This is a genomic window from Plantactinospora solaniradicis (assembly GCF_042658085.1).
GTDB lineage: Bacteria > Actinomycetota > Actinomycetes > Mycobacteriales > Micromonosporaceae > Plantactinospora > Plantactinospora solaniradicis.
The window spans coordinates 148950-206620 of the sequence record NZ_JBHSPR010000032.1; the positions used below are offsets into that span (position 1 = coordinate 148950).

The following is a 57671-nucleotide window of genomic DNA, read 5'->3' on the forward strand; positions in this document are numbered from 1 at the left end:
GGATCGTGTGGGGTGTGGTGGAGACGGTTTCCACCCTGCGCCGGTCACGACACCCGCGTCCAAGACCTCTTCCACCTCCTGTAATACCCGTTGGGTATCGTCCCAGTCATACCCGACGGGTATCGTGGAACGGCCGGGAGCGAGACTCGGACGGGCCGGGACGGGGAACCGGATGGACGTCGATCTGCGTAAGCTCCGCTACTTCGTGGCGGTCGCCGAGGAGTTGCACTTCGGCCGGGCCGCCGCGCGGTTGCACATTGCCCAGCCGGTCCTGTCGCGCCAGATCCGGGCCTTCGAGCACGAACTCCGGGCCGAGCTCTTCGTCCGGGACCGCCGCTCCACCGTGCTGACCGAGGCCGGCCGCCAACTGTTGGCCGACGCCCACCCGCTGCTCGCCTCGGCCGAGGCACTACGTCGGCGGGTACAACGGGCCGCGCACGGCAGGCCGACGTTCACCATCGCCTTCATGCCCGGCATCATCGTCACCGTCGAGGCGCGCGCCATCGCCCAGCGGCACCCCGACCTGTCCGTCAGCGTCGTCCGCACCTCCTGGAACGACCAGGCCGAGGTCGTGCACGACGGGCGTGCCGACGTCAGCTACGTACGGCTCCCGGTCGACCAGCGCCGCCTGCGCCTACGCCCACTGTTCGCCGAACCCCGGGTCGTGGTTCTGCCCAGCGACCACCGTCTGGCCGGCGAGGAGTCGATCGACCTCGCCGATCTGGTCGAGGAACGTCTGCTCCAGGACCCGGACGCGGTGCCGGAGTGGCGGGACCTGCCGAATCGCCCGGTCGACCCCGATCCCCGCCCCCGGCCAGTACTCAACTCGGTCGAGGAGAAGCTGGAACACGTCGCGGCGTACGGCGGGGTGGCGGTCCTGCCCCTGTCGACCGCGAGGTACTACAGCCGCCCCGACGTGGTCCACGTGCCCGTCGACGACCTCCGGCCCAACCAGATCTGCCTGGCCTGGGCCGAGGACAACCGGTCACCTCTGGTCCACGAGTTCGTCGACATCGCCGCACGGCAGGCCCAGGCGGCAGACCCCTCGCCCCGGACGACCCACGAGTAGCGGCGGGACAGCTCCTGCGGGCGCCTCGGGACTTGTCGAACAGCTCGTTCCGTCGGACGGCGCCGGGTCCGACGCCGCTCGGCATCACATCAGGACCAGGTAGTACGCGAAGAAGGCGATCGGCGAGGCGAGGAAGCAGATCAGGAACCCGAGCCGGGCGTACCGGGCCGGACGGCCGACGATGATCCGGGGCTTGCCCCAGACGCTGAGCACGAAGTACCCGACGAAGAACAGCATCGTCGGCAGGCCGGCACAGCTCCACGAGAAGACGGCGATGGCGTTCCGGTCGCCGCCGTTGAGCGTCTGCACCTCGGAGACGGTGAGCAGGATCCAGATGATGACCGCGAGGACGCCGGCACAGCCGAAGTAGACGGTCATCGCCCGCGCCAGCGGCGACATGGAGGGGAGCAGCGGAGCCTGCTGCGCCATCGTCTCCGCCTGCACGATCATGACGTCGGCGCCGTCGGCGGCCTGTCGGGCCAACTCCAGCTCGCGACGCGGATCGGCCGGCCGGGCGGGCGGCATCGCCGCACCGGTCACCTGGCCCGGACCGCCCGGCACCCGGTCGAACGGTAGCCGCGGACCGGGTACCTGTCCGGCCGCCGGGCTGGCCGGCAGGGCCCGCCGCCCCTGACCAGCCGGCAGTTCCGGGTACGCCTGCCCGGCCGGCAACTCCCCACTCCCCGCCTCCGCCCCGGTCGACTGGCCACGCCCCCCGTACTGGACCGGCGGGCCGAACGGCGTCGGCGGGCCGAACTGGCTCGACTGGCTCGACTGAGTCGACTGGCCGAACTGGCTCGACTGGCCAGACTGAGTCGACTGGCCGGACTGGGTCGGCGACCCGAACTCGTTGGAGCGGTCGAACGGAATCGGACGGTCGAGTTGGTCCGGACCGGCGTACTGGGCCGGGACGGTGGGGTGGCCACCGGAGGTGGGCGGGGCGTACCGGGGCGGCTCGGGCGGCAACGCCTCACCGACCAGGGGCGCCGACGGCCCCACCGGCACCGGTTTGCCGATCATCTGGCCGAGCGCCGTCAACCGCTGCTGTTGCACGGCGAGCCGCTGGTCGAGACGGTCGACGGCGGCACCCGTACTGCCCCGGTGCTCGGCGACCTGGGCGGCGGTCCGCTCGCCGGTCCGGCGCAGGTCGTGCAGGTGCCGGGCCAGGGCCGCGTACTCGGAGAAACTCGCCACCTCAGTGCCCCTCGTCGTCCTCTTCGTAGCCGGGCCGGACGAACGGCACGATCAGCCGGGTCCGCTGGTCGTGCCGGTCCACCAGCAACGCCCGGTTCGCCCTCGGGGTGTACGCGAGATCGTTCACTCCGAGGTACATCCCCAGCTCGCCACCGGGCACGTTCAGGGCGACCAGGCAGGCGACGTCGTCCCGGTTGCTGGACCCGCCGATGTCGTCGGAGAGCCGGCGCAGTCCCCGCCACCAGCCGAGCAGGTGCACCCCGTACGCGGGGCCCTGCCGGAGCACCGCCTGTAGGTCGTCCAGCCCGGACTTGAAGTGTTCGTCGCGGGCGCTGAGGATGCCGCTGGCACCGTCCATGCCGTACCCGACGAGGAAGGTCCGGCCCGGTCCGTCGGCCGGCTGTCCGGAGAGTTTGCGCAGCTCGTCGCGGAGCCCGGGGGCGTCCAGCCGGCTGACCGGGTGCCCCGCCTCGGCCAACTCCGCCATCGTCGCCTCGGCGATCTCGTCCGCGACCGCGACCAGCGGGGCGATCAGGAACCGAGCGCTGCCGGGCGGGTGCTGCCGGGCCAGGCTGATGGTGGCGGCGTGCAGCACGCTCGCCCCGACCGGCGAGGTGCCGACGACCGCCAGGTGCCGCCCGGGGGTGGCGTCCAGTGGGAACAGTGCCGAGGTCAGGTCGACGTCGACGGTCCGGCCGACCAGAGCGAGCGGGCGCCGTCCCCCGGGGACCAGTCCCCGGTACGTCGGATCGTCCTCGACGTGCGCCGACTCGTACCCCTTGAACACCGCCGGTGGACGCGAGCCCGGTTTCCGGGCCTGCCACAGCTCGTGCCGGAGCCGGGCGACCTCGGCGGCGCTGGCGTGCGCGTCCGGGAACCGGACCACGCTGTTCGCGGCGGCCAGCCCGGCGGCCGGGTTGATGATCGCCGAGCCGATCGGCAGCGCCCCGGCCGCGTCGTTGAGCGCGTCCAGCACTCCCCCGCCGCCAGGCAGGGCGACCCGGAGCGGGAACTGCCCGAAGATCGAGTCCGTCTTGCCGTACAGCGCCTCGATCCCGGTCATGCTCTGGCTGGCCAGCACCAGGTGGATGCCGTACGACCGGCCCTTGCGGGCCAGTTCCTCCAGCAGGCTGACCGCTTCCCTGGCCACCGCGTCGTTGCCGGCGAAGAGGACGTGGAACTCGTCGATCACCGCGACGATCCGGGGTACCGGCTTGTCCCGGGGCAGGTCGGACAGCTTCGTCACGCCGTGCCGCTTCAGCGCCGAGGCGCGCCGGTTCAACTCCCGGCGCAGTTCCCGGAGCACCGCGACGCCGTACTCCCGGTCGGATTCGATCCCGACGGCGCGGGCGTGCGGGATCCACGACGGGTCGCGGCCGGTCGGCACGAACTCGGTGAAGCTGACACCCTCCTTGAAGTCGAGCAGGTAGAGCGAGAGTTCGTCCGGGGAGTACCGGGCGGCGAGTCCGTAGAGGACGTCGAGCAGGAAGACGGTCTTGCCGGCGCCGGTCCGGCCGCCGACCAGCCAGTGCGGGGTCTGGTCGTCGAAGGCGCAGATCACCGGCTCCCGACCCGCTCGGCCGATCACCGCACGCAGGCCGTTGCCGGACGACTCCGCCCAGGGTCGGGCCGGCAGCAGGTCGGTGAAGTCGAGAGTCGACTCACGCCGGTACACCTCGCCGAGCCGGTCGGCCAGCGCCGCGACCCCGCCGGCCGGCGGTTCACCGTCCAGGCGTACGGGAGCGGCCAGGCCCGAGCCGTCGGAGCTGAACGGGTGGCCGGGCGGGTCGCCGATCCAGGCGTACCCCTGGTGGTCCAGTCGGACCGCGGTGGTGCCACCCAGCGGCGGCGGGGTGAGCCCGACGAACCGGGGTGGATAGCCGGCGACGATCACGCACACCCCGGCGGTCGGCCCGGCGTGGGTCAGCGCGGCGAGCCGGGCGAGGTCCCGGCCCTCGGGCAACGAGGCGGCGACCAGGAGCAGCAGTTCCGGCGTACCGGTGGTGGCCTGCTGGGCGGCGCGGGCGTGCCGTTCGGCCTCGTCGAGCCGGGCGGCGATCTCGGCCTCGGTGGTGGCCGGCGGCGGCAGCGCACCGGCGTCGACCAGCGCGCGCAGCGGCAGGAAGGTGGCGCCGAGCGCGGCGGCGTCCAGTGCCGACACCCGGACCGAACCGGCCGGCGCGGCGGCGAGCAACCGCACCACCAGGGTACGCAGCAGCGCGGCGACCCGCCGGTCCCGGGCGTCCGTGTCGATCGCCAGGTGGGTGCCGCCGGAAAGCGGTACGACGGCCGGGAACTCGCCGTCCACGGTGGTCGCCACGCCGAGCCGGACCGGCAGCGGGCCGGCGAAGAACCGGGCCGGTTCGGGTTCGGCGCTGACCGCCTCGCCGATCCGGCGCAGCCGGGCCACGATGTCGGCGGCCTCGCCGGAGTCGGCCGGGGCCTGGATCTCGGCCAGCCCGTGCCGGGCCGCGTCGAGGTGCGCCCGGGCCTGCCGGTGGGCGGCGACCGCCCGCCCGAAAGTGGCTGCCAGTCCCACCCTGCCTGCCCCCAACCCGCCTCGGCCTGTGTGGTCACCGGCCACGGGCCCCCACCCGCTCCCCGCTCTCCGGGAAGGGGCCGCGTAGTCACCGGAACACTAACCGACACAGCCGACCACAAGCATCTCGGCGAGCCGGCGCGCCCCCGGCTGAGGTGTTAAGAAGGGGCCCTTCTTCTACAGAAAGCGATAACAAGGGGCCCTTCCTTACACCGCAAGCTTGCGTACGCGTTCGTAGAGGTCGAGGTAGGCGCGGGCCATGACGGCGGGGGTGAAGCGGTGGGCGGCTGCGGTGAGGCAGTCGTGGGGGTCGATGCGGGTGGGGGTGGTGAGGATCAGGTCGGGGAGTTCTTCTTCGTTGTCGGTGAGCAGGCCGGTGTTGTCGTGGTCGATCAGTTCTGGGAGGCAGCCTTTGGCCAGGCCGACCACGGGGGTGCCGAGGGCTAGGGACTCGACGACGGCGGTGCCGCCGGGCTCGGCCCAGCGGAGCGGGAACAGCGACGCGCGGGCGGACGCGACCAGGTCGTCGCGCTCCCGGCCGGCGACGGTGCCGATCCAGCGCACCCGTACCCCGTCGACGTGCGGGGCGACGTGTTCCCGCCAGAACTGGACGTCGGGGTTGGCGGCCGCGACCGGGTCACCGGAGGCGGCGGCCAGGTCGGCGGGTTGCCGGTACGGGCCGACCGGCCCGGCGAGGACGAGGTCGAAACCGGCCTGGTGGGCCAGCCGGGCGGCCAGGTCCTGCCCCTTCCCGGCGTTGATCCGGCCGAGTACGACGACGTGTCCGGCCTTGTCGGCGGGGCGGCGCCGGTCCGCGTCCGTCGCCAGCGGGGTGGCCAGGTGGACGTGCCCGACCGAGTGATCGCGAAGTGCCTCGGGGGCGCGGGCGAGCTGTGACGCCGAGACGCCGTTGACCCGTACCCGGTTGCCGCCGTCGAAGCTGCCGTACAGCTCGGGGTGTTTGGCCAGGTCCCAGTGCAGGGTGTGCAGGGCCGGCGGAGCGTCCGGGCCGAGCGCGGCGAGGGTGGCCAGGCCGGCTGCCTCGACATGATCGTGTACGAGGTCGATGTCGTCCCGTTCCCGCAGCGCCCGTACGACGGCGTGCAGGTGGGCCTGCACCACCCCGCAGCTCTGGTTGTACGGCCGTTGCAGGCTCTCGAACTGGCCGTCGGGAAATACCGAGAGTTGCTCGTCGACCGCCAGTTCGCTGCTGCCGACGGTGGCGAGTACGACCCGGACGTCGAGTCGACGCAACTCGGGTACGAGGGCGGCGATGATGTTCTCGATCCCGCCGTATCCGTTCGGCGGCACCGGCAGCCACGGCCCCGCATTGATCAGGACGGTGAGGCTCATGCTCCGGTCACCGCCAGCCGGCGGACCCGGCTCCGGGCGGCGCGCATCTGCCGGGCCACCGTCGCCAGTGGCGGCCGCTCGGCGACGGACACGTCGGTGACCTCGATCTCCCGGTCCAGGTGGGGAAGCGCCTGGTTGCCGCCCCGCCGGAACTGGGTCAGCGCCGCGGTGGGTGGCACCGGCTCGGCCACCAGGCCCCGGCGGTGCAGCCGGGACCAGGCGGTGTAGAGGATCTGCGCCGACATCCGGCCCAGCGCCTCGGTGTCCTGGTGCCGGTGGAACCGCTCACCGAGGTCGACCTGGGCCAGTGCGTCCAGTCCGACCAGGTCCAGCAGGTCGATCAGCATGGCGATCTCGACGCCGTACCCGGAGACGAACGGGATCTGTTCGAGGACGTCGCGGCGGGCGGCGTACTCGCCGGCGAGCGGCTGGACGAAGCCGGCCAGCTCCGGCCAGAACATGTTGAGCAGCGGTCGGGCCATCAGTTCGGTGACCCGGCCGCCCCCGTCGGGTTCCAGTCCGGTGGCGCCGACGAGGGGCCGGTGGTAGAAGCCCTTGACGAACGCCACGGTGGGATCGGTGAGCAGCGGTCCGACCAGGCCGGTGACGAACCGGGGCGAGAATCGGCGCAGGTCGGCGTCGACGAACGCGATCACGTCACCGGAGGCGGCGGCCAGGCCGGCCCAGAGCGCGTCGCCCTTGCCTTCCAGCCGGGGCAGGCCCCGGGTCATCTCGTCCTGCGCCACCACCCGGGCCCCGGCGGCGGCGGCCACCACCGCCGTCGCGTCGGTGGACCGGGAGTCGACCACGATCAGTTCGTCGATCAGCGGCGCCTTCTCGATCAGATGGCGACGCAGGGTGTCGACGATCGCACCAACGGTCGCCTCCTCGTTCCGGGCCGGGATCACGACGCTTACCGTGGTCTCCCCCTTGGCCTTCACCAGTCGTCGGGTCGTCCACTGTGCCGCGTTGCCGGTACGGTACGTCGTCCATGCCTCTACTACGGGTGAGACGGTCGCTTTCGAATGCCGCATGGGCACACCCCCCTGTTGTGCGATCCAATACGCCGGGCCGATCTGATACCCCGAGCGGGTGCGCCGAACCCCGCTTCGGGGATAACAGCTTGATCTCTGGACTGCGCCGTCCACGCGGCGCGGGGATGAACGTTGCGTTTCGCCACACCGGCCGCACGTTCCCCGCCGCCGAATCACGTTTCCCCGCCACGGAATACGGAAAGGAGTTGGGTTCGCGTTTTTTCGCAACAGGAGGTCGGGGATGAAGGTGTGCCGGGTCGGGCTGGTCGGGGCCGGCAATGTGGCGCAGCGACACGCCCGCGTGCTGGCAGGGTTTGCCGACACCCGGATTGTCGGAGTCACTGACGTCGCGGCAGAGCCGGCCGCGCGGCTGGCCGAGTCGTATGGGGCGCGGAGCTTTCCGGACGTCGCAGCCCTGCTCTCGGCGGACCTGGACGCAGTCTACGTCTGCGTGCCGCCCTTCGCGCACGGCGCCGCCGAGGAGGCGGTGCTGGGGGCCGGGCTGCCGCTGTTCGTGGAGAAGCCGATCGCGGTGGACCGGGATACCGCGCTGCGGATCGCCCGGCTGCTGGAGCCGGAGCGGAAGCGCGGGTCGGAATCGGAATCGACTCCCGGGCGGCGGCGGGTGCTGACCGCGGTCGGGCACCACTGGCGCTACCTGGCGGTGGTCGACGAGGCCCGGCGGATCCTGGCCGGCCGGGAGATCCGGCTGGTCAGCGGCGCCTGGCTGGACAAAGTGCCGCCGGTCGGCTGGTGGCCCCGCCGGGACAGCTCCGGCGGCCCGGTGGTGGAGCAGGCCGCCCACGTGCTCGACCTCGCCCGGTACCTCGCCGGCGAGGTCGACGAGGTCTGGGCCGCCGGTGACGGCAGGCCGCCGCCGGTCGACGGCGCCGACGTCGACGGCGCGACCGCCGCCACCCTGCGGTTCGCGTCCGGCGCGGTGGGCACGCTCACCGCCACCTGCGCGCTCGGTTGGAAGCACCGGGCCGGCCTGGAGGTGTACGCCGACGGCCTGGCGATCGCCGTCGGCGAGACCGGGCTCCTGGTCCGGGACGGCGACGGCGAACGGCAGATCCCCGGCGATCCGGAGGCGGCCCGGGTGGCCGTCGACCGTGCCTTCGTCGACGCGGTCCGGGGCGTCGGCGACGACATCCGGGTGCCGTACGCCGAGGCGTACCGAACCCATCTGCTGGCGCTGGCCGTCGCCGAGTCGGCCGCGACGGGGCGGGCGGTGCGGGTACCGGCCGGGGAGTCGGCCGGGACGAATGGGAGTTCGCCGGTCGACGGGACGACGACGGGCGTCACGGCGCAGCTGGAGCGGGCCGGTGTCTGACGACCTGAACGTGGTGGTGACCGGGCCGGGCGAGGTGGTGTTGCGGGCGGCGGAGGCGTCGCCGCCCCGTGACGGCACCTTCCGGGTGGAGACGCTGTTCACCGGGGTTTCCGCCGGCACCGAGCTGAGCTACGTCAAGGGCACCAACCCGTACCTGTCGGCCGGCTGGGACGCCACGCTGGGACTATTCGTGGAGGGTGAACCGGACACGCCGTACCCGGTGGACCGGCTCGGGTACATGGAGGTGGGTCGGGTCACCGAGAGTCGTACCCCGGCGGTCGCCGAGGGCACGGTGGTGGCGATGACGTACGGGCACCGGACGGCGTACCGGGGCGATCCGCTGGTCGACCGGGTGGTGCCGTTGCCGCCCGATCTCGACCCGATGCTCGGCATCTACGTGGCGCACATGGGCCCGATCTGCGCCAACGGGCTGCTGCACGCCGCCGCCGACCTGTACGGCAGCGCAGCACGGGACCTCGCCGACGGGGTCCGGGGACGACGGGTGGCGGTGACCGGGGCGGGGGTGGTGGCGCTGCTCACCGCCCTCTTCGCCCGGCGGGCCGGCGCCGCCTCGGTGGTCGTACTCGATCCGACGCCGCAGCGGCGGGCGGTCGCCGAGGCGCTCGGGCTGGAGACCCTCGATCCGACGGACGGAGATCCGGCGGTGGTGCTGAAGACCCGGTGGCGGCATGCGGCCGGCGACCGGGGCGCCGACGTGGTCTTCCAGTGCCGGGGGCAGGCGTCGGCACTGCATCTGGCACTGCGACTGCTCCGACCGCAGGGCACCGTGATCGACCTCGCCTTCTATCAGGGCGGCGCGGACGCGGTCCGGTTCGGTACGGAGTTCCACCACAACGGGCTGTCGCTGCGCTGCGCGCAGATCGGCCGGGTGCCCCGGGGGCTGGCCCCGACCTGGGACCGCGACCGCCTGTCGGCCGAGACGATCGCCCTGCTCAGGGAGTACGGCGACGCGCTGCGCAAACACCTCGTCTCGGCGGTGGTTCCGCTCGACGAGGCGCCCGCGGTGCTGACCGACCTCGCCGCGCGCCGACGCCACGAACTACAGGTCGTGTTCGCCGCCTGACGGTGAGCCGGCGGCGGGGGCCGGCAGGGTTGGCAGGGGGCCGGCGGGAGGCCGGTCGACGAGGGTGTGCGTGCCGTGTGCGTGCCGTGTGCGCGGTTCCGGCGACGCTCCGTTCGAGGAAGTGCAGAAGCGAACGGAGACACGGGATGGGCGTACGCCACGGCATCCGGGCCGAGGGCCTGGTCAAACGGTTCGGCAGGACGACCGCACTGGACGGGGTGGACCTGGTGGTCCGGCCCGGCACCGTGCTCGGGCTGCTCGGCCCGAACGGTGCCGGCAAGACCACGGCGGTACGGGTCTTCGCCACCCTGCTGCAGCCGGACGCCGGACGGGTCGAGGTGGCGGGTCACGACGTGGTCCGCTCCGCCGACCAGGTACGGGCGCTGATCGGGCTGACCGGCCAGTACGCGGCGGTCGACCAGGACCTGACCGGGGTCGAGAACCTGATGCTGATCGCCCGGCTGCTGGATTTCAGTCGGGCCGACGCCAGGCGCCGCGCCGACGATCTGCTGGGCCGGTTCGGGCTCGCCGACGTGGCCGGTCGGGTCGCGAAGACGTACTCGGGGGGTATGCGCCGCCGACTCGACCTGGCGGCCAGTCTGGTCAACCGGCCGGAGGTGCTGTTCCTCGACGAGCCGACCACCGGGCTGGACCCGCGCAGCCGGGGTGAGGTCTGGCAGTTGGTCCGGGCCATGGTCGCGGACGGGACGACCGTCCTGCTCACCACGCAGTACCTGGACGAGGCGGACCGGCTCGCCGACGAGATCGTGGTGCTCGACCGGGGGAAGGTCGTCGCCGCCGGCAGCCCGGCCGAGCTGAAGGCGAAGGTCGGCGGGCGGACGCTGGACATTCGGGCCACCGAACCGACGGACCTGCCGGCGGTCGCCGCGCTCGTCGAGGCGAGCGTCGGCGTGGCCCCGGTGCCACATCCGGACGATCCCGGGCTGATCTCCGTGCCGGTGCCGGACGCCGACGCGCTGCCGACGGTGGTACGCGCGCTGCACGACGGCGGGATCCCGGTGACCGAGCTGGCTCTGCGGCTGGCCAGCCTGGACGAGGTCTTCCTGGCGCTGACCGGGCACGGTACCGGGGAGGAGTCCTGATGGCCGCCGTCGCACCCGTGCTGCCCACGTCGTCCGGCTCACCCGTCCGACGCCGCCGTCCGGCCCGTACGCTGCGGCACGCCGGCACCCTCGCCTGGCGGGCGATACTCAAGATCCGCCGCGATCCGCAGCAACTGATCGACGTCACGCTGTCGCCGATCCTCTTCGTCACGATGTTCGTGCTGCTCTTCGGGGGCGCGATCAGCGGTGGCGCGACCGACGGCGGCGATCGCCAGGACTACCTGCGGTTCGTGCTGCCCGGCATCATGGCGCAGGCGATCGTACTGGCCAGCATGGGCACCGGGGTCAACCTCGCCACCGACATCAGCCGAGGAATCTTCGACCGGTTCCGCAGCCTGCCGATCGCCCGCTCCAGTCCGTTGACCGGGCTGATCCTCGGCGACGTGGTACGCCAGCTCGTCGCGCTGGCCGTGGTGATCCTGTACGGCGTGATCCTCGGGTTCCGGTTCCGGACCGGGGTGCTCGCGGTACTCGCCGGATGTGGGCTGATCATGCTGTTCTCGTTCGCGCTCGGCTGGATCTGGGCGTACCTCGGGCTGCTGGTCCGGTCGCCGCAGGGCGTACAGGGCACGGTGTTCCTGGTCGCGTTTCCGCTCACCTTCGCCAGCAACATCTTCGTACCGGCCGGAACGCTGCCCGGCTGGTTGCGGGGGTGGGTGGAGGTCAATCCGGTGTCCCAGCTCGCGGATACCGCCCGGGGGCTGATGATCGGCGGTCCGGTGGCCGGTCCGCTCTGGCCGACGCTGGCCTGGATCGCGGGCATCGTGCTGGTCTTCGGGCCGCTCGCAGTGTGGAGGTACCGGCGCAGCACCTGACGGCCCGGCCACCACCCGCCTCCCCCCTTCCGGGTGGTGCGGGTGGTGGCCGTCGCCGACCATGGGGTGGTGACGGTTCACCCCTGGAAGCGGGACCTGCGCGCCCGGTGCGAAGCCACCTTCGACTTCCTGGTCGGCGAGCACGACTGCCGGAAACGCGGCCGGTTCATCCCGCAGGGACTCGAGGTCTTCTACTGGAACACCACCACCGGTGTCCGGGTACTGACGATGAACCGCGATCCGTTCACGGTGGATCTCTGCGTACTGCCCGAGGGCGGCTTTCCACCCCGCAAGGACGAGTACGGCGCGGGTCGGCGGATCCAGTGGTTCGACGCCTTCCAGGCGGTCAAACTGGTGACCGGCGAGCGGCCCCGGTTCAGCGACAACCAGCTCTACGGCAATGACCAAGCGGTGCTGGACGCCTACGCCGACGCGCTCCGGGGCCCCTGCCGTCCGCTGCTGCGCAGTACCGACGATCCCCTGTGGGCGCGGTTGGAGAGGCAGCTCAACGGCGTCATCGCGGTCAACAAACGCCGGGTCGCCGCGATCGAACGCAGCTGGGGTCTGGCAGAGAGAGCCGAATAGCCGGTTCCAGCACCCGCTGGCCCTACCGCTCGGACCGGGCCACCCGCTCGCCCGGAATCGTGATCGCGTCGTCGACCCGGGCGGTGTTCTCTCACATGTCGGGATGATCTTTCCAGATAGTGGGCGGACGAGGCTACGCTGGCCACCGGACGCGACCGACGGAAGGAACGGGATGGCGGGCACCCGGAACGTGTACACCCACGGGCATCACGAATCCGTGCTGCGGGCGCACCGCTGGCGTACCGCCGAGAACTCGGCCGGCTATCTGTTGCCGTACCTCACGCCGGGCATGTCGCTGCTCGACGTCGGGTGCGGGCCGGGCACGATCACGGTCGACCTGGCCAACCGGGTGGCCCCCGGACGGGTCACCGCCACGGAGATCACGGACGACGCGCTGCAACTGGCCCGGACCGAGGCCGCCGCGCGCGGTCAGGCGAACATCGACTTCGCGGTCGCCGACGTCCACGCACTCGACCTGCCCGATGACACGTTCGACCTGGTCCATGCCCACCAGGTCGTCCAGCACGTGGCCGATCCGGTGCAGGCGCTGCGGGAGATGGGCCGGGTCTGCCGGCCCGGCGGTGTGATCGCCGTCCGCGACAGCGACTATGCGGGGTTCACCTGGTTTCCGCAGGTGCCCGAGCTGGACGAATGGCTCACCCTGTACCGGCGGGCCGCCAGGGCCAACGGCGGCGAGCCGGACGCCGGACGGCGGTTGCTGTCCTGGGCCCACGCCGCCGGGTTCACCGACGTGACGGCGACGGCGAGTGCCTGGTGCTTCGCCACTTCGGCGGACCGGCAGTGGTGGGGTGGGATGTGGGCGGAGCGGATCCTGCGCTCGGACCTGGCCCGACAGTTGGTGACATCCCGGATGGCCACCGAGGACGACCTACGCCGCATCTCACAGGGCTGGCGGGAGTGGGCCGACACCGCAGCCGGGTGGTTCGTCGTCCTGCACGGCGAGGTCGTCTGCCGGGTGTGAGGACCGGGCCCCGATCCGTTCCGTCAGCACCATGATCGCCTTCTCGAACGGTTCCCGCACACCCGCGGCGTGGGCCGCCTGATACCCCTGCCCGAGGGCGGCGCGGGCCGACTCCACCGTGGCGGCGACGTCGGGGTCTCCCAGCGCCGGTACGCCCCGGATCGCCTCGGCCAGTCCGAGCAGGTACGCCGCCGTGGCCGGATCGCCTCCGGCGAGCGCGATCGCCGCCAACGCCTCGCCGGCACTGGCCAGGCTGGGCCGGTGCCGGCCGGGTGTCACCACCGCCAGCAGTTCACGGACGTGTTCCCGGGCCGCGACCAGGTTCCCTCGGGCGGTCGCGGTCAGCGCCAGCCCGAGCAGCCCCGGCGCGTGCAGCTCCGCCCGCACCACCGGGCGGTCGCCGCCGGTCAGCGCCTCGACGGCAGCCCGGTACGCCCGCTCGGCCGTGGCCAGGTCACCGCCGCGTCGGGCCAGCTCCCCCTCGCCGAGGCCGAGCAGTGCCTGTCGGGCGGGAAAGCCCGCCAGGTGCGCCTCGTGGGCCGCCCGGTCGAGGTCGGCGCGCGCCCCGGCCAGGTCGCCGGCCCGGCAGCGCAGCAGGCTCAGCCGGAAGGACATGTGGGTGGTGTCGTCCCGCGCACCCAACTCGGTGGCGAGCCGCAGCGCCTCCTCCAGGTAGCCGATCGCGGCGGTGTTGTCGCCCCGCAGCGCGCTGCTGTCGGCCAGCCCGGCGACCGCGATGCCGATCCCCCACCTGTCGCCGATCTCGCGGAACCCGGCCAGCGCAGCCGCGTAGTCCTGCTCCGCAGCGTCGATGTCGGTGCCGGTGCCGGTGCTGGTGCCGGTGCGCTTCGTCCGCAGCGAACCGCGCAGCGCGAGCCCGATCGCCCGGGCCCACGGGTCGGAATGCTCCAGCAGCGGCGGCAGCCGGGACCAGGCCAGCCGGTCGTCGTCGACGTACACGGCCGACAGTGCCCCGGCCAGCGCCACGAACGGGTCGGCGAGCCCGTCCAGCGCCTCCGCCTCGGTCAACGCCGCCCGGCTGCCGGTCAGGTCGCCGGGCGTGATCTGGAACAGCGCGTGGTACGCCAGCGCTACGGCGCGGGGCCGGGACGGTGTCGTCCCCGGCACGGCGAGACACTGCGCCAACCAGGTGGCCGCCTCGTCGTGCGCGCTGCGCAGCGACCAGAACCGGCACAGCGCGGCGGCCAGCCGTACCGCCGTCGACGCGTCGGCGGAGTCGACCGCCCAGCGGAGCGCGGCGGTGAGATTCTCCCGCTCGGCGCCCAACCGGTCCAGCCAGTACACCTGGTCGGGTCCGCGCAGCGCCGGGTCCGCGACCTCGGCGAGCCGAAGGAAGTACGCCGCGTGCGCCGTCCGGGCCCGGTCGGCCTCGCCGGCGTCGGCGAGCCGCTCGGTGGCATAGTCGCGGATGGTCTCCAACATCCGGTACCGACCGTCGACGAAGGTCACCAGCGACTTGTCGACGAGCCCGCCAAGGGTCTCCAGCACCGCCGGAGTGTCCGCGCGGACCGCCTCGACGCGAGTGTCCACACAGACCGCCTCGACGCGAGTGTCCGCGCAGACCGCCTCGACGGTGTCGATCGTGGCGCCGTCGAGGAAGACCGAGAACCACCGGGCCAGCCGCTGCTCGTCCCGGCCGAGCAGGCCCCAGCTCCACTCGACCACCGCCCGCAGGGTGCGGTGCCGGGGCAGCGCGACCCGACTGCCCCCGGTGAGCAGGCGGAACCGGTCGCCGAGCCGGGCCGCGATCTGGTCCACCGGCAGGGTACGCAGCCGCGCGGTGGCCAGCTCGATCGCGAGCGGCAGCCCGTCCAGCCGGCGGCAGATCCGTACCACGTCCGGCACGGTGGCCGGGGTGACCGCGAACTCGGGCCGTACGGCGGCGGCCCGGTCGGCGAAGAGGCGTACGGCCGGGAAGTCCAGGGCGCGGGCGGGCTCGACGGCGCCGGGCGGCGTACCCAGCGGTGCGACCGGGCACAGCGTCTCACCGGTGATGGCCAGCGGCTCCCGGCTGGTGGCGAGGATCCGCAACTCCGGACACCCGCCGAGCAGCGCGTCGGCGATCCGGGCGCACTCGTCGACGAGATGCTCGCAGTTGTCCAGCACCAGCAGCATCCGTTTGTCCGCCAACGCCTCCAGCAGGCGCCCCAACAGGTCACCGCCGGCCCCGGGAACCGACGTGATGCGCAACCGCAGCGCCTCGGCCAACGCCCGGGGCACCTCCTCGGGTTGGCGTACCGGAGCCAGCTCGACCAGCCACCCACCGTCGGGGGCCAGGCCGGCGTTGGCCCGGGCGGTCTCGGTGGCCAGCCGGGTCTTGCCGACCCCGCCCGGCCCGACCAGCGTGACCAGCCGATTCCCCTCGATCAGCCCGGTCAGCCGGGCGACGTCCGCGTCCCGGCCGACGAAGCTGGTCAGCGGCGCACGCAGGTTTCCGCGCGGACCGCTTTCGGCGCGCAGGATCGTGGTGTGCAGCGCCGCCAGTTCGGCGGACGGGTCGACGCCCAACTCCTCGGCGAGGGTCCGGCGCAGATCCTGGTACGCCCGCAGCGCCTCGCCCGGTCGCCCCGCGTCGCGCAGCGCCCGCATCAGCAGCCCGTACGGGCGCTCGCGCAGCGGATGCGCGGCGGTCAGCTCGGCGCACCGGGCGGCCGCGCCGGCACCGCCGCCACGCTGGAGATCCGCCTCTATCCGGTCCTCGACGGCGGTCAGCCGCAGGTCGGCGAGTCGGGCCGCCGGAGCCTGGACGAAGTCGGCGTCGGCCACGTCGGCGAAGGCCGGTCCCCGCCACAGCGCGAGGGCCTCGTCCAGCAGCTTCGCCGCCACCGCCGGCTCGCCGGCGGCGACAGCCTCGCCGCCGGCCGCCGTCAGCCGCTCGAACTCGACCGAGTCGAGCTGCTCCGGCGCGAGATCGAGCCGATAGGCCCCGGACCGGCCGCCGAGTCGGGCCGGCTCCGGTAGCACCCGGCGCAACCGGAACACCAGGGTCTGCAACGCGTTCGCCGCACCCGCCGAGCGGGTCTCGCCCCAAACGGCGTCGATCAGGGCGTCGGCGCTCACCAGGTGGCCGGCGTCCAGGGCGAGCCGGATCAGCAGCCGGCGCAGCCGGTCGCCCTTGACGTCGACGGTCCGGCCGTCGTCACCGACGACGACCAGCGGCCCGAGCAGCCCGATCCGCACCAGAACCTCCCGCCGCGCCGGTCCACAGCCTCCCGGCCAGCGTACGGGTGGAGCCCGCCGACGCCCCGACGCGCCGAGGGCCGACGGTGCGCCACGCGGGTGCTTTGATGGGCTTCATGGACGTCACCAGGGACGGGCGAAGCTGGCGGATCGGCACGGCCAGCGACGTCGCCTGGATCGCCGGCCAGACCTCGCACGGCCGGTCGGTCACGACGGCGATCCCGCCGGTCTTCGACGCCTACGCCACCTTCCACCCGCCCGACGCCGTGAGTTTCGAGGTCCATGAACGCGCCGTGGTCGACGAACTCGCCGCGCACACCCCGGACCAGCCCTGGTGGCTGGGCTATCTCGACACCGGCGCCCACGACGTCGTCTTCCCCGCCGCGCCGAAGCTGTCCCTCTACTGGGACTGGCCCTACCTGCTGGTCGAAGCCGGACCCGAGCAGGCCCTCAGCTGGCGGACCGGTCACATGCGGGGCGATGGATCGTTGCCCGATCTGATCTTCCCCGCGGATCGCTCCTGGCTCGTCTCCGCCCTCTGGGACGACACCTGGACCGACATCGGCGGCCCCGCTGCCCTGATCGCCGCCCTGCACCGCAATCCGCTGGTCAACGCCCGTCCGGTCGGACCCGACGAGGACGCCCTCCCGCCAGGACTCACCCGCGACTAGGACGGCGTACGAGGGGCTGCGGTTTCAGGCGGTCAAGGTGACGACCCGGCGTTCGGCGGCCGCGGTACGGGCCGCCTCGATGACCCGTAGCGTCTGTACGGCGCTGGCCGGATCGACCGGGAAATCGCCCTCGCCACGCAGCGCGTCGCGTACCTCGGCGTAGAACCGCTCGTAGCGGCCCCGTTCGGTGGGGATCCGCTCCAGCTCGTCGTTGACGCCCAGTAGGCCGGCGTCGGACTCCGGCTCGACTCCCCAGCCCGGGGCGCCGGGACGCATTCCGGCGATCACCTGGGGCTCCTGGACGTCGAGCCCGTACTTGGTGAACGTGGCACGGTCGCCGAGAACCCGGAAGCGCGGGTTACGGGTGCCGGCCAGGGCCGAGGCCCACAGGTGCGAGCGCACCCCACCGGCGTGCCGCAGTGCGACGAAACTGTCGTCGTCGACCGCCACTGCGGCACGTCGCCGATCCAGCTCCGCGTAGACCTCGGTCACCGGGCCGAACAACTGCAGGGCCTGGTCGACGATGTGCGCGCCGAGGTCGTACAGCAGGCCGCCGGCCTCGGCGGGGTCACCGAACTCGCGCCAGTTCTCCTTCGGCTTCGGCACCCAGCGGTCGTACCGGGACTCGAACCGGAACACGCTGCCCAGCCGGCCGGAGGTGAGCACCTTGCGCACGGTCAGGAAGTCCGAGTCGAGCCGGCGGTTCTGGAACACGGTCAGCCCCACGCCCGCCTGCTCGGCCGCCCGGACCACCTGCTCGGCCTCGGCTGAGGTGGGCGCGAACGGCTTGTCCACCACCACCGGCGTACCCGCCTCGATGGCCCGCAGCGCGAGCGGCACGTGGGTCCGGTTCGGGGTGCTGACCACCACCAGGTCGAGCGAGTCGACTCGGTCGAACAGCTCGTCGGCGGTGGGTACGACCTCCGCCTGCGGGTACCCGGCTCGGGCCCGCTGGGCACGTTCCGGGTTGCCGGTGACGATCATCGCGACCGAGAGGCCGGAAGTGGCATCCACCAGTGGGGCGTGGAAGCGCTGCCCGCCGATGCCGTATCCGAGGATGCCGACCCGTAGTTCGGCGGAGGAGGCGTTGCGCATGACGCCTATTTAAGCCCCCTGACCAGTCGGCGACGGCGTTACGCGGCGTCGGGGTGACGCTCGTCCCACTCGGCGGGCCGACCGGACCCGGGGACGCACCGGAGCCGGTACCGGCCAGGTCCGCCGCCGTGGCGAACGGGCCGCCCTGGTTCACGCTTACGGCCCGGTGAGAACTGGTGGAGGAAACGGGATCCGCGTACGTGCGGTGCGGCGCCGTCCCCTCGGCTACCTCCCGGAGGGTGTGGCTGCCGGGGCGATCATCCAGATGTTGGACAGCCTGGGTGTGCCTGCCTCCGCCGGTCGGTGTTGCGGCGGTTCTCCGACGCGTGGTTTGCGGCGGCGAAACGCCGCAAAGACGGCGACCCCTCGGCCCGGTTCCCGAGACGTCGCCGGTTCCTGATGCCGGTCCGTTGGTATCACGGCACCTTCACCATCGAGGGCCGCCGGATCCGGATCCCGACCGCGAAAGGATCGGCGCCGTTGTGGCTGCGGTTGGGTCGGGACCTGCCCTACCCGGTCGACCAGGTCAGGTCCGTCACCCTCCTGTTCGAGGCGGGCCGGCTGTATCTCGACGTGACCGCTGAGGTCCCTGTCGCGTCCTATCCGGCCGGTGTTGGTCCGGATCCGTCGCGGACGGCGGGGGTTGATCTGGGGATGATCCATCCGTACGCGGTCGCCGGCCCGGATCGGCAGGCGTTGCTGGTGTCCGGGCGGGCGATCCGCGCCGAACACCGAATGCACCTGGCCGACACGAAGCGGCGTCGCCGGGCGGTAGCCGACCGGGCGCCGGGTCGGGGTGAGCGGGGTTCGCGGCGGTGGCGGCTGTACCGGCGTCAGGCCCGGCTGGTTGAGGTCCGGCATCGGCGTCGGGTGCGGCAGGCGCAGCACGAGGCGGCGAAGACCGTGATCGGCTGGGCCGTCGAACAACGGATCGGTCGTCTGCGGGTCGGTGACCCGCGTGGTGTTCTCGACCTCCCGGCGGGGCGGCGGCACAACCTGCGGCTGCGGCAGTGGCAGATCGGCCGCCTCATCCACCTCCTGCGGGACAAGGCCGCGCTGGCCGGCATCACGGTCGAGTTGGTGAACGAACGGGGCACGTCCTCGACCTGCCCGACCTGCGCCCGGCCGGTCCGGAAACCATCCGGACGGGTCTTCACCTGCCCACACTGTTCATGTTCTGGGCACCGCGACCTGGTCGCGGCGGCCATCATCGCCACCCGCACGGCGGGCGGCGGACCCACCACCCCACCAGACGCGGCGGCTGTGGTGCTGCCGGGAGTGGTTACGCACCGTCGAGCCGGCCGGCACCTACCCGGCGCCGGTCGGTCCCGACGTGACCCCCGCCGCCCACCCTGCACCAGGGCGACGCGAGGGTCGGTTGGCCAGCGGTGGCCCGCCCCACCACCCGGTGGGGAGTCGCTCGCCCAACAGGCGAGGATCCACAACACCACCGGAAACCCGGTGAACGTTAGTGGACACCGCACTAGGTTCGGTGGATGCGACTAACGGTGCTCGGTGGCTGCGGCGGCTGGCCGACCGCGAACCAGGCATGCAGCGGTTACGTCATCGAGCACGACGGGTTCAGGCTTCTGGTGGATCCGGGTTACGCGACGATGCCTCGACTGCTCGATCTCATGACACCCGACGAGGTCGACGCCGTGTTCGTCACGCACGGGCATCCCGACCACTGCGCGGACCTCAATCCCCTGCTGCGCGCCAGAGCCATGCGGGACGATCCCTCGGCACCGCTGCCTGTGTACGCCCTTCCGGGCGCCCTGGACGCCGTCCTCGCGCTCGACCGGCCGCAAACGCTCGACAGCGCCTACGATCTGCGCGAGTTCAACGCCGGCGACCACTTCGACATCGGCCCCTTCTTTGCGTGGACCCGCATGCTGCCGCACTTCACGCCCAACGCCGGCCTTCGGCTCGAGCAGGGCGGCCGGATCCTGGCCTACACCGGTGATACCGGCCCCAGCCCCGAGGTGGTGGAACTGGCGCGGGGCGCCGACCTGTTCCTGGCCGAGGCCACCCATGCGGACGAGGTTCCGGCCGACTCACGGGAACACCTGACAAGCGCCGACCAGGCCGGCCGGCAAGCCCGGCAAGCCGCCGTGGGACGCCTCCTGCTCACGCACCTATGGCCCGGTTCCGACGTCGAACTGGCCAGGGCAAGGGCCGGTGCGGAGTACGACGGCGAGATAGCGATAGCCACCCCCGGGCTCAACACCGACGTGTGATCCAGCCAGCGACGCCCGCACGGGGGACGCGCGAGGACCTCGGCGCGGCCCCAGCTCGCGGCGGGCTGCGAGCTAGGGCGGGCGCAATGGTGTTGAGGGATCAGGGCGGCAGGGGGATGCTGTCGAGGTGGATCTTGTTGCTTCGCTGCCGGCGTTCGCGGTTGCCGTCGTACTGATCTCGGCCTCGCCGGGGCCCGCGATGGCGTTGATCATGCGTCGTGCCGCGCTCCGGGGGTTCTCCGGTGCGGTGCCGACAGTGCTGGGGCTGGAGGCCGGCCTCTACCTCTGGGCGTTGTTCGCCGCCGCCGGGCTGGCCGCCCTGGTGGCCGCCTCGGAGGTCGCCTTCCTGGTCCTTCGCGTCGTCGGCGCGGGATTCCTGCTGTATCTGGGCGGGAAGGCCCTGCGGTCCGCGTGGCGGAGTCGGCGGGTCGGGCCGGCGGAGAACCTCGACGAGCAGCTTCCGCCCGAATCGACGAGGGGCTGGTGGAAGGCGTTCGGCGAGGGCGCGGTGGTGATGCTGGCGAACCCCAAGGCCGCCGCGTTCATGATCGCGTTCTATCCCCAGTTCGTACCCGCGGACCGGCCGCTGTTCGCCACGACCGCCCTCCTCGCCCTGCTCCAGGTCGCCATCGAGATCGTCCTCTACCTCACGCTCGCGGCGGCGGTCGGCCGGGCCGGCGCCTGGTTCCGCCGACCGGTGGTACGCCGTCGCCTGGACGCGCTCAGCGGCACGGTGCTGATCGCCCTCGGTCTCCGGGTGGCGGCCCAGACCCGCTGACCCGACCCGGCCCGCACGCCGCCGCCCGGTCGGCATTCCGGTACCGCCAGGGTCAGCGTGCCGGTACTGCCAACGGCTGTGCGGACGGCGTCACCGGGGCCGGTAGCTGCCCCGGCCCGCCCAGGTAACGGTCGATCGCGGCGGCGGCGGCCCGGCCCTCGGCAATCGCCCAGACGATCAGCGAGGCGCCCCGGTGCATGTCTCCGGCGACGAAGACGCCCGGCGTACCGGCCTGCCACTCGGCGTCCGAGTCGATCGCACCGCGCCGATTGCGGACCACACCGAGCTGGTCGAGCAGCGGCTGCTCCTCGGTGCCTTCGAAACCGATGGCGAGCAGCACGAGGTCGGCCGGCAGTTCCCGCTCCGAGCCGGGCAGCACGGTCAGGAAGCGCTGGCCGTCCCGCTTCTCGACGGTGACCTCGGCGATCCGGACCGCGCGCACCTGGCCGGTGCCGTCGTCCACGAACTCCTGCACCGCGACCGCGAAGACCCGCTCGCCACCCTCCTCGTGCGCCGGGTACTCCCGCAGGATCCACGGCCAGGTCGGCCACGGGTCCCGCTCCTCGTCGCGCTCGTGCGGCGGTCGCGGGTACAGGTCGAGCTGGTGTACGCCGGCCGCGCCCTGCCGGTGCGCCACGCCCAGGCAGTCGGCCGCCGTGTCGCCGCCGCCGATGATGACCACGTGCTTGCCGGCGGCGTCGATCGGCGTCGACGACTCCCGACCGTTCACCAGCCGGTTCGACGCCACCAGGTGTTCCATCGCCTGGTGTACGCCGCGCAGCGGCCGACCCGGGGTCTGCGGGGTGTCGCGTCCGGCGAGGGCACCGCAGGCCAGCAGCACCGCGTCGTGCTCGGCCCGGAGCTGCTCGGCGGTGACGCCGACGCCGACGTTCACGCCGGTCCGGAACTGCACGCCCTCGGCGGTGAGCTGGGCCAGCCGCCGGTCGATGTGTTCCTTCTCCAGCTTGAAGTCGGGGATGCCGTACCGGAGCAGGCCGCCGATCGCGTCGTCCCGCTCGTACACCGTCACCGCGTGACCGGCCCGGACGAGCTGCTGCGCGGCGGCGAGTCCGGCCGGGCCGGAGCCGACCACCGCGACCCGCTTGCCGGACGGCGCCGGCACCTCCTGCGGGGTCACCAGGTCCAGGTCGAAGGCCCGGTTGACGATCTCGACCTCGACCTGCTTGATGGTGACCGGCGCCCCTCCGGCGATGCCCAGTACGCAGGCCGCCTCGCAGGGCGCCGGGCAGAGCCGCCCGGTGAACTCCGGGAAGTTGTTGGTGGCGTGCAGCGACTCGATGGCGGTCGCCCAGTTGCCGGTCCGGACCAGGTCGTTCCAGTCCGGAATGCGGTTGCCGAGCGGGCAGCCGTCGTGGCAGAACGGGATGCCGCAGTCCATGCACCGGGTGGCCTGCTCACGGATCAGGGGCTCGTCCGCGGACGGGTACACCTCGCGCCAGTCGGAGATCCGTACCGGCACCGGGCGGCGGGCCGGTAGCTTCCGGTCGTAGCGGAGGAAACCGTTCGGGTCAGGCACGAGCCACCTCCTGGGAGGGCCGCGAACCGGGAGTGACCGGTCGGGCGGGGGACGCGGGCGGGGCGACCGGGGCGGCGACGGACGCCGGCTGCACGGGTACGGCCGGCGGTGCGGCCGGCACCGCCAGGGCGGTCATCACCGCCTCGTCGACGTCGCGCCCCTCCGCCTCGGCGATCCGCATGATTTCCCGGACCCGCTTGTAGTCGCGGGGTACCACCGCGGTGAACTCCTCCACCGCCTCCGGCCAGCGCTTGAGCAGCGCCTCCGCGACGGACGAGTCGGTCTCGGCGAAGTGCCGCTGCACCAGGTCGTGCAGGCCGACGCGCTCGTCGTCGGTCAGCGGCGCCAGGTCCACCAGTTCGGTGTTGACCCGGCGGCGGTCGAGTTGCCACACGAACGCCGTACCGCCGGACATGCCGGCGGCGAAGTTCCGCCCGGTCCCGCCGAGCACCACCACCGTGCCGCCGGTCATGTACTCGCAGCCGTGGTCACCCACCCCCTCGACGACGGTCACCGCGCCGGAGTTGCGGACGGCGAAGCGCTCGCCGACCCGGCCACGCAGGAACAGTTCGCCGCCGGTGGCCCCGTACAGGATGGTGTTGCCGGCGATGATCTGGTCCTCGGCCCGGCCGTTCGGTCCGGCTGGGGTGTCCAGCCCACCGGCGAACGGCGCGGCCGGGTCGGGGCGGACCACGATCCGCCCGCCGGACAGCCCCTTGCCGACGTAGTCGTTGGCGTCGCCGGCCAGCCGCAGCGTCACGCCGCTGGGCAGGAAGGCGCCGAAGGACTGGCCGGCGGTGCCGGTGAGGTCGAACTCGATGGTGTCGGCCGGCAGGCCGGCCCCGCCGAAACGCCGGGTGACGACGCCACCGAGCATCGCGCCGACGCTGCGGTGTTCGTTGCGGACCGTCACCGCGGCCCGGACCCGGGTACCCGATGCGGAGTCCGCGTCGCCGGCCAGCACCGGTGCGGCGAGGGCGAGCAGTTCGTTGTCCAGGGACCGGTCCAGCCCGTGGTCCTGGGCCCGTACGCCCCGGCGGGCGGCACCGGCCGGCAGCTCCGGCACGTGGAGCACGGGCCGCAGGTCCAGCCCGTGTGCCTTCCAGTGGTCCAGGGCGGGGGCGAAGTCGAGCAGCTCGGTCGCGCCGATCGCCTCCTGGAGCGAGCGGAAGCCCAGCTCGGCGAGGTAGCCCCGGACCTCCTCGGCGAGGAAGAGGAAGAAGTTCTCCACGAACTCGGGGCGTCCGGTGAAGCGCTCGCGCAGCACCGGGTTCTGGGTGGCGATGCCGACCGGGCAGGTGTCCAGGTGGCAGACCCGCATCATGACGCAGCCGGCGACGATCAGCGGGGCGGTGGCGAAGCCGTACTCCTCGGCGCCGAGCAGCGCCGCGACCACGATGTCCCGGCCGGTCTTGAGCTGGCCGTCCACCTGCACGGTGACCCGGTCGCGGAGCCTGTTGAGCAGCAGCGTCTGCTGCGCCTCCGCCAGACCCAGCTCCCACGGCGTGCCGGCGTGCTTGAGCGAGTTCAGCGGCGAGGCGCCGGTGCCGCCGTCGTGTCCGGAGATCAGGATGACGTCGGCCTTGAGCTTGGCGACCCCGGCCGCGACGGTGCCGACACCGATCTCGCTGACCAGCTTGACGTGCACCCGGGCCGCCGGGTTGACGCTCTTCAGGTCGTGGACGAGCTGCGCCAGGTCCTCGATCGAGTAGATGTCGTGGTGCGGGGGCGGAGAGATCAGTCCGACTCCCGGGGTGGCGTGCCGGGTCCGGGCGATCCACGGCCAGACCTTGTTGCCGGGGAGCTGGCCGCCCTCGCCGGGCTTGGCGCCCTGGGCCATCTTGATCTGGATGTCGTCGGCGTTGACCAGGTATTCGCTGGTCACCCCGAACCGGCCGCTGGCGACCTGCTTCACCGCCGAGCGTCGGGACGGGTCGTAGAGCCGCTCGACGTCCTCGCCGCCCTCGCCGGTGTTCGACTTGCCGCCGAGGCGGTTCATCGCGACGGCCAGGGTCTCGTGCGCCTCGGCCGAGATCGACCCGTACGACATGGCGCCGGTGGCGAACCGCCGCACGATCTCGCTGGCCGGCTCCACCTCGTCGAGTGGGACGGGCTCGCGTACTCCGGTGCGGAGGGTGAACAGCCCGCGCAGCGAGCCGGCCTGCTTGGCCAGGTCGTCGACCTTGGCGGTGTACTCCCGGAAGACGTCGTACTGCCGGGAGCGGGTGGCGTGCTGGAGCAGGAAGACCGTCTCCGGGTTGAACAGGTGCAGTTCGCCCTCGCGGCGCCACTGGTACTCGCCGCCGACCTCCAGCGGCCGGTGGTTGAGCGCTCCGGTGTTCTCGGCGTACGCCCGGGTGTGCCGGGCGGCGACCTCGGCGTGGATCTCGGCCAGCCCGATGCCGCCGATCTTGCCCGCCGTGCCGGCGAAGTAGCGCTGCACCAGCCGGTTGTCCAGGCCGACCGCCTCGAAGACCTGGGCACCGCAGTACGAGGAGACGGTGGAGATGCCCATCTTCGACATGATCTTGAGTACGCCCTTGCCGAGCGCCTTGACGTAGTTGCGGACCGCCTTCGCCGGCTCGATCCCGGTCAGCGCGCCCGTGTTGATGAGGTCCTCGACCGACTCGAAGGCCAGGTACGGGTTGACGGCGGCGGCGCCGTAGCCGATCAGCAGGGCCGTGTGGTGCACCTCGCGGCAGTCACCGGACTCCACGATCAGCGCCACCTGGGTCCGGGTCTGCTCCCGGACCAGGTGCTGGTGCACGGCGGCGGTGAGCAGCAGCGACGGGATCGGCGCCAGGTCGGCGGTGGAGTCGCGGTCGGACAGGACCAGGATGCGTACCCCGTCCTCGATCGCCTCGGAGACGTGCCGGCAGATCTCGGTCAGCCGGGCCTTCATCCCGGCCGCGCCGTCCCGGATCCGGTAGAGCCCGGAGACCCGGACCGCCTTGAAGCCGGGCAGGTCGCCGTCCTCGTCGACGGAGAGGATCTTGGCCAGCTCGTCGTTGTCGATCACCGGGTAGGGAAGCACGATCTGCCGGCAGCTCGCCGGGGTCGGGTCGAGCAGGTTTCCCTCCGGCCCGATGGTGGCCTGGAGGCTGGTCACCAGCTCTTCCCGGATGGCGTCCAGCGGCGGGTTGGTCACCTGGGCGAAGAGCTGGTGGAAGTAGTCGTAGAGCAGCCGGGGCCGGGTGGACAGCGGCGAGATCGGGGTGTCGGTGCCCATCGAGCCGACCGGTTCGGCGCCGGCCCGGGCCATCGGGCCGAGCAGGATCTTCAGCTCCTCCTCGGTGTAGCCGAAGGTCTGCTGCCGGCGCCGCACGGAGTGGTGGGTGTAGACGATGTGCCGGCGCGGCGGCAGGTCGGCCAGGTCGATCAGGCCGGCGTGCAGCCAGTCGTCGTACGGCTGCTCGGCGGCCAGCTCGGACTTGATCTCGTCGTCGAGGACGATCCGCCCGGCGGCGGTGTCGACCAGGAACATCCGGCCGGGTTGCAGCCGCCCCTTGGCCACCACGCTCGCCGGGTCGAGGTCGAGTACGCCGGCCTCGCTGCCCAGCACCACCAGGCCACCTGCGGTGAGCCACCAGCGGCCCGGCCGCAGTCCGTTGCGGTCGAGTACGGCGCCGACCAGCGAGCCGTCGGTGAAGGCGACCGACGCCGGCCCGTCCCACGGCTCCATGAGGCTGGCGTGGAAGCGGTAGAAGGCCCGCTTCGCCTGCGCCATGTCCGGGTCGTTCTCCCACGCCTCGGGGATCATCATCAGCACCGCGTGCGGCAGGCTGCGCCCGGCGAGGTGCAGCAGCTCCAGGACCTCGTCGAAGTTGGCCGAGTCGGAGGCGGCCGGGGTGCAGATCGGGAAGAGCCGCTTCAGGTTGCCGGGGATGTCGGGGCTGGCCAGTAGGGCCTCGCGGGCCTGCATCCAGTTCTTGTTGCCCCGGATCGTGTTGATCTCGCCGTTGTGCGCGATGAACCGGTACGGGTGGGCCAGCGGCCAGGACGGGAAGGTGTTGGTGGAGAACCGCGAGTGCACCAGGGCGATCGCGCTGGTCATCCGGGGGTCGGTCAGGTCCGGGAAGAACTCCGGAAGCTGGTCCGGGGTGAGCATGCCCTTGTAGACCATGGTCCGGCTGGACAGCGACGGGAAGTACGCCGACACCCCCCGCTCGGCGGTCTCCCGTTCGGCCTGCTTGCGGACGCAGAACGCCACCCGGTCCAGGTCGAGGCCGGTCAGCGCGGTGCCGGCCGGACCGGCCGTCGAGTCGGTCAGCCGGTCGGCGGCCAGGAAGACCTGCCGGATCCGGGGCCGGGCGGCCAGTGCGGTTTCACCGAGGTCGTCCGGCCTGACCGGTACGTCCCGCCAACCGAGAATCTCCGCGCCCTCGACCAGGGCGTACTTCTCCAGCACCGTCCGGGCCCGCGCCTCGTCAGCCGGGTCGGTGGGCAGGAAGACCAGGCCGGTGGCGTACTGCCCGGCCGGCGGCAACGGGAAGTCGACCACGGCCCGCAGGAACGCGTCCGGCACCTGGAGCATGATCCCGGCGCCGTCGCCGGTGTTCTGCTCCGCGCCCCGGGCTCCCCGGTGGTCCAGCCGGCACAGCGCGGCGAGGCCCTTCGCGACCACGTCGTGCGAGCGGCGACCGTGCAGGTCCGCCACGAACGCCACCCCGCAGGCGTCCCGCTCCATGCCCGGGTCGTAGAGCCCCTGCGGCTCCGGCGTTCCCGCCAACCGAGCCGGGTACTCCGGGACGCGACCGCCGCCCGTCGACTCGAGGTCGGCACCCGCCGACGAGGAGAGGTGCGGTTCCTGGGGGTACGGAAAGGCCACCGGGGCTCCTGTCGTCATTCACGTTCAATCATTAGGTCGGGACGACGTCGGCCCTGCTGGGTTTCTCGAGTCTACGTTAGGTGCCGGCGGGGTCCACCAGTTCGAACTGATCACAGGCAGCGGAATTGATCACATGCCCGGTATCCGCTACGTGTACGCTCCCCCGGTGGCTTCTGTGCGAGACGAGCCGTTTGACCGGTTGGAACGCTTTTACGATGCGGTACCCCGTGACGGGGCACACACGGAGGATTTCGGCGGGCTGGTTCTCTTCGTCCGCGACGGAGCTGGCTGGCCATTCTACGCCCGCCCACGACTGGACGCCACGGAGCCGCCGTCCGCGGCCGACATCAGCGCCGTCCGCCAGCGGCAGCGCGACCTCGGCCTGCCGGAGGCGTTCGAGTGGGTCCACGACAACAATCCCGAACTGCTGGCGGTTGCCCGGTCCGCGGGCCTGTCGGTGCTCGAAGCGCCGCTGATGGTGCTCGACCCGACCGCCCTGCCGCCAGCCGCCGAACTGGGCGGGCCGGCAGTGCGGATCCTGGATCCCGCCGCACCCGGCTTCGCCGCCGACGTCGCGGTCCGGCGGGCGGTCGCCGCGGTCGGCTTCGCGGCACCGGGTACCGAGATCGGCGCGGCCGGGTCGGCCGCCCGGGACGCCGCCCTGGTCGAGCTGCCGGTCGACTCGCTGGACGAGGAGCGGGCCCGGACCGCGACCGGGCGCCGGATCTCCGCACTGGTCGAGATGCCGGGCGAGGGAGCGGTGGCCAGTGGCATGGCGCTGCGGGTCGACGACGTGGCCGAGATCGCCGGCATCGCCACGCTCCCGTCGGCCCGCCGCCGGGGCCTCGGGGCGGCGGTCACCGCGGCCCTGGCCCGCCGCCTGCTCGACGACGGCACCAACCTGATCTTCCTCTCCGCCGGCAGCGAGGAGATCGCCCGGGTCTACCTGAGGGTCGGGTTCCGGCGGATCGGTACCGCCTGCATCGCCGAGCCCGCCCCCGCCGCCCTGTAAGGAAGGGCCCCTTCTTATCGCTTTCTGCATAAGAAGGGGCCCTTCTTAACCGTCGGCCGGCAACGGGCGGCCGACGGGTGGACGAGCCTCAAGACATCCTCAAGATCATTGCATCGCCGCACGTGGCGGATCATGATGACCCGCAGTGTTGTCCCCGTACAACTCCACCCCCCTCGGAGTTCACATGAGAATAAGACGACCGACGGTAGTTGTTCTGTCGACACTGCTCGCCGCCACCCTCGGCACGGTCACCGCCCCGTCGACGGCACTGGGCCAGCCCGCGTCAGCGTTGCAGACCGCCGTCGCGGAGCCGAACCAGGTCTCCGGGCTCACCGTCACCCAGGCCGACGGGTACGCCACGCTGGCGTGGACGCCGGTCGAGGGCGCGACCGACTACCAGATCGAGCGGACCCCGGTGGACGCCGGGAACGTCGCCACCGGTCCGGCCGTGGTCGTCGGCGTCTGGCGCCCGAACCGGCAGATCAACAACGAGTCGCCCACCTTCGCCGACGCCGGGTTCAGCCCGGGCGACCGGTTCCAGTGGCGGGTACGCGCCCGGTTCGACACCACCGCGCAGCCGTACTCCACTCCGGTTTCCGGCACCACGCTGTCGCCCTGGGGCGACCCGAACGTCCCCGGCGAGAGCCTGCGCACCCAGTGGGAGACCACGAAGGCGGCGCAGTACACCAGCGACGTCGAGGAGTACGCGTACACCGCCGAGGTCGACCGGCTCAGCGAGCGGGTCCGGGTGGTGGAGATCGGCCGCACCGTCCTGAACCGTCCGATCAACATGCTCGTCTTCGGCTACCCGACCCCGCCGACCACCGCACAGGCCGTCGCGGCGACCTCGCCGCTGGCGATCAACTGCAACGTGCACGGCAACGAGCCCGGTGACCGCGAGGCCTGCCTGGTGCTGGCCCGCAAGCTGGCCTTCGGCAAGGACGCGAAGACCGTCGACCTGCTGTCGCACACCACCGTGCTGATCGTTCCGACGATCAACGGTGACGGGCGGGCCGCCAACACCCGGGGCAACTCGACCGGGCAGGACCTCAACCGCGACTACTCGCTGATCCGCCAGCCGGAGACGGCGGCGTACGTGCGGATGCTGCGCGACTACCGCCCGGTGGCCGGCTACGACGGTCACGAGTACGGCAACTCCACCGCCGGTGACCTGCCGATGCTTCCGCCCCGGCACCAGAACGTGGCGAAGCAGATCTTCGACGAGTCGATGGACATGATCGAAGGTCACATGTACGTGCAGGGCGCCAAGGACGGCTGGTGGGCCTGCCCGTACGGCTGCGAGGGCGGCAGCGGCGTGGGGCTGAGCGAGGAGACGATCCTCCGCAACACCCTGGGCCTGAAGAACACGGTGAACTCGCTGCTGGAGCTGCGCAGCTCCGGTGGCCAGACCCGGCCCGACGAGGGCAACAGCGCTAACAACCGGCGCCGCAAGACGTACTCGGCGTTCTGGACGTTCAGCCAGTTCCTCGACTACCACCGGGCCAGCCTGCCCGCGATCAAGCAGGCGCGGAGCGAGGCGATCGAGTTCCAGGCCTCGAACACCGGTCGACTCGTCTTCCGGGGTTCCCGGCCGATCCCGCTGCACCCGGCACCGCACCCGGGTGAGGCCGGACCGCGCGACGACCTGCCCGAGCCCGAGATGATCCTGGACAACGCCCCCTGTGCCTACAAGCTCACCGAGGAGCAGTACAACGGGGCGCGTACCGACGGTCCCGGCGGAGTGGGCGCCACGGTGGCGCAGCGGATCGCCGCGCACGGTTGGAAGGTCGTCAAGGCCGCCGACGGGTACTACGTGCCGCTGGCCCAGCCGGAGCGGGGCCTGATCCCGCTGCTGCTGGACGCCCAGGGCGCCGAGGAGTGGGTGGACGGCCAGCGGGTCTACCCGACCAGCACGGGCCGGCACAACGGGCCGCTGAGCGTCTCCGGCTTCACCTGCATCTCGGGTGGCACGGTGAACGGCCCGGTCACGGTCCGGCCGGGCGCGGTGTTCATCGCCACCGGTACGACGATCAGCGGTCCGGTCAGCGCGACCGGCGCCGCCGGGTTCTTCCTGGCCAACAGCACGGTGCGTGGCCCGGTGCAGATCTCCGGCACCACCAACGCGGTGTCGCTGGTCGACAACCGGATCTCCGGACCGGTCGCCCTGTCGGTCAACAACACCGGCAGCGACGTACCGCTGCTGGCCGGTAACGCCGTGAGCGGTCCGCTGAGCTGCTCGCTGAACAGCCCGGCACCGACCAACCTCGGTGTGCCGAACCAGGTGAACGGCCCCAGGGCGGGCCAGTGCGCGGCGCTGTGAGCCGCGTCCGGCGGTGACCTGAGCACCACCGGTCCTCGCCGTACCGGCAGGTCGGGCCCAGCGCCCGGCCTGCCGGTACGACACCTTGCCAGTCCTTCGTGGAGGTTGTCGTGTCCAAGCCGTCGAACCCGTCCCCGGTACCCGGCCGCGTCGGTCGGGCGGCCGGACGTACCCGGATCCACCGGACGTCGTGGCGCGGACCGGTCCGCCTCGCCGCCACCGCGCTGCTGGTGGCGGCCGCCACCGTCGGCTGCACGGACTCCGACCCGGCCGAGCGCGGCGCGACGGCGCGGGCGGCCGCCCAGCCGGCGGCCTCGGTGACCGGACCGCTCTGCTCCGCCCTGCCGTCCGGCAGCGACCCGGGGAACCCGGCGTCCCTGGCCGGCGAGCCCGGCGACGTGGCGTTGCAGTGGATCCCGGTGCTCACCCGGTTCGAGGCGGCGGTACGGGCGGCGGGCCTGTCGGCCGAGCTACGCGATCCGAACGGCGTGACCATCCTGGCGCCGACCGACGACGCGTTCGCGAAGAAGTTCTCCGAGGACAACCTCGACGACTTGATGATCAAACGGAAGGACGAGCTGCGTACGCTGGTCCGGGCGCATCTCGTCGCCGGCTCGCACTCGCTGGCCGACCTGGTGACGAAGGGCAGGGTCAGCACGCTCGACGGCACGTCGGTCACGATCACCCGGGCCGACCCGATGGCCCGGATCGGCGACCACACCGAGACCGTCTGCGCCGACTACCAGGTCACCGGCGGCCGGATCCACATCATCAACGGGGTGCTCGGCAACCTGCCGACGACCGCCGACGCCAACGGCGACCCGGCGCACTGAGGTCCGGTCCAGCCAGGGTGCCGGGCCCAGCCAGGGTGCCTGTTCCAGCCGGGGTGCCGGGGCCAGCCGGAGTGGAGGGGGCCGCCAGCCGGGGTGCCGGGTCTAGTCGGGTGCCGGGAATCCTTGACGGGCCTGTGGACCACGCTCCGGAGGTAGGGCGGCCAGTACGGCGTCGAGCGGCGTGTCCCGGCCGAACCGGTGTGCCAGCGCGAATGCGCCGGTAGCGAGGACCGACTCGGTCGCCCCGTCCGAGCCCAGCCGCCATCCGCCCGCCCCGGGGAGCGGCCCGTCCGATCCCGAGGTGAGCCGCCACCGGTCCGATTCCGAGCCGGGCCAGGCGGCCGACTCCGAGCCAGGCCAGGCGGCCGACTCCGAGCCAGGCCAGGCGGCCGACTCCGAGCCGGGCCAGGCGGCCGACTCCGAGCCGGGCCAGGCGGCCGACTCCGAGCCGGGCCAGGCGGCCGAGCGGGTCCGCCCAGCCGCACCCGATTGGCCGTCCGACCGGGTCCGACCGGCCCGTCTCGGCCGCGCCGGCCCGTCGAGCTGGGCGCGCAGGGCCCGCTCGGTCGCCTCGGCGTCCGGCCGTTCGCAGGCCGGCACCGGCGCACCGATCTCGGCACGGATCCGGTGGGCGGCGCCGAGCAGTCGGGCACCCCGGATCGGCTCGCCCTCCAGCCGGGCCACCTCGGCCAACGCCTCCAGCACGCTCGCGGTCCGCCACAGGTCGCCGACCCGGCGGTGCTCCGCGAGGCTGATCCGCAGATGCCCGGCCGCCTGCCGGGTACGCCCGCCACGCAGCTCGACCAGGCCACGTAGGTTGTGCGCCCAGCCGACCCCTTCGGGAAACCCGATCGCCGAGTGCCGGCGCAGGGCCACGTCGAGCAGTGCCGAGGCCCGGTCGATGTCGCCCTGGTAGAGCGCGACCGCGCCGAGGTTCATCAGCGCGCTGGCCGCCGCCAGGGCGTCGCCCAGCCGTTCGTGTCGGCGCAGGCTCGCCCGCAACCGCGAGTCGGCCCGGTCCAGATCGCCCGCGAGCCACGCGGTGAAGCCGCGCAGCTCCGTGGTCTGCGCCTCGCCCCACTCGTCGTCGCACTCGGCGAAGATGGCGCCCGCGGTGGCCAGGTGGCGGGCGGACTCGCCGTACCTGGCCTGCTCCCGGGCCACCGAGCCCAGGATCAGCTCCACCCGGGCCTCGGTTCTGCGGTCCCCGGTGCCCCGGCACGCGGCCCGGGCCAGCTCCGCGTGTTCGATCGCGGCCGGATAGTCGCAGCGCAGCATCGCCAGCATTGCCGCGCCGATCCCGGCCCGGGCCCGCAGCGCGGGCGGTGCCGCCGGTTGCCTCGCCAGCGCCCCCGCCAGCCATCGGTGCCCGTCCCGGTAGTGGCCCTCCAGGCGGCAGTACATCGACAGCGCGGTGGCCAGCCGGAGGTCGCCGTGCGCGGGTCCACCGGCGCCGGCCTCGGCCAGCCAGGTCATCGCCGAACGCAGGTTGGAATCCTCGGCCCGCAACCGGGACAGCCACCGCTCCTGGGCCGCGCCACGCAGCCGGGCATCGGCCCGCTCGGCCAGGCCCAGACAGTACGTCGCGAGATCCTGCCGGGCGGCGACCTCGGCACCGGAGGCGACCAGCCTGGCGAGCGCGTGCCGCCGGATCGGCTCCAGCATCCGGTAGCGGACGGGCGTCACCTCGGGCGGCTCACCGGACGTACCCGCCGACCCGGCCGGCTCGCCCGGCAGCGGTTCCGCCAACGACGCCTCCACCAGCGCGGCCAGGGCGACCGGGGCAGGCGCCCCGCCGACCGCCTCGGCCAGCTCGGCGTCGAATCCTCCGGCACAGATCGAAAGCCGGTCGAACAGCCGGCAGGCGTCGGGATCCAACTGGGCCAGGCTGGACTCGACGGCGGCGGCGATGCTGCGGTGCCGGTCCGACACCCTCGGATCCGGGCTCCGCAGCAGCCGTACGTCGGCCCGGAGGCGGGCGATGATCTCGTTGACGCTCAGCAGTGGCGTACGCGCCGCGGCCAGCTCGATGGCCAGCGGCAGTCCGTCGAGTTCGGCGCAGAGCCGTACGACCGCTTCGGCGCTGGCCTCGGGGACCGGCCGACCAGATAGCTCGTGGGCGCGTTCGAGGAAGAGCCGGGTGGCCGGATGTGCGGTGAGCGCGTCGATGTCGTGCCCGCTTCCCGGCTCGGGTACGGCCAGCGCCGGCACCCGGATCCGCGACTCGCCCGGCACCCGCAAGGCGACCCGGCTGGTCGCCAGCACACGCAGTCCCGGACAGTGCGACAGCAGCCGCCCGACCAGCTCCGCACAGCCCGTGACCAGGTGTTCGCAGTTGTCCAGGACCAGCAGGGCCGGTACGGCGCCGAGATCGGCGACCAGCGCCTCGACGACGTCCCGCGCCAGATCGGGTACGCCGAGCGCGGCGGCCACCGCCTGCGGTACCCGTACCGGGCTCTCCACGGCGGTGAGGTCGACGAACCAGACGGGCCGATCGGTCACCCGTGCCGCCGCGGCCACCGCCAACCGCGTCTTGCCAGCGCCCCCGGTACCGGTCAGGCTGACCAACCGGTGCTGGTCGAGTCGCTGCCCGACGACGTCGAGCAGTTCGTCCCGGCCGAGCAGCGCGGTGAGCGGGACCGGAAGCCGGGCCGCCGGGCGCGCCCGGGACGCCGGACGGCCGGTGGCGGCTTCCGGGACCGGTTCGGTGCGGTGACCCGTCGCCCAGTCCTCCGGCAGCTCTCCCCGCTGCGCCGCCTCCGCGAGCGCACAGATCCGACCGGCCGGCTCGACGCCCAACTGCTCCGCGAACACCTCCCGGGCGCGCCGCTGCACCTGCGCGGCGGCCCGTCGCCCGTCGGCCAGGAAGGACGCCACCAGCAGCAGCTCCCACAGCCGCGCCCGCAGCGGGCGGCCGGCGACCGCCGCCGACAGTTCACCGACCGCCGTACGCGCCAGTCGGGTACTGGCGGCTCCGGCGGCCACCACGGACCGGTCGGCGACGGGGCCACCGGCGGCGGCGTACGCCGAGACGGCCAGCCGGAGCAGGCACTCCCAACGGTCCTCGAACGCGTCGACCCGGGCCTGCCGCAGCCGGCGCACCTCGGCGGCGGCCCACCCCGACGGACACAGCCGGTGGCCGCGCAACGGCTCGCCCCCGGCCTTGGCGAGCACCTGACCGGTCGGGTCCGGCGACGTTGGCGGGGTCTCCGACGACGTGGGCGGGGTCGGCGGGACGAGGTCCGGACCTGCCCCGGGTGGCCCCGACCCGGAGCAGGTCCCGGCCGCCGGTTCCGGGACCACGTCGGTCCCCGAACCGGTGGTGGCGGGATCGGACCAGGTCGCCAGCGCGGCGCTGAACAGACGGCCGGCGGCCGAGAGTTCACCGGCCGCCATCCGGCGACGGGCCCGGGTGACGAGCCGGGTGAACCGGTGCGCGTCGATCCGGCTGCCCGGCAGGCGCAGCCGGTAACCACCGGGCCCGATCTCCAGCGCGTCCGGCGATCCGCAGTCGGCGAGCGCGGCGGCCAGCAGGGTGGCCGGTCGGTCCAGGATCCGGGGTTCGGCCGGCACCGGACCGTCGACCCGGGTCCGGCCGGTGGCGGAGGTGCCGACCGCGGCGAGTAGCTCCGCGTCGGGTACCGGTTCACCGGCCCGGAGCGCGAGCAGCCCGAGCAGCAGGCTCGACTCGTCCGGCAGGTCCACCGGTCCGCCCGGTCCGACCAGTCGGACCGTTCCGAGCAGCCGAACCTCGCCTCCGGTGCTGCCCGTCCGGTCCATCTTGGCCTGCTGGCCAGGCACGCTGTGCCGCAACTGGGAGCCCTCACCTTCGCTCCCGGCAAGTGTGCGACGCGGCGGCGCGGGGGGCATACCCCCGATCGGTCGGTTAGCCCGCGAACCGGAGGGTCCGGCGCGACCCGCTTGGGCAGCGGCCACCTTCGATTCGGATATCACCTGATCGACCGGCTCCGGACGACCCGGCAGTCGAAGATCGCCGGATGGTCAGGCCGGTGGCCGCCACTGGGCGGCCGCCGTCGCCGCGCTGCCCATCAGGCGGGGCGTGATGGTGCCGAGGGCCGCGTCGCGGGCTCGGAGCGCCAGCCGACCCCGGGTCTGGAGGACCGCCGACATCCGCCGGGTCTGCCGGACCACCGTCACGGCCCGGGGACGGCGCAACCGGCTGTACGACTCGACCGCCTCGCGCAGCGGTGCGCCGGGAACCGCCTCACGGACCACCGAACGCAACGTCGCGGCGTCCTCGAGCGCCAGGCATGCGCCCTGACCAAGATGGTGCGGCATCGCGTGCGCGGAGTCGCCGAGCAGTACCACCCCGCCCGCACCGGCTGGGAAGCCGTACGACTTGGGCAGCGGGCGCAGTTCGCGTACCTCCTGCTGGACCAGGTCCTCCGGCTCCGTGGCGGCGAGCAGGTCACCGATCGGTGCCGGCCAGTCGGCGAACCAGCGCCGGAGCAGGGCGAGCTGGGTCGCGGGTGGCTCCGGCCGGGACGCGCCGGCAGCGGTCGCCACCCAGTAGATCCCGCCCCGGGTGGAGCCACCGGACGAGCCACGGTCGCCCAGGGACGCCGCGACGAAGCGGTAGCCGGCACCCAGCGTCTCCCCGTCCACCGGCCGGTCGACCGGCAGCTGGGGAGCGCGGTACCACGGGATGACCGCCCGCCACGCGGCACAGCCGGAGCTGACCACGGTGGCGCCGGGGGCCAGCCGTCGACGTACCGCGCTGTCGATGCCGTCCGCCGCGACCACCAGATCGGCCTCGTAGCTGCTCCGCCCGTCGCCGACGGTGGGCCGTTCGCCGTCGGTCGCCCGCACGGTCCGCACCTCGACCCCGGTCCGGATCTCCACCCGGTCGCCGAGCCCGGCGACCAGCGCATCGTGCAGGTCCTCCCGGTGTACGACGACGGGAGCGCGGTCCCCCGGCACCGGCCGGGGCTGCACCAGCCAGTGCCCGTCGGGGCGCCGGACCCCCACGTCGGGCAACGGGGTCGCGATCGCGGCCAGGCCCTCGCCGAGGCCGAGCGCGCGCAGCGCCCGAACCCCGTTGGGCCAGAGCACCAGTGCGGTGCGCTCCGCGCGGACCCGGTCGCCGCGTTCGAGCAGCGTCACCTGCCAACCGGACCGGGCCAGTGCACCGGCGGTCGCCAGCCCACCGATCCCGGCGCCCACCACCACGGCCGTACGCATCGGTCCGGCTCCCCTACTCAACGATCCCGGTCAGCGGTCCCCGGCGCGGCCCCGGCGTCGGCCGGCTCGCCGTCGCCGTCGCGGCCGGCTGCCGTCACCGTACTCTCGTCGGAGGCTGCCTGGCCGACCGAGTCGTCGGAAGCCGCCTTGTCGACACCCTGGACGGGAGCCGGCTTGTCGACACCGCCGACGGAAGCCGGCTTGTCGACGCCCTCGACGGGAGCCGGCTTGTCGGTACCGGCGACGGCGGCCGGCGTCTCCACATCGTCGTCCGAGGTTGCCTCGTCCGAGGTTGTCTCGTCCTCGTCCGACGTTGCCTCGTCGTCCGGATCGCCGGAACCGTCGGACGACGCCCGCTCGGTCGGCTCCTCCGGCGGCAACTCGCCGGTCTCCCGGTAGCGGCCGAACTGTTCCTCGGTAACCACCCGGTAGGCCGTCGGCATGCCGACGGCGGCCGGCTCACGCGACACGTCGACCTGGGACACGTCGCTCGTGGCGGGAGCGCCCGCCGTCACCGGCACGACGGCACCATCGATCGGCACCAGGTACTCCTGCGGCCCGCGGACCCGTACGAAATAGATCAACGCGCCGAGGAAGACCAGGACCGCGGTCCAGACGTTGAGCCGTGCGCCGAGGATCTCGGTCGCCTCGTCGGTACGCATCATCTCGATCCAGAACCGTCCGGCGGTGTAGCCCATGACGTAGAGCGCGAACGCGCGTCCCCGGCCGAGCTTGAGCCGGCGGTCGAGGAGCAGGACGAAGCCGGCGACCCCGATGTTCCAGATCGCCTCGTAGAGGAAGGTGGGATGGAAGAGCCCCGGTTCGAGGACCGGGTTTCCGCTGTCGTCGCGGAGCGCGTGACCGGGGTTGGTCCCGTCCATCCGGTGGATCTCCAGGCCCCACGGCAGGTCGGTCGGGCCGCCGAACAGCTCGTTGTTGAACCAGTTGCCCACCCGGCCGACGGCCTGGGCGAGCGGCAGCCCGGGGGCCAGGGCGTCGGCCACCACGGTCAGCGGGATGCCGAGCTGCCGGGCGGCCAGCCAGGCGCCCACGGCGCCACCGGCGACGGCTCCCCAGATGCCCAGGCCCCCCTCCCAGATGTAGAGGGCCTTGATCGGATCGCCACCCTCGCCGAAGTAGTCCCCGGGAGAGGTGATCACGTGATAGATCCGGGCACCGACGATGCCGAACGGCACCGCCCAGACCGCGATGTCCAGCACCGCCCACGGCGCGACGCCGCGGCGGCGCATCCGCAGCTCGGTCACCACGCAGGCGACCACGATGCCGAGCACGATGCAGAGCGCGTAGGCCCGGATGGGCACCGGTCCGACCTGCCATACGGCAGTGGCGGGACTGGGCAGGGCCGCCTGGGGAGATAGCGAGGCGAGGGTCACGGGTGCACAGGCTACCGTCGGAACCCGGCCCAGCGGCACCCCGGTCCGGTTGGCAACCGCGAGCGATCGAATCCTGGTTTGGGCGGTTACACCCGGTTCAACGGCCGGTGTCGGGTCTCTCCGGCCATCCCGCAGGTCCACGCGGGGCCTCGGCGCCCCGGCACGGCCGGACGCACGGTCGACGACCCCACCGACGGGCTGTCGGCGCGGAGCACCGCCGGTCGGCCGGCTCAGCGCTGGACGGTGCGGACGCCCTCGGCGAGTTCGGCGCTGAGCGTACGCAGCGCGGTCAGCCCGGTCGCCTCGTCGGGCGTGTCCAGCAGGCACCGGATCAGCGCGCTGCCGACGATCACCCCGTCGGCGTACCGGCCGACCTCGGCCGCCTGCACACCGTTGCCCACGCCGAGGCCCACCCCGACGGGCAGCCCGGTGACCGCCCGGACCCGGGAGACCAGGGCCGGTGCCGCGTCCGAGGTGCGCTCCCGCGCTCCGGTGACCCCCATCAGCGCGGTCGCGTAGACGAAGCCCCGGCAGTGCCCGACCGTCATCGCGAGCCGCGCGTCGGTGGACGAGGGCGCCACGAGGAACGTCCGGTCCAGGCCGTACGCGTCGGAGGCGGCGAGCCACTCGCCCGCCTCCTCCGGGATCAGGTCCGGCGTGATCAGGCCCGTACCACCGGCGGCGGCGAGGTCGCGGGCGAAGGCGTCGACGCCGTACCGCTCGATCGGGTTCCAGTAGGTCATCGTGACCACCGGTGCCCCGGTCGCGGCGACCGCCTCGATGATCCGCAACGCGTCGGCGGTGCGTACGCCCCCGGCGAGCGCGATGTCACTGGCCCGCTGGATGACCGGCCCGTCCATCACCGGATCGGAGTACGGGATCTCCACCTCGATCACGTCGACCCCGGCCGAGACCATGGCGGTCATCGCGGCGATGCTGCCCTCGACGCTCGGGAACCCGGCCGGCATGCAGCCGATCAGCAACGCCCGCCCCTCGGCGCGCGCCTTCTCGAACGCGACCGCGATGCTCCGGTCGGCTGCCGCACCCGGCCCGGGCGCCGCGACGGACTGACCCACGCCGCTCATCACGCCTGCTCTCCGTCGAGGATGCCGAAGTACTCCCCGGCGGTGTGTACGTCCTTGTCGCCCCGGCCGGACAGGTTGACCACGATGGTGGGCTCGCGGCCCAGCTCCGCGGTCAGGGCCGGGATGATCTGAAGTGTCCCGGCCAGCGCGTGCGCGCTCTCGATCGCCGGGATGATCCCCTCGGTCCGGCAGAGCAACTGGAACGCGTTCATCGCCTCGGCGTCGGTGACCGGCGCGTACCGGGCCCGGCCGATGTCGTGCAGCCAGGCATGCTCGGGGCCGACCCCGGGGTAGTCCAGCCCGGCCGAGATCGAGTGCGACTCCCGGGTCTGCCCGTCCTCGTCCTGCAACACGTACGTACGGGCGCCGTGCAGCACCCCGGACGAGCCGCCGGTGATGCTGGCCGCGTGCCGCCCGGTCTCGACCCCGTCGCCGCCGGCCTCGAAGCCGTACAGCCGGACGTCGTCGTCACCCACGAACGCGTGGAAGATACCGAGCGCGTTGGAGCCGCCGCCGACGCAGGCGGTGACCGCGTCGGGCAGGGAGCCACTGAGGTCCAGACACTGCTGACGCGCCTCGACCCCGATGCCCCGGACGAAGTCGCGGACCATCGCGGGGAAGGGGTGCGGCCCCGCGGTGCTACCGATGATGTAGTGGGTCCGGTCCACGTTGGCGACCCAGTCCCGCATCGCCTCGTTCATCGCGTCCTTGAGGGTGCGCGAACCGGACGTCACCGGAACCACCCTGGCGCCGAGCATCCGCATCCGGGCCACGTTGAGTGCCTGCCGCTGGGTGTCCACCTCACCCATGTAGACCACGCACTCCAGATCGAGGTACGCGGCCGCGGTCGCGCTCGCCACCCCGTGCTGGCCCGCGCCGGTCTCGGCGATCACCCGGGGCTTGCCCATCCGCTTGGTGAGCAGGGCCTGGCCGAGCACGTTGCGGATCTTGTGCGCTCCGGTGTGGTTCAGGTCCTCCCGCTTGAGCAGGATCCGCGCGCCGACCTCGGCGGAGAGCCGCTCGGCCCGGTAGAGCAGGGACGGGATGTTCGCGTACTCGCGCAGCATCGCGCCGAACTCGGCCTGGAACGACTCGTCGGTCAACGCCGTCCGGTACGCCACGTCGAGTTCGTCGAGCGCGGCCACCAGTGCCTCGGGAACGAACCGTCCGCCGTACCGGCCGTAGTGTCCGGCCTCGTCGGGCGAGGACGCGGCGCTCGCCGGCACCGTGGGCGCGCTCATCGGACGGGCCGGGGGGTGGCGGGGTGGTTGCCGGCGTTGACCAGTTCGGCCACCGCCTCGCGCGGACTCTTCTGGGTCACCAGGCCCTCCCCGACCAGTACGGCGTCGGCGCCGGCCGAGGCGTACCGGATCAGGTCGTGCGGACCCCGTACCCCGGACTCGGCGATCTTGACGACGCTGTTCGGCAGGCCGGGTGCGATCCGTTCGAAGACCGACCGGTCGACCTCCAGGGTGCGCAGGTTGCGGGCGTTCACCCCGATCACCCGGGCACCGGCCTCCAGGGCCCGGTCCGCCTCCTCCTCGTCGTGCACCTCGACCAGTGCGGTCATGCCCAGCGACTCGATCCGTTCGAGCAGGCCGACCAGCACGTTCTGTTCGAGCGCGGCGACGATCAGCAGCACGAGGTCGGCTCCGTGCGCCCGAGCCTCGTGCACCTGATAACTGGAGACGACGAAGTCCTTACGGAGTACGGGAATGTCCACCGCCGTACGGACCGCCGCCAGGTCGTCCAGCGACCCGCCGAACCAGCGCCCCTCGGTCAGTACGCTGATGCAGCGCGCGCCACCGGCGGCGTAGTCCCCGGCCAGATCGGCCGGATCGGCGATCTCGGCGAGTTGCCCCTTGGACGGCGAGGAGCGCTTCACCTCGGCGATCACCCCGACGCCCGGCCGGCGTAGGGCCGCGTAGGCGTCCCGGGGCGGCACCGCCGCCGCCGCGAGTTGCTTGATCTGCTCCAGCGGAACCAGAAGCTGTCGACGCTCGACGTCCTCCCGAACTCCGGCGAGGATCTCGTCGAGCACGTTGGCGGACGCGGCCGGTGTGGCTTCGTCCCCCTCTGCGTGCGAATGCTCAGCAGTCACCAACGGACTCCCCTCTCCGGGTGTCATGGGCCGATGCTAGGCGCCGCCACGGGGCGGACGCCGTCGGGGGTATGGCGTGCTTCACGAAATGGGCTGGGGCATAATGCCCGACCTTGTGAGCGGAATGTCACGCTGCGCCACCAGGATCTCGATGTCAGGCCGTAGGTGGGCGGTTTCGGATGAACGCGCGGTAACCAGACGCGAGTGTGAGCCACGTCAAGGAAGTCGGAACGGTCGCCGGAGGTTTGAACGGAAGTAGCCGATGGTGGCACGGGAGGAGCGGGAAGCCCGGGAACGGAACCGTTGACCCCCGGGTGACCGATCGGAAACACCGCCTCGGCACCATCAATGTCGGGCACACTGGGCGCGGGAAGCTGCGGACCAGTCGGATCGATCTTCGTGCGGGGAAGACATGAGCGCTGTGAAGCCTGGCTCGACCATCGACGTGACCAGCATCCCCCGGGCCGTACTGTCCGTCGCCGTCGGCGTCGTGCACAGCGTGGAGCGGGCGATGATCGGCGACGCCCGGATCCGGACCGCCCGGGGCAACGCCTGGGAGGCGATCTGCGCGGACCGGGACCGGGCGCACCGGCGCGACGAGATCCGCGCCCTGGTGGCCTCGCTCGCCGCCACGCCGCCGGTACGTCCCGCCGCGATCGTCACCGCCTCCACCGCCGAGCCGGCGGTCGAGGGGACGCGGCGGAGCACCCGGCCCGTCCGGCAGCCCGTCAGCTGACCGTCGGGTCCTCGCCCCGGTCCAGCGCGTCCCACGCCGTCCTCGTCCGTCGGCCGTCGAGCCGGCCGCCGTCGGTCGCCGGGCTCGGTTCCGGCTCGCCCCGACGCGGCGCCCGCTCGTAGCGGGCGCCCATCACCGGCCAGGTCGCGCCGCGAGCGGTGGTGATCCCGCCGGCCACCATCGTCAGCAGGCCGCCGAGCACACAGAGCAGCGGCCAGGTGAGCCGGATGTCGCCCCGGTGGATGCCGAAGCCCCCGTACACCCCGCCGATCGCGACGCCGACCCCGACCGCCACCAGCAGCCCACCGACCAGCCGCCGCCCGAGCCCTCGGGTGCCGAGCACCGCCCCGGCACCGGCCAGTCCGACCAGGGCGAGAGCCGGCAGCCAGGGCAGCAGGTCGGCACCGCTGTGCACCGTCCGGGTGGCCGGCAACGGTGCCGGTCGGGCGGTCACCTCGACCGCCCAGGTCCGGGTCGCCGCGAAGACCGCCAGGCCGGCTCCGAACAGGCAGAACAGCACGGTGTACGCCAGCGCGCGTCGACCGGTCGGCGGGGGCCCTGCGGTGCCACTCACCGAGCCGGCCGCAGGGTTTCGGCAGCCGCGATCGCGGCGAGTACGGCAGCCGCCTTGCTCCGCGTCTCCTGGTCCTCGGCGATCGGGTCGGAGTCGGCGACGATGCCGGCACCGGCCTGCACGTACGCCCGCCCCCGCCGGATCAGCGCGGTCCGGATCGCGATCGCCATATCCAGGTCCCCGCCGAACCCGAAGTAGCCGACCGTCCCGCCGTACAGCCCGCGACGGGTCGGTTCCAACTCTTCGATGATCTCCATCGCCCGTACCTTCGGGGCACCGGAGAGCGTTCCGGCGGGGAAGGTGGCGGCCAACGCGTCGAAGGCGCTCTGGTCCTCGCGTAGCGTCCCCACGACCGTGGAGACGATGTGCATGACGTGGCTGTACCGCTCGATGGTGGCGAACTCCGGTACCTCGACCGTGCCCGGCCGGCACACCCGGCCCAGGTCGTTGCGGCCGAGGTCGACCAGCATCACGTGCTCGGCCCGCTCCTTGGGGTCGCCGAGCAGCTCGGCGGCGAGCCGGCCGTCGTCCGCCGGGGTGCCGCCCCGGGGCCGGGTACCGGCGATCGGGTGCAGCATCGCCTGCCGCTGCCCGTCCTCGCCGGTGGTGACCTTGAGATGGGCCTCGGGGGACGATCCGACGATGTCGAAGTCGTCGAACCGCAACAGGTACATGTACGGGCTGGGGTTCGTGGCCCGGAGCACCCGGTAGACGTCCAGCGGATCGGCCTGGGTCTCCCGCTCGAAGCGCTGGGCCACCACGATCTGGAAGCATTCCCCGGCCCGGATCGCCTCCTTGGCCGCCTCGACCGCCTTCGGGTACTCCCCGTCGGGGGTACGGCTGACCACCTCGCCCGGCGACGGCCGGTCGATGGTGGAGATCATCGGCGGGATCGGCCGGGACAGTGCGGTGGTCATCGCGTCCAGCCGGCCGACCGCCTGGTGGTAGGCCGCCGTCACCTGGGCGGTCCGTTCCGCCGGGCCGTCGCCGCCGTCCTGCCGGGGTGCGGGCAGCACGGCGTTCGCCACCAGGATCGCGGAGCCGTCGAAGTGGTCCAGCACGACGAGGTCGGTGGCGAGCATCATGCCCAGCTCGGGCAGCCGCAGGTCGTCCTGGGTCAGCGAGGGCAGCCGCTCGAAGCGCCGCACGACGTCGTACCCGAGATAGCCGACCATCCCGCCGAGCAGCGGCGGAAGTTGGCCGGGGTCCCACCCGGCCGGGCCGTCGGCCGCGACCGGGCCGGTCAGTTCCGCCACGGTCGCCCGCAGCGCCCGCATCGGGTCGCCCCCGGTCGGCAGCCCGGCCGGCGGCGTGCCCAGCCAGTGCGCCTCGCCGCCCCGCTCGACCAGGGTGGCGCTGCTGCGCACCCCGATGAACGAGTACCGCGACCAGGCGGTACCGGCCGCCCCAGCACCCTGTTCGGCCGATTCCAGCAGGAACGTGCCCGGCCCGCCGGCCAGCTTCCGGTAGACCCCGACCGGGGTCTCCCCGTCGGCGAGCAGCCGCCGGATCACCGGGACCACCCGCCGGCTCCGGGCAAGCTCGTGGAAGGTCGCCTCGTCCGGGCTCACCGCTCCGGTGGTCATCCGGTCACCGTCCCAGGATCGATCATGATGTGGTTCCGGCCGGTCGGTCCACGGACCCGGTGACCGGCAACTCGTCCGAGAAGCAGGTGGGGCTGCCGGTGTGACACGCCACGCCCACCTGGTCCACGCTGACCAGCAGGGCGTCCCCGTCGCAGTCGAGCGCCACGGCGCGGACGTACTGGTGGTGGCCGGAGGTCTCGCCCTTGACCCAGTATTCCCGGCGGCTGCGGGACCAGTAGGTGGCCCGGCCGGTACTGAGGGTGCGGTGCAGCGCCTCGTCGTCCATCCAGGCGACCATCAGCACCTCACCGGAGTCGTACGCCCGGACCACCGCCGTGACGAGTCCATCGGGGTTGCGGCGCAGTCGCGTCGCGATCGCCGGATCAAGGGCCGACGGCCGCGCGGGACCGTCCGCCGCCGGTTCGGGCACGGCCATCGGGGCCGCCGGGGAGAGATCGGGTACGGGCATAGTTCCCGATTGTTTCGCACGCGGAGCCGGAGCCGTCCACCCGACCCGGATCGAATGGTCCGTCCGACCCTCCGTCGAGTCCGACGTCACACCCTCCCCAACTGCCGTGGAGCCCTCCTGGGCGGCCGTCGGGGACTGCTGAGCGGCCGTCAGGGGCTCCTGGCCGGCGCCGGGCCAGCCCGGGCGGGCCAACTGGGCGACGTACCGGTCCAGCCGGCCGTCCCGGAGGGCGGCGGTCAGCTCCGGGCCGATCAACGGCGCCAGTTCGTCGGCGTACGGCCCGGCCAGCGTCACGGCTCCGGCCACCAGCCGGCCGGCGGCGGCGTGCAGTAGCGGCAGGCTGTCGGTGCGCAGCCCGAGACAGCTCACCATGTCGTCGCGGTAGCCGGCGGGCGCGACCGGCAGGTCGAGCGCCGCGCTCAGCGCGGCCCGCCGACTCGGAACCGTGACCGCCCGGTTCGCCAGCCGGACGATCGAGGGACACCGCCGGGCCAGTTCGGCGGCGGCGAACCGGGCACCGAACTCGTCTCCGGCCGCGCACGCCGCGGTGACCTTGCCCAGGGTGGCGACGACGTTCTCCAGATCCGGGTCGCTCGGACGTTGCCGGATCTCCGTCAGCTCGATCGACGCGCGCCACTCGTCGCTCGCCCAGAGTAACCGCGTGGGCGCGACAACCGGCAGTCCGAAGGACCAGTCGGCGGGCTGGTCGAGTCGGGCGAGCCAGGATCGGACGTCCCGGACGGCGACCGAGAGGTGCGTCAGCCGATCACCCGTCTCGGCCAGATAGGCCGGGTACGCGACGTACGGCCCACCGCTGACCAGGACATCGATGTCCACGTCGCTGTACGCCGTGGCGGCGCCCCGGGCATGGCTGCCGCGCAGCAGTACGCCGACGACGGGCGGGCCCGGCGCCCGGCGCAGCCGGTCCGTCCAGTCGTCGAGGAACCCGAGTTGCAGTAACGGACCGTGACCCACGGCGCCATCGTGCCGCAGGCGCGATCATGACGCAACGCCCGATCATGCTTCGACTGGGCGTTTCGCCCGTTACTTGCCCAAAAATCGCATTGACCGCTCGGGATATCGGTCTCCGGCCGCCGCTCCGGGCGGTACGGCCGCCGAGAGTCGGGCCACCTGCTCGCCGGTGAGCCGCAGGTCGTCGGCGGCCGCGTTCTCCTCCAGATACCGCACCCGCTTCGTGCCGGGGATCGGCAGGATGTCCTCGCCCTGGGCGAGCAGCCAGGCCAGCGCCGCCTGTGCCGGCGTACAGCCGATCTCGGTGGCGACCTCGCGGACCCGGGCGACCAGCTCCAGGTTGGTGTCCAGGTTCTCCTCGGCGAACCGGGGCGCCCCGGCCCGGAAGTCGTCGGCGCCGAGTTGCTCCCGGCTGCTGATCGTCCCGGTGAGCAGCCCCCGGCCCACCGGCGAGTACGCCACCAGCGCCACACCGAGGTCCCGACAGGTCGCCAGCATCTCGTCCTCGACGTCCCGGGTGAACAGCGAGTACTCCATCTGCACCGCCGCCACCGGATGTACGGCGTGCGCCGCCCGCAGGGTCGCCGGGCTCACCTCGGAAAGCCCGATGAACCGCACCTTGCCGTCCACGACCAGTTCCGCCATCGCGGCGACGGTCTCCTCGATCGGCGTCTCCGGGTTGCGTCGGTGCAGGTAGTACAGGTCGATGGTGTCGATCCCGAGCCGGGCCAACGATGCGTCGCACGCCTCACGGGCCCACTGGGCGCTGCTGTCGACGTACGCGCCGGGCGAGGCGGTGGTGCCGGCGTCGCCGGTGAACCTGTTGCCGAACTTCGTCGCCAGGAACACCTCGTCCCGCCGCTTGCGGACGATCGGGCCGAGCAGTTCCTCGTTCCGCCCCCGCCCGTACATGTCGGCGGTGTCCAGGTGGTTCACGCCCAGGTCGAGGGCCCGGTTCAGGGTCCGGACCGACTCGGCGTCGTCCCCGGCCCCGTAGGCCATGCTCATCCCCATACAACCGAGGCCGATCGCGGACACCTCCGGTCCGATCGCACCGACGCTGCGCTTCCTCATCACTTCCGCTCCGTCCGGCCGTCCGTCTCGCCGCTGATGGTTCGACTTCTCGGGATTCGAGATTGCCAGGTCCTGCTCCGGTTCGGCCAACCGGGCTCCGTACCCGATCGGGCGGGCCTCGAACCGTGGCCGACCGATGGCCGATGGCGGGTGGCCGGAGGTCGACGGCCGGAGGTCGAGAGTTGACAGTCGACGGTCGATTGCCCACGGCCAAGATTTCAACTAGCGTTGATTTCAACAGACAATGAGTTTCCGGAAGGAGGATCCATGGAAACCGCGATCGAGGTCCGCGACCTCGTCGTAACGCGCGGCAAGCGGCAGGTCCTGCACGGGATCAGCTGCGTCGTACCCCGAGGCAGCGTGACCGGCCTGCTCGGGCCGAGTGGCAGCGGCAAGACCACCCTGCTCCGGGCCGTGGTCGGGGTGCAGATCGTCGGCGGCGGCACGGTCACCGTGCTGGGGCAGCCGGCCGGCTCGGCAGAGCTGCGGCACCGGCTGGGCTACCTGACCCAGGCGCCGAGCGTCTACACCGACCTCACGGTCCGGGAGAACGCGCGCTACTTCGCCCGGCTCTACGGCCTCGGTGCCTCGGACGCGGACGCGGCCGTGGCCAGCGTCGGCCTGGCCTCCGCCGCGACACAGCTCGTCGGAACCCTCTCCGGCGGGCAGCGCAGCCGGGCCTCGCTGGCCTGCGCCCTCGTCGGCCGCCCCGAGCTGGTGATCCTCGACGAGCCGACGGTCGGCCAGGATCCGGTGCTCCGGGCCGAGCTGTGGGACATGTTCCACACGATGGCCGCCCAGGGCACGACGCTGCTGGTCTCCAGCCACGTGATGGACGAGGCGGCCCGGTGCGATCGACTGCTGCTGATCCGGGAGGGCCGGCTGATCGCCGACGACAGCCCGACGGCGGTACGGGCGGCGGCCGGCACCGACGACCTGGAGGAGGCGTTCCTGCTCCTGATCAAGGCGAGTGAAGCGAACGAAGCGAAGGCCACCCGGATGAGTGAGGGGACGGTCGCGCGATGAATCTCCGGATCCTGTTCGCCACCACCGGCCGCATCCTGCGCCAGCTACGCCACGACCGGCGGACGGTCGCGATGCTGATGGTGGTGCCGAGCCTGCTGCTGACGTTGCTCTACTTCATGTTCGCCGACCAGCCGGTGCCGCCCGGTCAGCCCAGCACCTTCGACCGGATCGCGCTGGTCATGCTGGGTGTCTTCCCCTTCATCATCATGTTTCTCGTGACCAGCATCGCCATGCTCCGGGAACGCACCTCCGGCACCCTGGAACGGCTGCTCACCACCCCGCTGGGCAAGCTCGACCTGCTTTTCGGGTACGGCCTCGCGTTCGGGCTCGCCGCCACGGTGCAGGCCAGCGTGGCGGCCGGGGTCGCGTACTGGCTGTTCGACCTGAACACGGCCGGCAACGCCGGGCTGGTGGTGCTGATCGCGGTGGTCAACGCCGTACTGGGAGTCGCGCTCGGTCTGTTCTGCAGCGCCTTCGCACAGACCGAGTTCCAGGCCGTACAGTTCATGCCGGTTGTGGTGATGCCGCAGATCCTGCTCTGTGGTCTGTTCGTCGAACGCGACCACATGGCGGGCTGGCTGAGGGCGATCAGCGACGTGCTGCCCCTGTCGTACGCGGTCGAGGCGCTGCAACAGGTTGGCGCGCACGCAGAGTCGACCGGCACGATGTGGCGCGACCTGGTGGTGGTCGGGTCGGCGGTGGTCGCCGCCCTGGTCCTCGCGGCGGCGACGTTGCGGCGGCGTACCGGGTGACGCGACCCGGTGCCGTCGGGCGCCCGGCCACGACCGGCCGGGCGCCCGACGGCACCGGATGGAACGAGTACGAGGACGGCGATGGCACGACGGAGTGGGCGGCGCCCGGGCAACCCCGACACCCGGGAGGCGATCCTCGCGGCCGCCCGGGAGGTGTTCGCCGAGCGCGGCTTCGACGGCGCCTCGATCCGGGCCATCGCGACGAGTGCCGGTGTCGACCCCGCGCTGGTCCACCACTACTTCGGCACGAAGGACCAGCTCTTCGTGGCCACGATCAACATCCCGTTCGATCCCCAGGAGATACTGCCGCAGATCGCCGTCGGCGGCATGGACGGCATCGGGGAGCGACTGGTGCGGACCTTCCTGCGGGTCTGGGACTCCCCCGCCGGTACGGCCGGGGCCGCGTTGTTCCGCTCGGCGGTCAACAACGAGTGGACCGCCAAGCTGTTCCGGGAGTTCCTGGTCACCCAGGTGCTGCGCCGGGCGACCGGCCTGCTGGAGATCGACCCGGCGGAGGCGCCCCTGCGGTCGTCACTGGTCGCCTCCCAGATGGCCGGTCTGGTGCTGGTGCGCTACATCCTGCGACTCGAGCCGCTCGCCTCGGCGTCCCCGGACGTCGTGGTCGCGGCCGTCGCGCCGAACATACAGCGCTACCTGGCCGGCGACCTGACCGGGCTCACCGACCCGGCCGGCGCCTCGGACCAGCTCACGGGCCAGTAGGACGACCGGCCGGGCGTAACCGTCAGCCCCGGCGACGGCCCTGGTCGGGTAGCACCGACGGGGACCATTCCTGGTCGGACCGGTCGGCGTGCCGTCGGCGCCGACAGAGCACCGGATGCAGCAGTTCCGCCAGTTCCGCCTGGCCGGACATCGGCCGGGGGAAGGCGAGCCGGGCCCGGTACCGGGCGCCACGCGGGCCGAGCGCCACCACCAGGCCGTACCGGTCGAGCCGGACCACCTGCGGCGGCGGCTCGTCCGGACCCTCCGCCGGTACGATGCCGCCGAGCTGACGCCGGACGAACGCGGCGACCTCGCTGCCGTGGTGGTCCGCGAGATCGGCGAGCAGTTCCCGCTCGATCGCGTGCAGCGGGTCGGGTTCGGCCGCCGCGTACTCGGCGGGTTCGACGTCGAGCACCGCGCCGCCGCGTTCCAGCCTGACCTCCACCGGCTCGAAGCGGTGCAGTGTGAAGCGCCGACCGACGTCGAGCAGGTCCCCGGTCGGCACCACCTCGGCGAACTCGACGGCCGCCTGACGGGCGACGGGGCCGTCCAGCGGCTCCGCCCAGCCGGAGACCCAGAGCCGCCCGAGCGGGGGTGCGCCGGCGGCCGGCGGCAGGTCCCGCACGTCGAGCACCAGCGCCCGGCCCCGGGTACCCGGGTCGGGCCGCAGCGCCGCCGCCAGGTCGCTGACGATCGAGACGAGCATGAGGACCCGGCCGGACGGGTCGGTGGCGTGCCGGACCTGGTGCGGCCCGGGTCGGTACGCGACCTGGGCGGTGCCGGCGAGCCGGCCGGCGGCCAGCGTACGGGCCACCTCTGCGGGGCTGGGCTGCATGACGGGGTACCTCCAGCACAAGTTAGCCTCACCTTAGTAAGGGGAGGCTAACTTACTGGCCGGATCTCGTCCATCTGCCTACCGGGTCTGTTCCAACCAGGATGCGAAGAGCAGGCCGTAGACCGACTCCGGATCGTTGACCAGTTCCTCGTGCGGGCCACGCTGCACGATCCGGCCCCGGTCCACCACGATCACCTCGTCGGCGGCCTGTGCCGTGGAGAGCCGGTGTGCGATGGCCACCGTGGTCCGGCCCCGGGTCACCGCGTCGAGGGTGCGTTGCAGCCGTACCTCGGTCGCCGGGTCGACCGCGCTGGTCGCCTCGTCCAGCACCAGCAGGTCCGGATCGGCCACGTACGCCCGGGCGAGCGCGACCAGCTGCCGTTCGCCCACGCTGAGCGCCTCGCCACGCTCCCCCACCGGCGTGGCCAGGCCGGCCGGCAGCCCGTCCACCCAGTCGCCGAGCCCGAGTTCGACGAAGGCGACCGCCAACTCCTCGTCGGTCAGCTCCGGACGGCCGAACCGGACATTCTCCGCCACGGTCGAGTCGAACAGGAAGCCGTCCTGCGGCACCATCACCACCCGGGAGCGGAGCGAGGCGAACCGCACCTGGTCCAGCGGTACGCCGGAGAGCAGGACCGCCCCGCCGGACGGATCCATCAGCCGGGTGAGCAGCTTCGCGAAGGTGGTCTTGCCGCTGCCGGTCTCGCCCACCACCGCGACCCGGGTCTTGGCCGGGATGTCCACGTTGACGTCGACGAGCACCGGAGGGCCGCCGGGGTAGGAGAAGGTGACCTCGGAGAAGCGCAGGTCGATCGGCCCGGCCGGTAGGTCGACCCCGCGCTCCCCCGGGTCCGCCACGTCCGGCGTCACGTCCAGTACGTCGAGCACCCGCCGCCACCCCGCGACCGCGTTCTGCGCCTCGTTCAGCACCTCGGTGGCGATCTGCACCGGCTGGATGAACATCGTGACCAGGAAGAGGAACGCGGTGAGCTCACCGATTCCCAGCGTCCCGTCGACGCCGAGCTTGACGCCGAGCACCACCACACCGGCGAGCGCGAGCCCGGCGGCGATCTCCCCGGTCGAGAAGCTGATCACGCTGGTCCGGATCGCCCTCTGCTGGGCCCGGCGCTGCGCGTCGATCGTCTCGTCCAACCGGGCGGCGGTACGGCCGGACACCCCGTACGCCCGGATCACCGGCGCGCCGACCACGGTCTCGGAGACGGCGGCCAGCATCGCGCCCAGCCGTACCCGGACCACGCCGTAGGCGCTGGCGAGCCGCTTCTGGAAGATCCGGATCACCACCACGGCGGGTACGAACGCGGCGAAGACCACGAGGGTCAACTGCCAGGAGTAGACCGCCATCACGACGGTCGTGACCACCACCTGGCCGAGGTTGATCAACAGGATCACCCCGCCCCACTGGAGGAACTGGGTGATCTGGTCCACGTCACTGGTGACCCGGGAGACGAGCGAGCCTCGCCGCTCCGCCTGCTGGTGCAGCGTCGACAGGTCGTGCACGTGCCGGAAGGCGCGGACCCGTACCCCCGCCAGCGCCGTCTCGCTGACCGTGAACAACCGCCGCATCATCAGGTAGCCACACACGGTGGTCACCACCAGGACGGCGGCGGTGGCCGCCACCACGACGCCGACCACGCCCAGGTCCGGACCGCCCGGGGCGCGCAGGCCCCGGTCGATGCCCTGCTGGATCGCCACCGGTACGGCCGCCCGCCCGATCATCGCGACCAGGGCCAGCCCGAGCGTGCCGGCCAGCCCGGTACGCAACTCCGGGGAGAGCGCCAGCCCTCGGCGCAGGGTCTGCCAGGTGGTCTCCGCCCGTTCCGACGTCGGCTCGCTCGCGGTCGTGGTCATGCCGTCCCCCCGTTGCGCTCGCTCATGCCGTCCCCCCGGTCACGCCCGCTCACGCGTCCACCTCTTCGCCCTGCCGGGTCGCCGGTGTTCCGGGCGCCGGTTCCTCGTACGCCCGCTCCCGCTCCCGTTCCGCCTCGGCCCGTTCGTACGCGGTGACCAGGGCGGCGTATCCGGGGGTGCTGCCCAGCAACGTGGCATGGGTGCCCCGGCCGACCACCCGGCCGTGCTCGACGTAGACGACCTCGTCGGCAAGCGCGATGGTCGCCCGCCGGTACGCCACCACCAGGATCGACGCGCCCGGCGGCAAAGTACTGGCACCCGCCGCACCAGCCGCCCCGGTCGCACCCGCCGCACCAGCCGCATCGGTCGCGCCGGTCGAGTTCCGGTCACCGCGGAGCGCGGCCAGGATCGCCGCCTCCACCCTCGGGTCGACGGCGCTGGTGGCGTCGTCCAGCACCAGCAGGCGGGGACGGCCCGCCAGCGCCCTGGCCAGGGTGAGCCGCTGGCGCTGGCCGCCGGAGAGAGCGGCGCCGCGCTCACCGACCAGGGTGTCCAACCCGTCCGGCAGCACCGCGACGAACCCGTCGGCCTCGGCCAGCCGCAGGGCCGCCCACACGTCGTCGTCGGTGATCCCCTCCCGGTCGAGGGTGATGTTGGCCCGGATGGTGTCGTCGAAGACGAACGGCACCTGCGCCACCAGTGCGCTGGTGCCGGCGAGCGAGGCGGCGGTCAGCGACCGGACGTCGACCCCGTCCAGCGTCACGGACCCGGCGTCGGGGTCGACCAGCCGCACCGCCAGGGAGACGATCGTCGACTTGCCCGAGCCAGTCGGGCCGACCAGCGCCACCGTCCGACCGGCCGGAACGGTGAACGACACGTCGTGCAGCACCGGCACGGGCTCCGCCGGCTCGGGCTCCGCAGGCTCGGTCCCGGCCGGCGCAGGCACCCCGGCAACCGACGGAGGCTCGACCGGCGACGCCAGCCCGCCGGACGGAACGGGCTCTACCGACGGATCGGGCTCGGTCGGGGCGGGCACGCCGACGGGCCGGGCCGCCGCCTCCGGCTCGGTCGACAGACCCGGCTCGGCGGGCGCGGTCGCCGGAGCCGGCTCCGCCACGGCGTAGCCGAAGCTGACCCGGTCGAAGACGAGCGTGGCAGGACGGCCGTCCCGCCGGTCCAGCGTCGTGCTCCCGTACGGCATCTCGCCGGTGGCGGTGAGCACGGCCTGCAACCGGTCCCAGCCGGCGACGCTGCGCGGCAGCTCGGCGAGCACCCAGCCGATCGCCCGGACCGGGAAGGCCAGCACCGTGAACAGGAATGCCACGCTGACGAGTTCGGTGATGGTGACCGCGCCCTGGCCCAACCGGACCGCACCGACCAGCAGCACGGCGAGGGTGCCGAGGCTCGGCAGGGTCTCCAGCATCGGGTCGAACACTCCCCGCAGCCGGCCGACCGAGATCAACGCGTCGCGCAGCTCACCGGCCTGCGCCGCGAACCGGGTCGTCTCCCGGGCCTCCTGGCCCATGGTCTTGACCACCAGGGCACCGTCGAAGCTCTCGTGGGCGATCGCGCTGACCTGTGCGCGCATCTGCTGCGCCCGGGCCTGCCGGGGCGCCATCCGTCGGGAGTAGACGACGTTCAGGGCGAAGAGGGCGGGAAAGATCGCGACCCCGACCAGGGCGAGCACCCAGTCGGTGACGAGCAGCGAGCCCATCGCCGCGACCAGCATCACCAGCGTGCCCACCGCGAACGGCAGTGGCGCGATGGGGAACCAGGCCGCCTCGACGTCGGAGTTCGCGTTCGACAGCAGGGTGCCGGTGGCGTGCCGGTGATGCCAGGACAGCGGCAGCTCCAGGTAGCGGCGGGTGATCCGGCGCCGGTAACTGGCCTGTAGCCGGTACTGCATGAAGCCCGCGCCGAGCCGGCGGCCGAACATGCCCAGTACCCGACCGAGGCTGACCGCCAGCAGCGCGACGGCGCTCAGCACGACCGCCGTGGTGTCGGCCCGGCCGCTCTCCAGCGACGGCACGACGACGTCTCCGACGACCGCGCCCACCACGTACGCGCTGGCGATGATGAGCAGGCTGTAGAGCACGCTGCCGCCGACCGCGACCGCGAAGATCCGGGGCTCCTCGCGAACGGCGTGACCGAGGACCCGGATCCCCCTGATGAGCACGTCCCGGCTTGTCTTGCCCGCCACACTGTCCCCCGCCGTAAGCCTTCTTCGTCAAGCTCATCCTTACCGATCGGGCCGAGGGATGACGAACCGATTGGCGCGGGTCGTACCGGTCAGGACCTGATTGTGTCTGCTGTCACAGGGCCCGGTACGCCTGCCGAGCGCGATGCCGCCCAGACCTCCTCCGTTTCGCGGCACGCCGCCGGCGGCGTCAGCACTTACGATCAAGACATGCCCCGGTACGCGGATTCGGAGCGCCGATCGCTGGCCGACCTCCTCCTGACCCTTGGACCCGACGCGCCGACGATCATCCCGGAGTGGGCCGCCCGGGAACTCGCCGCGCACCTGGTGATCCGGGAACGGCGGCCGGACGCGGCGGCCGGGATCATGCTCCGCCCCCTGCGTACGCACACCGAACGGGTGCTGGGTGCGATGGCGGCGAAGCCGTACCCCGCGGTGGTCGACCTGTTCCGCCGCCCGCCGCGATGGAGCCCGATGACCCTTCCGCCGGTCGACGAGCTGGCCAATCTGACCGAGTTCTTCGTGCACCACGAGGACCTGCGCCGGGCTCAACCCGGCTGGCAGCCCCGGGAGCTCTCCGAGGGGTACCGGGCGGCGCTGTGGAAGCGGATCCCCACCATGGCCCGGTTGTCGTTGCGCCGCTTCCCTGCCGCCCTGCTCATCCAGGCACCCGACCACGGCGAGACCTCGGCCGGAGCCGGCGGGGAACAGGTCAGGCTGGTCGGCGCGCCCGGCGAGTTGATGATGTTCCTGTTCGGCCGGCAGCGCGTCGCCCGGGTGCAACTGGTCGGGCCGCCCGCCCTCACCGGCCGGCTGCGGAACGCGAAGCTCGGGGTCTGACGACGGACGGGGCATGCGTACCTTCGCCGTGGCGACACTGACCCGGCCGCCCTTTCCGGTACGGGTCAGCGCGCACGTCGGCGAGGTACGCCAGCAGTCCACCCGGTGGGCCACCGAACTCGGCCTGGTCCGGACCCCCGGCGCCGTACGCCGGCTGGACCGGGCCAATGCCGCGGACCTGGCCGGACGGGCCTGCCCCGACGCCCGGCCCGACCAGCTCCGGCTGCTGTCGGACCTGTTCACCTGGCTCTTCACCTTCGACGACAGCTGCGACGACGACGGGTTGGGCCAGGATCCCGGCCAGCTCGGGCCGGTGGTCGGCCGGCTGCTCGACGTGCTCGACCTGCTCGGCGGACCGACGCCACCGGAGTTGGCCGGGGTGGCCGGGCCGACCGGCGCCGGACTGCACGACCTGTGCCGGCGGGTACGCGGACAGGGTTCGCCACGCCTGTTGCTCCGGTTCGCCGACGAGATGCGCGACTACCTGCTCGCACTGCTCTGGGAGGCGGCGAACCGGGAACGCGACCGGACCCCTCCGGTCGCCGAGTACGTCCAGATGCGTCGGCACACCGGCGGGGTGCGCCCCAGTTTCACCCTGACCGACCTGGCCCACGGCGGCCCAGCCGACGCCACCGGCCGGACCGGTTCGGAGGCGTCCACCCTGGATGACCTGGCCGCCGACCTGGTCTGCTGGTGCAACGACATCTTCTCCTACGCCAAGGAGCGCCGGCAGGGCCGGGACGGGCACAACCTCATCGTGGTGCTGGCCCGGGCGACCGGTCGGGCGGAACGCCGTGGGCTCACCGACGCCGCCCGCCGGTTCAACGCCGGCCTGCGGACGTACCTGCGGCTGGAGTCCGAGGTACTCCTCGACGCGGACGCCGACACCGTCCGGTTCGTGACCGCCCGCCGCTGCTGGATCCGGGGCAGCTACGACTGGTCCCTCGGAGCGGGCCGGTACCGCTAGTCGTTGTTCCGCTTCCAGGTCGGCACGGGCCGTCCGGCCACACACTCCACCTCCACCTCGATCCGCTCTCCCGAGCCGTGGAAGGTCACCTCGGCGTCGTCGTCCGGCCCCCGCTCGACCTCGCCGACCCGGTAGCCCTGGGCCGGCGTCCACGAGGCCAGCCACACGGCCCGGCCGTCGCACTCGGCCACCACCGTGCCGCCGGGTGTGGAGAGCAGTTGGCGTGGACCGTGCTCGGATCCGCCGCCCGGATCCGGCGTACCCGTACCGGGGAGGCCCGTGGTGGGCCCCGGCGACGTCGGGGTGCCCGAGGACGACGCGGAAGTCGGGCCGGACGGCGCGGACGTGGCCGCCAGTGCCCGCGCCACCTCCTCCGGACTGCGCACCTCACCCGCCGGCCCGGTGAGCCCTGCCCCGATCACCTGTACGGCCGCCAGCCCGGTGCCGGTCGCGGCCAACGCGGCGAGCAGCCAGCCGGCCACCGCGAACCCGGTACGTCGACGCATCGTCCGATCATGCCCGCACGGCCGTTAATAACGGAGCCGGTGGACCCTAAGGGATGGTTAACGCCCGCCGCTCCGTTACGGGTTGTCCGGCCGTCGCCGGGTTACCGTGCCTGGTGTGGCGCGCCTACTGCTGATCGAGGACGACCCGGCCATCCGTACGCCGCTGTTGCGCGCACTTCGCGAGCGGGGGCACGCCGTCGCGGCCGTCCAGACGGCGATGACCGGGCTGCAGCGGGTGCTCGACGACCGGCCGGACCTCGTCGTACTCGATCTGGGGCTGCCCGATCTGGACGGTCTGGAGCTGCTCAGGATGCTGCGCGCGGTGAACACCACCCCGGTGATCATCGCGACCGCCCGGGACGAGGAGAGCGAGATCATCCGAGGGCTGGACGCGGGCGCCGACGACTACGTGGTGAAGCCGTTCACGGCCGCCCAACTCGACGCGCGGATCCGGGCGGTGCTGCGGCGCGGTGTCGGCCCGGCGAGCGGCCCGGCCCCGCTGACCGTCGGCGAGCTGCGGGTCGATCCGGGAGCCCGGCAGGCGAGCCTGTCCGGCGTCCCGCTCGAACTGACCCCCCGGGAGTTCGACCTGCTGCACCACCTGGCCAGCCGGGCCGGTCGGGTGGTCAGCAAACGGGAACTGCTGACCGAGGTGTGGCAGTTGCCGTACGGCGGCGCGGACAAGACTGTGGACGTACACCTGTCCTGGTTGCGCCGCAAGCTCGGCGAGACCGCGCAACAGCCCCGGTACCTGCACACCGTTCGCGGGGTCGGAGTCCGGCTCGACGTACCCGGGGCCGGATCGTGAGGCGCCGGCTGACCCTGCTCGTCGCCGCCACCACCTGTCTGGTGCTGCTCGCCTTCCTGGTTCCGCTCGCGGTGCTACTGCGCAGCGTCGCCGCCGACCGGGCCGTGGTGGCGGCCACCGCCGAACTACAGGGACTGATCCCGCTGGTCGGTACGACCGATCTGGACCGTCTACGCCTCGCCGCCCAGCAGGTCGGCGCGGCGGCGGAGCGGCCGGTCACCGTCTTCCTGCCGGACGGTACGGCACTCGGCACCGAAGCGCCCCGTACCGACGGGGTGGAGTTGGCGGCCCGGGGTGAGAGTCTCACCGTGGCCCGCCTGGAGGGCCGGGAGAT

General features: G+C 72.8%; 44 protein-coding genes and 1 pseudogene (1 of these 45 only partly in view). 22 read left to right on the plus strand and 23 right to left on the minus strand.

Going from position 1 to position 57671, the window contains the following annotated elements; all coding sequences use genetic code 11:
- The first annotated feature begins 172 nt into the window (after positions 1 to 172).
- Complete coding sequence (locus tag ACFP2T_RS29530) at positions 173 to 1069, plus strand: LysR family transcriptional regulator (RefSeq protein ID WP_377427340.1); 897 nt, start codon at positions 173 to 175, stop codon at positions 1067 to 1069.
- A gap of 84 nt (positions 1070 to 1153) precedes the next feature.
- On the opposite strand, the gene ACFP2T_RS29535 is transcribed toward ACFP2T_RS29530, so the two are convergent.
- The 4 genes from ACFP2T_RS29535 to ACFP2T_RS29550 form a co-directional block, all read right to left on the minus strand.
- On the minus strand, positions 1154 to 2263 hold the full coding sequence (locus ACFP2T_RS29535; RefSeq protein ID WP_377427342.1) for a hypothetical protein: 1110 nt from the start codon (positions 2261 to 2263) through the stop codon (positions 1154 to 1156).
- 1 nt (position 2264) lies between these two features.
- Positions 2265 to 4796 (minus strand): FtsK/SpoIIIE domain-containing protein, encoded by a 2532-nt coding sequence (locus tag ACFP2T_RS29540; RefSeq protein ID WP_377428032.1) that lies wholly within the window; start codon positions 4794 to 4796, stop codon positions 2265 to 2267.
- 213 nt (positions 4797 to 5009) lie between these two features.
- Complete coding sequence (locus tag ACFP2T_RS29545; protein ID WP_377427345.1) at positions 5010 to 6155, minus strand: glycosyltransferase; 1146 nt, start codon at positions 6153 to 6155, stop codon at positions 5010 to 5012.
- Entirely contained in the window at positions 6152 to 7189 is a 1038-nt protein-coding gene (locus ACFP2T_RS29550) for a glucosyl-3-phosphoglycerate synthase (RefSeq protein WP_377427347.1), read from the minus strand. The genes ACFP2T_RS29545 and ACFP2T_RS29550 overlap by 4 nt, the downstream gene beginning before the upstream one ends.
- 241 nt (positions 7190 to 7430) lie before the next feature.
- On the opposite strand from ACFP2T_RS29550, the gene ACFP2T_RS29555 reads away from it, so the two are divergent.
- The 6 genes from ACFP2T_RS29555 (at position 7431) to ACFP2T_RS29580 (ending at position 13112) form a co-directional block, all read left to right on the plus strand.
- Positions 7431 to 8522, plus strand: coding sequence for a Gfo/Idh/MocA family protein (locus ACFP2T_RS29555; protein ID WP_377427349.1), 1092 nt, complete (start codon positions 7431 to 7433; stop codon positions 8520 to 8522).
- Positions 8515 to 9606 (plus strand): zinc-dependent alcohol dehydrogenase, encoded by a 1092-nt coding sequence (locus tag ACFP2T_RS29560; RefSeq protein ID WP_377427351.1) that lies wholly within the window; start codon positions 8515 to 8517, stop codon positions 9604 to 9606. Before ACFP2T_RS29555 ends, ACFP2T_RS29560 begins: the two co-directional genes overlap by 8 nt.
- Before the next feature lie 146 nt (positions 9607 to 9752).
- Positions 9753 to 10709, plus strand: a complete 957-nt coding sequence (locus ACFP2T_RS29565; protein ID WP_377427352.1) for an ATP-binding cassette domain-containing protein — start codon at positions 9753 to 9755, stop codon at positions 10707 to 10709.
- Positions 10709 to 11545 carry an ABC transporter permease gene (locus tag ACFP2T_RS29570; RefSeq protein ID WP_377427354.1) on the plus strand — a complete coding sequence of 279 codons (837 nt, stop codon included), beginning with the start codon at positions 10709 to 10711 and terminating at the stop codon, positions 11543 to 11545. Before ACFP2T_RS29565 ends, ACFP2T_RS29570 begins: the two co-directional genes overlap by 1 nt.
- A 69-nt stretch (positions 11546 to 11614) precedes the next feature.
- Entirely contained in the window at positions 11615 to 12130 is a 516-nt protein-coding gene (locus ACFP2T_RS29575; protein ID WP_377427356.1) for a hypothetical protein, read from the plus strand.
- Positions 12131 to 12320: 190 nt separating this feature from the next.
- Entirely contained in the window at positions 12321 to 13112 is a 792-nt protein-coding gene (locus ACFP2T_RS29580; RefSeq protein WP_465264278.1) for a class I SAM-dependent methyltransferase, read from the plus strand.
- On the opposite strand, the gene ACFP2T_RS29585 is transcribed toward ACFP2T_RS29580, so the two are convergent.
- Positions 13032 to 16313 (minus strand): AfsR/SARP family transcriptional regulator, encoded by a 3282-nt coding sequence (locus tag ACFP2T_RS29585; protein WP_377427360.1) that lies wholly within the window; start codon positions 16311 to 16313, stop codon positions 13032 to 13034. The two genes, ACFP2T_RS29580 and ACFP2T_RS29585, sit on opposite strands and share 81 nt — an antisense overlap.
- Before the next feature lie 116 nt (positions 16314 to 16429).
- Here ACFP2T_RS29585 and ACFP2T_RS29590 point away from each other — a divergent pair, with 116 nt between their 5' ends.
- The gene (locus tag ACFP2T_RS29590; RefSeq protein WP_377427362.1) at positions 16430 to 16984 is read left to right on the plus strand and encodes a hypothetical protein; all 555 of its coding nucleotides are present in this window, start codon (positions 16430 to 16432) and stop codon (positions 16982 to 16984) included.
- A gap of 24 nt (positions 16985 to 17008) precedes the next feature.
- On the opposite strand, the gene ACFP2T_RS29595 is transcribed toward ACFP2T_RS29590, so the two are convergent.
- Positions 17009 to 18079, minus strand: a complete 1071-nt coding sequence (locus ACFP2T_RS29595) for a Gfo/Idh/MocA family oxidoreductase (protein ID WP_377427364.1) — start codon at positions 18077 to 18079, stop codon at positions 17009 to 17011.
- A 303-nt stretch (positions 18080 to 18382) separates the two neighbouring features.
- Here ACFP2T_RS29595 and ACFP2T_RS29600 point away from each other — a divergent pair, with 303 nt between their 5' ends.
- The 3 genes from ACFP2T_RS29600 to ACFP2T_RS29610 all read left to right on the plus strand — a co-directional run bounded on the left by ACFP2T_RS29600 (position 18383) and on the right by ACFP2T_RS29610 (position 21094).
- Complete coding sequence (locus tag ACFP2T_RS29600; protein WP_377427366.1) at positions 18383 to 19585, plus strand: RNA-guided endonuclease InsQ/TnpB family protein; 1203 nt, start codon at positions 18383 to 18385, stop codon at positions 19583 to 19585.
- A gap of 2 nt (positions 19586 to 19587) precedes the next feature.
- Complete coding sequence (locus ACFP2T_RS29605) at positions 19588 to 20316, plus strand: MBL fold metallo-hydrolase (protein ID WP_377427368.1); 729 nt, start codon at positions 19588 to 19590, stop codon at positions 20314 to 20316.
- 127 nt (positions 20317 to 20443) lie between these two features.
- The gene (locus tag ACFP2T_RS29610; RefSeq protein WP_377427371.1) at positions 20444 to 21094 is read left to right on the plus strand and encodes a LysE family translocator; all 651 of its coding nucleotides are present in this window, start codon (positions 20444 to 20446) and stop codon (positions 21092 to 21094) included.
- A gap of 52 nt (positions 21095 to 21146) precedes the next feature.
- Here the strand turns inward: ACFP2T_RS29610 and ACFP2T_RS29615 are convergent, their stop codons facing one another.
- Both ACFP2T_RS29615 and gltB read right to left on the minus strand, forming a co-directional pair.
- Positions 21147 to 22631 (minus strand): glutamate synthase subunit beta, encoded by a 1485-nt coding sequence (locus ACFP2T_RS29615; protein ID WP_377427373.1) that lies wholly within the window; start codon positions 22629 to 22631, stop codon positions 21147 to 21149.
- The gene (gene gltB, locus ACFP2T_RS29620; protein ID WP_465264279.1) at positions 22624 to 27360 is read right to left on the minus strand and encodes a glutamate synthase large subunit; all 4737 of its coding nucleotides are present in this window, start codon (positions 27358 to 27360) and stop codon (positions 22624 to 22626) included. The genes ACFP2T_RS29615 and gltB overlap by 8 nt, the downstream gene beginning before the upstream one ends.
- A 232-nt stretch (positions 27361 to 27592) precedes the next feature.
- Between gltB and ACFP2T_RS29625 the strand changes: the two genes are divergently transcribed.
- The 3 genes from ACFP2T_RS29625 (at position 27593) to ACFP2T_RS29635 (ending at position 31624) form a co-directional block, all read left to right on the plus strand.
- A complete protein-coding gene (locus tag ACFP2T_RS29625) occupies positions 27593 to 28471 on the plus strand; it encodes a GNAT family N-acetyltransferase (RefSeq protein WP_377427377.1) in 879 nt (292 codons plus the stop codon).
- Between the two features lie 184 nt (positions 28472 to 28655).
- Positions 28656 to 30791 (plus strand): M14 family zinc carboxypeptidase, encoded by a 2136-nt coding sequence (locus ACFP2T_RS29630; protein WP_377427379.1) that lies wholly within the window; start codon positions 28656 to 28658, stop codon positions 30789 to 30791.
- A gap of 110 nt (positions 30792 to 30901) precedes the next feature.
- Positions 30902 to 31624, plus strand: a complete 723-nt coding sequence (locus ACFP2T_RS29635) for a fasciclin domain-containing protein (protein WP_377427381.1) — start codon at positions 30902 to 30904, stop codon at positions 31622 to 31624.
- Between the two features lie 102 nt (positions 31625 to 31726).
- Here ACFP2T_RS29635 and ACFP2T_RS29640 read toward each other — a convergent pair whose 3' ends face one another.
- From ACFP2T_RS29640 to trpC, 6 genes are all read right to left on the minus strand, one after another.
- Positions 31727 to 35437: an ATP-binding protein gene (locus tag ACFP2T_RS29640; RefSeq protein ID WP_377427383.1), complete on the minus strand. Its 3711-nt coding sequence runs from the start codon at positions 35435 to 35437 to the stop codon at positions 31727 to 31729.
- A 189-nt stretch (positions 35438 to 35626) separates the two neighbouring features.
- On the minus strand, positions 35627 to 36826 hold the full coding sequence (locus tag ACFP2T_RS29645; protein ID WP_377427385.1) for an FAD-dependent oxidoreductase: 1200 nt from the start codon (positions 36824 to 36826) through the stop codon (positions 35627 to 35629).
- Positions 36827 to 36843: 17 nt separating this feature from the next.
- Positions 36844 to 38220, minus strand: coding sequence for a prolipoprotein diacylglyceryl transferase (lgt, locus tag ACFP2T_RS29650; RefSeq protein ID WP_377427387.1), 1377 nt, complete (start codon positions 38218 to 38220; stop codon positions 36844 to 36846).
- 230 nt (positions 38221 to 38450) lie between these two features.
- A complete protein-coding gene (gene trpA, locus ACFP2T_RS29655) occupies positions 38451 to 39305 on the minus strand; it encodes a tryptophan synthase subunit alpha (protein WP_377427389.1) in 855 nt (284 codons plus the stop codon).
- A complete protein-coding gene (gene trpB / locus ACFP2T_RS29660) occupies positions 39305 to 40546 on the minus strand; it encodes a tryptophan synthase subunit beta (protein WP_377427391.1) in 1242 nt (413 codons plus the stop codon). Before trpB ends, trpA begins: the two co-directional genes overlap by 1 nt.
- Positions 40543 to 41346, minus strand: a complete 804-nt coding sequence (gene trpC, locus ACFP2T_RS29665) for an indole-3-glycerol phosphate synthase TrpC (RefSeq protein WP_377428034.1) — start codon at positions 41344 to 41346, stop codon at positions 40543 to 40545. Before trpC ends, trpB begins: the two co-directional genes overlap by 4 nt.
- A gap of 472 nt (positions 41347 to 41818) precedes the next feature.
- Here trpC and ACFP2T_RS29670 point away from each other — a divergent pair, with 472 nt between their 5' ends.
- On the plus strand, positions 41819 to 42142 hold the full coding sequence (locus tag ACFP2T_RS29670; protein ID WP_377427393.1) for a hypothetical protein: 324 nt from the start codon (positions 41819 to 41821) through the stop codon (positions 42140 to 42142).
- Here ACFP2T_RS29670 and ACFP2T_RS29675 read toward each other — a convergent pair.
- The 5 genes and pseudogenes from ACFP2T_RS29675 to ACFP2T_RS29695 all read right to left on the minus strand — a co-directional run bounded on the left by ACFP2T_RS29675 (position 42135) and on the right by ACFP2T_RS29695 (position 46817).
- Positions 42135 to 42716, minus strand: coding sequence for a Trp biosynthesis-associated membrane protein (locus ACFP2T_RS29675; protein ID WP_377427395.1), 582 nt, complete (start codon positions 42714 to 42716; stop codon positions 42135 to 42137). The two genes, ACFP2T_RS29670 and ACFP2T_RS29675, sit on opposite strands and share 8 nt — an antisense overlap.
- Complete coding sequence (locus ACFP2T_RS29680) at positions 42713 to 44302, minus strand: anthranilate synthase component I (protein WP_377427397.1); 1590 nt, start codon at positions 44300 to 44302, stop codon at positions 42713 to 42715. Before ACFP2T_RS29680 ends, ACFP2T_RS29675 begins: the two co-directional genes overlap by 4 nt.
- Positions 44303 to 44324: 22 nt before the next feature.
- Positions 44325 to 44771: a phosphoribosyl-AMP cyclohydrolase gene (gene hisI, locus ACFP2T_RS29685; protein WP_377428036.1), complete on the minus strand. Its 447-nt coding sequence runs from the start codon at positions 44769 to 44771 to the stop codon at positions 44325 to 44327.
- A 303-nt stretch (positions 44772 to 45074) separates the two neighbouring features.
- Positions 45075 to 45746: pseudogene (locus ACFP2T_RS29690) on the minus strand (phosphoribosyl-AMP cyclohydrolase); the annotation flags it as partial.
- A gap of 69 nt (positions 45747 to 45815) precedes the next feature.
- Complete coding sequence (locus tag ACFP2T_RS29695; protein WP_377427399.1) at positions 45816 to 46817, minus strand: aldo/keto reductase; 1002 nt, start codon at positions 46815 to 46817, stop codon at positions 45816 to 45818.
- Positions 46818 to 47084: 267 nt separating this feature from the next.
- Here ACFP2T_RS29695 and ACFP2T_RS29700 point away from each other — a divergent pair, with 267 nt between their 5' ends.
- From ACFP2T_RS29700 to ACFP2T_RS29710, 3 genes are all read left to right on the plus strand, one after another.
- The gene (locus ACFP2T_RS29700; RefSeq protein ID WP_377427401.1) at positions 47085 to 47843 is read left to right on the plus strand and encodes an ABC transporter ATP-binding protein; all 759 of its coding nucleotides are present in this window, start codon (positions 47085 to 47087) and stop codon (positions 47841 to 47843) included.
- Positions 47840 to 48595, plus strand: coding sequence for an ABC transporter permease (locus ACFP2T_RS29705; RefSeq protein WP_377427403.1), 756 nt, complete (start codon positions 47840 to 47842; stop codon positions 48593 to 48595). The genes ACFP2T_RS29700 and ACFP2T_RS29705 overlap by 4 nt, the downstream gene beginning before the upstream one ends.
- Positions 48596 to 48676: 81 nt before the next feature.
- Positions 48677 to 49315 (plus strand): TetR/AcrR family transcriptional regulator, encoded by a 639-nt coding sequence (locus ACFP2T_RS29710; protein ID WP_377427405.1) that lies wholly within the window; start codon positions 48677 to 48679, stop codon positions 49313 to 49315.
- A gap of 22 nt (positions 49316 to 49337) precedes the next feature.
- Here the strand turns inward: ACFP2T_RS29710 and ACFP2T_RS29715 are convergent, their stop codons facing one another.
- From ACFP2T_RS29715 to ACFP2T_RS29725, 3 genes are all read right to left on the minus strand, one after another.
- A complete protein-coding gene (locus tag ACFP2T_RS29715; protein ID WP_377427407.1) occupies positions 49338 to 50150 on the minus strand; it encodes a DUF2470 domain-containing protein in 813 nt (270 codons plus the stop codon).
- Between the two features lie 78 nt (positions 50151 to 50228).
- A complete protein-coding gene (locus ACFP2T_RS29720; RefSeq protein WP_377427409.1) occupies positions 50229 to 52019 on the minus strand; it encodes an ABC transporter ATP-binding protein in 1791 nt (596 codons plus the stop codon).
- Between the two features lie 49 nt (positions 52020 to 52068).
- The gene (locus ACFP2T_RS29725; RefSeq protein WP_377427411.1) at positions 52069 to 54219 is read right to left on the minus strand and encodes an ABC transporter ATP-binding protein; all 2151 of its coding nucleotides are present in this window, start codon (positions 54217 to 54219) and stop codon (positions 52069 to 52071) included.
- A 207-nt stretch (positions 54220 to 54426) separates the two neighbouring features.
- Between ACFP2T_RS29725 and ACFP2T_RS29730 the strand changes: the two genes are divergently transcribed.
- Complete coding sequence (locus ACFP2T_RS29730; protein WP_377427413.1) at positions 54427 to 55056, plus strand: TIGR03085 family metal-binding protein; 630 nt, start codon at positions 54427 to 54429, stop codon at positions 55054 to 55056.
- Between the two features lie 13 nt (positions 55057 to 55069).
- Complete coding sequence (locus tag ACFP2T_RS29735; protein WP_377427415.1) at positions 55070 to 56023, plus strand: terpene synthase family protein; 954 nt, start codon at positions 55070 to 55072, stop codon at positions 56021 to 56023.
- Here ACFP2T_RS29735 and ACFP2T_RS29740 read toward each other — a convergent pair.
- Positions 56020 to 56529, minus strand: a complete 510-nt coding sequence (locus tag ACFP2T_RS29740; protein WP_377427417.1) for a septum formation initiator — start codon at positions 56527 to 56529, stop codon at positions 56020 to 56022. The genes ACFP2T_RS29735 and ACFP2T_RS29740 overlap by 4 nt on opposite strands.
- A gap of 115 nt (positions 56530 to 56644) precedes the next feature.
- Between ACFP2T_RS29740 and ACFP2T_RS29745 the strand changes: the two genes are divergently transcribed.
- The gene (locus ACFP2T_RS29745) at positions 56645 to 57337 is read left to right on the plus strand and encodes a response regulator transcription factor (RefSeq protein WP_377427419.1); all 693 of its coding nucleotides are present in this window, start codon (positions 56645 to 56647) and stop codon (positions 57335 to 57337) included.
- Positions 57334 to 57671: the 5' portion of a sensor histidine kinase gene (locus ACFP2T_RS29750; protein WP_377427422.1), read on the plus strand. Its footprint extends 994 nt past the window's final position; 338 of the gene's 1332 nt are visible here — the first part of the coding sequence; its start codon is at positions 57334 to 57336; its stop codon lies off the right edge, out of view. Before ACFP2T_RS29745 ends, ACFP2T_RS29750 begins: the two co-directional genes overlap by 4 nt.

Bases quoted from the DNA above. Each gene is read 5' to 3' on its own strand.
- ACFP2T_RS29545 (WP_377427345.1), bottom strand. From the start codon at position 6,155: ATGAGCCTCACCGTCCTGATCAATGCGGGGCCGTGGCTGCCGGTGCCG.
- ACFP2T_RS29705 (WP_377427403.1), top strand. From the start codon at position 47,840: ATGAATCTCCGGATCCTGTTCGCCACCACCGGCCGCATCCTGCGCCAG.
- ACFP2T_RS29730 (WP_377427413.1), top strand. From the start codon at position 54,427: ATGCCCCGGTACGCGGATTCGGAGCGCCGATCGCTGGCCGACCTCCTC.
- ACFP2T_RS29710 (WP_377427405.1), top strand. From the start codon at position 48,677: ATGGCACGACGGAGTGGGCGGCGCCCGGGCAACCCCGACACCCGGGAG.
- trpA (WP_377427389.1), bottom strand. From the start codon at position 39,305: ATGAGCGGCGTGGGTCAGTCCGTCGCGGCGCCCGGGCCGGGTGCGGCA.
- ACFP2T_RS29720 (WP_377427409.1), bottom strand. From the start codon at position 52,019: ATGACCACGACCGCGAGCGAGCCGACGTCGGAACGGGCGGAGACCACC.
- ACFP2T_RS29570 (WP_377427354.1), top strand. From the start codon at position 10,709: ATGGCCGCCGTCGCACCCGTGCTGCCCACGTCGTCCGGCTCACCCGTC.
- ACFP2T_RS29715 (WP_377427407.1), bottom strand. From the start codon at position 50,150: ATGCAGCCCAGCCCCGCAGAGGTGGCCCGTACGCTGGCCGCCGGCCGG.
- ACFP2T_RS29645 (WP_377427385.1), bottom strand. From the start codon at position 36,826: ATGCGTACGGCCGTGGTGGTGGGCGCCGGGATCGGTGGGCTGGCGACC.
- trpB (WP_377427391.1), bottom strand. From the start codon at position 40,546: ATGAGCGCGCCCACGGTGCCGGCGAGCGCCGCGTCCTCGCCCGACGAG.
- ACFP2T_RS29740 (WP_377427417.1), bottom strand. From the start codon at position 56,529: ATGCGTCGACGTACCGGGTTCGCGGTGGCCGGCTGGCTGCTCGCCGCG.
- ACFP2T_RS29595 (WP_377427364.1), bottom strand. From the start codon at position 18,079: ATGCGCAACGCCTCCTCCGCCGAACTACGGGTCGGCATCCTCGGATAC.
- ACFP2T_RS29590 (WP_377427362.1), top strand. From the start codon at position 16,430: ATGGACGTCACCAGGGACGGGCGAAGCTGGCGGATCGGCACGGCCAGC.
- ACFP2T_RS29565 (WP_377427352.1), top strand. From the start codon at position 9,753: ATGGGCGTACGCCACGGCATCCGGGCCGAGGGCCTGGTCAAACGGTTC.
- ACFP2T_RS29555 (WP_377427349.1), top strand. From the start codon at position 7,431: ATGAAGGTGTGCCGGGTCGGGCTGGTCGGGGCCGGCAATGTGGCGCAG.
- ACFP2T_RS29695 (WP_377427399.1), bottom strand. From the start codon at position 46,817: ATGAGGAAGCGCAGCGTCGGTGCGATCGGACCGGAGGTGTCCGCGATC.
- hisI (WP_377428036.1), bottom strand. From the start codon at position 44,771: ATGCCCGTACCCGATCTCTCCCCGGCGGCCCCGATGGCCGTGCCCGAA.
- ACFP2T_RS29630 (WP_377427379.1), top strand. From the start codon at position 28,656: ATGAGAATAAGACGACCGACGGTAGTTGTTCTGTCGACACTGCTCGCC.
- ACFP2T_RS29530 (WP_377427340.1), top strand. From the start codon at position 173: ATGGACGTCGATCTGCGTAAGCTCCGCTACTTCGTGGCGGTCGCCGAG.
- ACFP2T_RS29735 (WP_377427415.1), top strand. From the start codon at position 55,070: ATGCGTACCTTCGCCGTGGCGACACTGACCCGGCCGCCCTTTCCGGTA.
- ACFP2T_RS29625 (WP_377427377.1), top strand. From the start codon at position 27,593: ATGCCCGGTATCCGCTACGTGTACGCTCCCCCGGTGGCTTCTGTGCGA.
- ACFP2T_RS29670 (WP_377427393.1), top strand. From the start codon at position 41,819: ATGAGCGCTGTGAAGCCTGGCTCGACCATCGACGTGACCAGCATCCCC.
- ACFP2T_RS29550 (WP_377427347.1), bottom strand. From the start codon at position 7,189: ATGCGGCATTCGAAAGCGACCGTCTCACCCGTAGTAGAGGCATGGACG.
- ACFP2T_RS29700 (WP_377427401.1), top strand. From the start codon at position 47,085: ATGGAAACCGCGATCGAGGTCCGCGACCTCGTCGTAACGCGCGGCAAG.
- ACFP2T_RS29680 (WP_377427397.1), bottom strand. From the start codon at position 44,302: ATGACCACCGGAGCGGTGAGCCCGGACGAGGCGACCTTCCACGAGCTT.